At 39.3% G+C, this 54979-nt stretch carries 56 protein-coding genes and 2 pseudogenes; 35 read left to right on the top strand and 23 right to left on the bottom strand.

The genetic code is table 11. The annotated features are described in order from the left end of the window. Positions 1-401: sulfatase-like hydrolase/transferase (locus QZ289_RS08285; RefSeq protein ID WP_295701517.1), on the bottom strand; the 401-nt coding region annotated here is incomplete at its 3' end. Positions 402-584: 183 nt separating this feature from the next. Between QZ289_RS08285 and QZ289_RS08280 the strand changes: the two genes are divergently transcribed. The 12 genes from QZ289_RS08280 (at position 585) to QZ289_RS08225 (ending at position 15092) form a co-directional block, all read left to right on the top strand. Beyond that, positions 585-1163 carry an aminodeoxychorismate/anthranilate synthase component II gene (locus tag QZ289_RS08280; RefSeq protein WP_295701511.1) on the top strand — a complete coding sequence of 193 codons (579 nt, stop codon included), beginning with the start codon at positions 585-587 and terminating at the stop codon, positions 1161-1163. Between the two features lie 108 nt (positions 1164-1271). Next, entirely contained in the window at positions 1272-2807 is a 1536-nt protein-coding gene (locus QZ289_RS08275) for a 4Fe-4S dicluster domain-containing protein (RefSeq protein WP_295701509.1), read from the top strand. Next, complete coding sequence (locus QZ289_RS08270) at positions 2807-3463, top strand: molecular chaperone TorD family protein (protein ID WP_295701507.1); 657 nt, start codon at positions 2807-2809, stop codon at positions 3461-3463. The genes QZ289_RS08275 and QZ289_RS08270 overlap by 1 nt, the downstream gene beginning before the upstream one ends. Positions 3464-3541: 78 nt before the next feature. Next, positions 3542-3757, top strand: coding sequence for a twin-arginine translocation signal domain-containing protein (locus tag QZ289_RS08265; RefSeq protein ID WP_295701505.1), 216 nt, complete (start codon positions 3542-3544; stop codon positions 3755-3757). A 16-nt stretch (positions 3758-3773) separates the two neighbouring features. After that, a complete protein-coding gene (locus tag QZ289_RS08260) occupies positions 3774-6596 on the top strand; it encodes a molybdopterin-dependent oxidoreductase (RefSeq protein WP_295701503.1) in 2823 nt (940 codons plus the stop codon). Between the two features lie 13 nt (positions 6597-6609). Beyond that, positions 6610-7236: a formate dehydrogenase FDH3 subunit beta gene (gene fdh3B, locus QZ289_RS08255; RefSeq protein WP_295701501.1), complete on the top strand. Its 627-nt coding sequence runs from the start codon at positions 6610-6612 to the stop codon at positions 7234-7236. A gap of 9 nt (positions 7237-7245) precedes the next feature. After that, a complete protein-coding gene (locus tag QZ289_RS08250; RefSeq protein WP_295701499.1) occupies positions 7246-8232 on the top strand; it encodes a formate dehydrogenase subunit gamma in 987 nt (328 codons plus the stop codon). Between the two features lie 29 nt (positions 8233-8261). Next, the gene (gene fdhD, locus QZ289_RS08245) at positions 8262-9044 is read left to right on the top strand and encodes a formate dehydrogenase accessory sulfurtransferase FdhD (RefSeq protein ID WP_295701497.1); all 783 of its coding nucleotides are present in this window, start codon (positions 8262-8264) and stop codon (positions 9042-9044) included. Between the two features lie 83 nt (positions 9045-9127). Then, entirely contained in the window at positions 9128-10459 is a 1332-nt protein-coding gene (locus QZ289_RS08240) for a TolC family protein (protein WP_295701495.1), read from the top strand. Between the two features lie 19 nt (positions 10460-10478). Continuing rightward, the gene (locus QZ289_RS08235) at positions 10479-11174 is read left to right on the top strand and encodes an efflux RND transporter periplasmic adaptor subunit (protein ID WP_295701493.1); all 696 of its coding nucleotides are present in this window, start codon (positions 10479-10481) and stop codon (positions 11172-11174) included. Continuing rightward, positions 11174-14251 (top strand): efflux RND transporter permease subunit, encoded by a 3078-nt coding sequence (locus QZ289_RS08230; RefSeq protein ID WP_295701489.1) that lies wholly within the window; start codon positions 11174-11176, stop codon positions 14249-14251. The genes QZ289_RS08235 and QZ289_RS08230 overlap by 1 nt, the downstream gene beginning before the upstream one ends. 67 nt (positions 14252-14318) lie before the next feature. Beyond that, positions 14319-15092, top strand: coding sequence for a M15 family metallopeptidase (locus QZ289_RS08225; RefSeq protein ID WP_295701486.1), 774 nt, complete (start codon positions 14319-14321; stop codon positions 15090-15092). A 72-nt stretch (positions 15093-15164) separates the two neighbouring features. On the opposite strand, the gene QZ289_RS08220 is transcribed toward QZ289_RS08225, so the two are convergent. The 6 genes from QZ289_RS08220 to QZ289_RS08195 form a co-directional block, all read right to left on the bottom strand. Beyond that, positions 15165-15647: a methylated-DNA--[protein]-cysteine S-methyltransferase gene (locus QZ289_RS08220; RefSeq protein ID WP_295701483.1), complete on the bottom strand. Its 483-nt coding sequence runs from the start codon at positions 15645-15647 to the stop codon at positions 15165-15167. After that, positions 15647-16399, bottom strand: coding sequence for a DUF3943 domain-containing protein (locus QZ289_RS08215; RefSeq protein WP_295701481.1), 753 nt, complete (start codon positions 16397-16399; stop codon positions 15647-15649). Before QZ289_RS08215 ends, QZ289_RS08220 begins: the two co-directional genes overlap by 1 nt. Before the next feature lies 1 nt (position 16400). Continuing rightward, positions 16401-18167: a methyl-accepting chemotaxis protein gene (locus tag QZ289_RS08210; protein WP_295701478.1), complete on the bottom strand. Its 1767-nt coding sequence runs from the start codon at positions 18165-18167 to the stop codon at positions 16401-16403. A gap of 66 nt (positions 18168-18233) precedes the next feature. Further along, the gene (locus QZ289_RS08205) at positions 18234-18467 is read right to left on the bottom strand and encodes a hypothetical protein (RefSeq protein ID WP_295701475.1); all 234 of its coding nucleotides are present in this window, start codon (positions 18465-18467) and stop codon (positions 18234-18236) included. Between the two features lie 15 nt (positions 18468-18482). Further along, positions 18483-19874 (bottom strand): DUF3373 family protein, encoded by a 1392-nt coding sequence (locus QZ289_RS08200; RefSeq protein WP_295701472.1) that lies wholly within the window; start codon positions 19872-19874, stop codon positions 18483-18485. A gap of 695 nt (positions 19875-20569) precedes the next feature. Beyond that, a complete protein-coding gene (locus QZ289_RS08195) occupies positions 20570-21190 on the bottom strand; it encodes a ribonuclease HII (RefSeq protein ID WP_295701469.1) in 621 nt (206 codons plus the stop codon). Between the two features lie 103 nt (positions 21191-21293). Here QZ289_RS08195 and QZ289_RS08190 point away from each other — a divergent pair, with 103 nt between their 5' ends. From QZ289_RS08190 to QZ289_RS08170, 5 genes are all read left to right on the top strand, one after another. Beyond that, the gene (locus QZ289_RS08190) at positions 21294-21497 is read left to right on the top strand and encodes a transporter substrate-binding domain-containing protein (protein WP_295701467.1); all 204 of its coding nucleotides are present in this window, start codon (positions 21294-21296) and stop codon (positions 21495-21497) included. Positions 21498-21508: 11 nt separating this feature from the next. Further along, a complete protein-coding gene (locus QZ289_RS08185) occupies positions 21509-21652 on the top strand; it encodes a transporter substrate-binding domain-containing protein (RefSeq protein WP_295701464.1) in 144 nt (47 codons plus the stop codon). A gap of 128 nt (positions 21653-21780) precedes the next feature. Further along, a complete protein-coding gene (locus QZ289_RS08180; protein ID WP_295701462.1) occupies positions 21781-22089 on the top strand; it encodes a transporter substrate-binding domain-containing protein in 309 nt (102 codons plus the stop codon). Positions 22090-22095: 6 nt separating this feature from the next. Next, entirely contained in the window at positions 22096-22803 is a 708-nt protein-coding gene (locus QZ289_RS08175) for an amino acid ABC transporter permease (RefSeq protein ID WP_295701460.1), read from the top strand. Then, positions 22790-23524: an amino acid ABC transporter ATP-binding protein gene (locus QZ289_RS08170; RefSeq protein WP_295701457.1), complete on the top strand. Its 735-nt coding sequence runs from the start codon at positions 22790-22792 to the stop codon at positions 23522-23524. Before QZ289_RS08175 ends, QZ289_RS08170 begins: the two co-directional genes overlap by 14 nt. Positions 23525-24611: 1087 nt before the next feature. Here the strand turns inward: QZ289_RS08170 and QZ289_RS08165 are convergent. The 5 genes from QZ289_RS08165 to QZ289_RS08150 form a co-directional block, all read right to left on the bottom strand. Next, a complete protein-coding gene (locus QZ289_RS08165; protein ID WP_295701455.1) occupies positions 24612-25655 on the bottom strand; it encodes a CapA family protein in 1044 nt (347 codons plus the stop codon). Next, positions 25652-27157, bottom strand: a complete 1506-nt coding sequence (locus QZ289_RS08160) for a bifunctional indole-3-glycerol phosphate synthase/phosphoribosylanthranilate isomerase (protein WP_295701453.1) — start codon at positions 27155-27157, stop codon at positions 25652-25654. Before QZ289_RS08160 ends, QZ289_RS08165 begins: the two co-directional genes overlap by 4 nt. A gap of 84 nt (positions 27158-27241) precedes the next feature. Beyond that, entirely contained in the window at positions 27242-27679 is a 438-nt protein-coding gene (locus tag QZ289_RS10455) for a hypothetical protein (RefSeq protein WP_363322688.1), read from the bottom strand. Beyond that, positions 27658-29232, bottom strand: coding sequence for a hypothetical protein (locus tag QZ289_RS08155; RefSeq protein WP_295701450.1), 1575 nt, complete (start codon positions 29230-29232; stop codon positions 27658-27660). The genes QZ289_RS10455 and QZ289_RS08155 overlap by 22 nt, the downstream gene beginning before the upstream one ends. Before the next feature lie 62 nt (positions 29233-29294). Next, positions 29295-29489, bottom strand: coding sequence for a hypothetical protein (locus QZ289_RS08150; protein WP_295701447.1), 195 nt, complete (start codon positions 29487-29489; stop codon positions 29295-29297). A 222-nt stretch (positions 29490-29711) separates the two neighbouring features. Here QZ289_RS08150 and QZ289_RS08145 point away from each other — a divergent pair, with 222 nt between their 5' ends. The 7 genes from QZ289_RS08145 (at position 29712) to QZ289_RS08115 (ending at position 35910) form a co-directional block, all read left to right on the top strand. Further along, a complete protein-coding gene (locus QZ289_RS08145; RefSeq protein ID WP_295701444.1) occupies positions 29712-31868 on the top strand; it encodes a carbon starvation CstA family protein in 2157 nt (718 codons plus the stop codon). A gap of 224 nt (positions 31869-32092) precedes the next feature. Next, positions 32093-32527 carry a flagellar basal body rod protein FlgB gene (gene flgB, locus QZ289_RS08140; protein ID WP_295701441.1) on the top strand — a complete coding sequence of 145 codons (435 nt, stop codon included), beginning with the start codon at positions 32093-32095 and terminating at the stop codon, positions 32525-32527. 20 nt (positions 32528-32547) lie between these two features. Beyond that, positions 32548-33039, top strand: coding sequence for a flagellar basal body rod protein FlgC (gene flgC, locus QZ289_RS08135; protein WP_295701438.1), 492 nt, complete (start codon positions 32548-32550; stop codon positions 33037-33039). Between the two features lie 9 nt (positions 33040-33048). After that, positions 33049-33360 (top strand): flagellar hook-basal body complex protein FliE, encoded by a 312-nt coding sequence (gene fliE / locus QZ289_RS08130; RefSeq protein WP_295701435.1) that lies wholly within the window; start codon positions 33049-33051, stop codon positions 33358-33360. 8 nt (positions 33361-33368) lie between these two features. After that, positions 33369-35159 carry a penicillin-binding protein 2 gene (locus QZ289_RS08125; RefSeq protein WP_295701432.1) on the top strand — a complete coding sequence of 597 codons (1791 nt, stop codon included), beginning with the start codon at positions 33369-33371 and terminating at the stop codon, positions 35157-35159. Then, positions 35156-35665 carry a Sua5/YciO/YrdC/YwlC family protein gene (locus QZ289_RS08120; protein WP_363322684.1) on the top strand — a complete coding sequence of 170 codons (510 nt, stop codon included), beginning with the start codon at positions 35156-35158 and terminating at the stop codon, positions 35663-35665. The genes QZ289_RS08125 and QZ289_RS08120 overlap by 4 nt, the downstream gene beginning before the upstream one ends. Continuing rightward, positions 35665-35910: an RNA-binding S4 domain-containing protein gene (locus QZ289_RS08115; RefSeq protein ID WP_295701430.1), complete on the top strand. Its 246-nt coding sequence runs from the start codon at positions 35665-35667 to the stop codon at positions 35908-35910. The genes QZ289_RS08120 and QZ289_RS08115 overlap by 1 nt, the downstream gene beginning before the upstream one ends. Before the next feature lie 7 nt (positions 35911-35917). Here the strand turns inward: QZ289_RS08115 and QZ289_RS08110 are convergent, their stop codons facing one another. From QZ289_RS08110 to QZ289_RS08095, 4 genes are read right to left on the bottom strand one after another with little or no spacing between them, the layout of a single operon-like run. Continuing rightward, on the bottom strand, positions 35918-36379 hold the full coding sequence (locus tag QZ289_RS08110; protein WP_295701427.1) for a MerR family transcriptional regulator: 462 nt from the start codon (positions 36377-36379) through the stop codon (positions 35918-35920). An 11-nt stretch (positions 36380-36390) separates the two neighbouring features. Further along, a complete protein-coding gene (locus QZ289_RS08105) occupies positions 36391-36960 on the bottom strand; it encodes an RDD family protein (protein ID WP_295701424.1) in 570 nt (189 codons plus the stop codon). A 5-nt stretch (positions 36961-36965) separates the two neighbouring features. Further along, a complete protein-coding gene (gene pyrE, locus QZ289_RS08100; RefSeq protein ID WP_295701421.1) occupies positions 36966-37580 on the bottom strand; it encodes an orotate phosphoribosyltransferase in 615 nt (204 codons plus the stop codon). Between the two features lie 33 nt (positions 37581-37613). Beyond that, on the bottom strand, positions 37614-37901 hold the full coding sequence (locus tag QZ289_RS08095) for a hypothetical protein (protein ID WP_295701418.1): 288 nt from the start codon (positions 37899-37901) through the stop codon (positions 37614-37616). A 131-nt stretch (positions 37902-38032) separates the two neighbouring features. Here QZ289_RS08095 and QZ289_RS08090 point away from each other — a divergent pair, with 131 nt between their 5' ends. The 9 genes and pseudogenes from QZ289_RS08090 (at position 38033) to QZ289_RS08050 (ending at position 45203) form a co-directional block, all read left to right on the top strand. Further along, positions 38033-38533, top strand: a complete 501-nt coding sequence (locus tag QZ289_RS08090; RefSeq protein WP_295701416.1) for a DUF2147 domain-containing protein — start codon at positions 38033-38035, stop codon at positions 38531-38533. Continuing rightward, positions 38534-40612 carry an ATP-dependent helicase gene (locus tag QZ289_RS08085; RefSeq protein WP_295701413.1) on the top strand — a complete coding sequence of 693 codons (2079 nt, stop codon included), beginning with the start codon at positions 38534-38536 and terminating at the stop codon, positions 40610-40612. A gap of 33 nt (positions 40613-40645) precedes the next feature. Further along, a complete protein-coding gene (flgA, locus tag QZ289_RS08080) occupies positions 40646-41572 on the top strand; it encodes a flagellar basal body P-ring formation chaperone FlgA (RefSeq protein ID WP_295701411.1) in 927 nt (308 codons plus the stop codon). Positions 41573-41643: 71 nt separating this feature from the next. Beyond that, complete coding sequence (locus QZ289_RS08075; protein ID WP_295701409.1) at positions 41644-42222, top strand: UbiX family flavin prenyltransferase; 579 nt, start codon at positions 41644-41646, stop codon at positions 42220-42222. Positions 42223-42243: 21 nt separating this feature from the next. Beyond that, positions 42244-42735 (top strand): pantetheine-phosphate adenylyltransferase, encoded by a 492-nt coding sequence (coaD, locus tag QZ289_RS08070; RefSeq protein ID WP_295701407.1) that lies wholly within the window; start codon positions 42244-42246, stop codon positions 42733-42735. Next, entirely contained in the window at positions 42735-43337 is a 603-nt protein-coding gene (gene tmk, locus QZ289_RS08065; protein ID WP_295701404.1) for a dTMP kinase, read from the top strand. The genes coaD and tmk overlap by 1 nt, the downstream gene beginning before the upstream one ends. Positions 43338-43527: 190 nt before the next feature. After that, complete coding sequence (locus QZ289_RS08060) at positions 43528-43998, top strand: tRNA (cytidine(34)-2'-O)-methyltransferase (protein WP_295701402.1); 471 nt, start codon at positions 43528-43530, stop codon at positions 43996-43998. Between the two features lie 383 nt (positions 43999-44381). Continuing rightward, positions 44382-44678 (top strand): annotated as a pseudogene (locus QZ289_RS08055) (FkbM family methyltransferase); the annotation flags it as partial. Between the two features lie 237 nt (positions 44679-44915). Further along, positions 44916-45203, top strand: a complete 288-nt coding sequence (locus QZ289_RS08050; RefSeq protein WP_295701399.1) for a hypothetical protein — start codon at positions 44916-44918, stop codon at positions 45201-45203. 149 nt (positions 45204-45352) lie between these two features. Here QZ289_RS08050 and QZ289_RS08045 read toward each other — a convergent pair whose 3' ends face one another. The 4 genes and pseudogenes from QZ289_RS08045 to QZ289_RS08030 form a co-directional block, all read right to left on the bottom strand. Further along, a complete protein-coding gene (locus tag QZ289_RS08045) occupies positions 45353-47590 on the bottom strand; it encodes a flagellar hook-basal body complex protein (protein ID WP_295701396.1) in 2238 nt (745 codons plus the stop codon). A gap of 17 nt (positions 47591-47607) precedes the next feature. Next, positions 47608-48408: pseudogene (gene flgD / locus QZ289_RS08040) on the bottom strand (flagellar hook assembly protein FlgD); the annotation flags it as partial. Between the two features lie 14 nt (positions 48409-48422). After that, positions 48423-49682: a flagellar hook-length control protein FliK gene (locus QZ289_RS08035; protein WP_295701395.1), complete on the bottom strand. Its 1260-nt coding sequence runs from the start codon at positions 49680-49682 to the stop codon at positions 48423-48425. Positions 49683-49746: 64 nt separating this feature from the next. After that, positions 49747-50772, bottom strand: coding sequence for a hypothetical protein (locus tag QZ289_RS08030; protein ID WP_295701392.1), 1026 nt, complete (start codon positions 50770-50772; stop codon positions 49747-49749). Between the two features lie 143 nt (positions 50773-50915). On the opposite strand from QZ289_RS08030, the gene QZ289_RS08025 reads away from it, so the two are divergent. Both QZ289_RS08025 and QZ289_RS08020 read left to right on the top strand, forming a co-directional pair. Beyond that, positions 50916-51752, top strand: coding sequence for an MBL fold metallo-hydrolase (locus QZ289_RS08025; protein WP_295701389.1), 837 nt, complete (start codon positions 50916-50918; stop codon positions 51750-51752). A 29-nt stretch (positions 51753-51781) separates the two neighbouring features. Then, positions 51782-52393, top strand: coding sequence for a phosphatase PAP2 family protein (locus tag QZ289_RS08020; RefSeq protein WP_295701386.1), 612 nt, complete (start codon positions 51782-51784; stop codon positions 52391-52393). Between the two features lies 1 nt (position 52394). Here the strand turns inward: QZ289_RS08020 and QZ289_RS08015 are convergent, their stop codons facing one another. From QZ289_RS08015 to QZ289_RS08005, 3 genes are all read right to left on the bottom strand, one after another. Next, a complete protein-coding gene (locus QZ289_RS08015) occupies positions 52395-53075 on the bottom strand; it encodes a C39 family peptidase (protein ID WP_295701384.1) in 681 nt (226 codons plus the stop codon). Further along, a complete protein-coding gene (locus QZ289_RS08010) occupies positions 53075-53806 on the bottom strand; it encodes a hypothetical protein (protein WP_295701382.1) in 732 nt (243 codons plus the stop codon). Before QZ289_RS08010 ends, QZ289_RS08015 begins: the two co-directional genes overlap by 1 nt. Before the next feature lie 177 nt (positions 53807-53983). After that, on the bottom strand, positions 53984-54304 hold the full coding sequence (locus QZ289_RS08005; RefSeq protein WP_295701380.1) for a hypothetical protein: 321 nt from the start codon (positions 54302-54304) through the stop codon (positions 53984-53986). Positions 54305-54979: the final 675 nt, after the last annotated feature.

Raw genomic sequence — 54979 nt, 5'->3', positions numbered from 1 at the left:
GTGCATACGGGAGTAAAATATGTAAAATCCACAGGGTAGCGATTTACATAAGAAGCTCCGTGAGAGCCGTATTGATGTGCGATGATAAAAATATGTTTTTGTCTTTTTTGTGCATTTTGTATAATGTGCTGTATATCTGGCAACATTACTCCATCAAAACTATCGGTTGGGTAGAGAATCTTATGGGCTATGTTTCTATCACAGCCCCCTATACATTTTCCGCCATTATTACCTAGATACCATACTTCATAACCCACACTTTGGGCAATATCAAGGATATTATTAACATAGAGTGATAAGTTGCGATGAGTGTAGGTTTTATGTGTGTAGTGTGTAAGCATACAAGGCACAGAAATAGCTGTAATAACGCCGCAGGAATAAAAATCTTTAAAGCTTATCACATTCAAAGATTCTGTATAGGGGTTTGTGGGTGAATTGGAGATTTGCTCTCCACAAAGCTTAACCTTTTGTAAGTATGGATTAACACTGCGTGCGAATGCGGTACCTTAAATACAAGAGAAAAGAAATATGTATAATACAGAATCTTTTTTAGAATCTCATTGTATGAAATATGGAAGGCAAAAATGACATCTCCAAAAGTGCTTATTATCGATAACTATGATTCCTTTACATACAATGTCATATATCTCTTGCAAGAATGCGGCATAGAGCCGATTATTGTGTCTAATGATACAGTCCTTGAAGCTATTAAAAAAGTGCATTTTTCTCACCTTATCATATCGCCCGGTCCTAGCCACCCTTTGCAATCTGGCGTGTGCTTGGAGGCAATCAAGTATTTTGCTCCAACAAAAAAGATTCTAGGGATATGCTTAGGACATCAATGTATCGCCCAAGCCTTTGGCGGAGAGGTTATTTCACTCTCTACCCCCACTCACGCTAAAAATGCAAGATTGCATTTTGTGCCAAATCCTCTATTTAAAGGTGTGAAACAGGGCATAAAAGTAGCTTTGTATCATTCGCTCTATGTAAACAAATTAGGTGAATGTGAGGCACTAGGCTATAATGATTTGGGAGTGCTTATGGTGTTAAAAGCAAAGGGTTATGACACCTATGGCGTGCAGTTCCACCCGGAATCTATTTTGCAAGAGAGCGGCAAACGCATAATGAAAAACTTTCTTACTTTGTGCTCATCGTGTTACTAAAAAGGATATATAAAAAGTTATACAAAGATGTAAAAGCTCAAAAATAGTTAAAAAATATTTGCATTTTGTTATATTATCCTTACATTTAATTTCAAAAACGAGGTGAAAATGAAATTAGAAGCAAGGGTCTATTCATTGCTTAATGATATGCAAAAGGCGATTTTGCACGAGTGTGATGAGATTGTGCTTGATTTTACCGCATTTAATGCTAAGGCTACTATGGTTGTCAAGCCCAATTTTGTGGTCATAGGCTATGGAGAGTTAACTGATGAGTTTTTATCCCTTTGTATTAATGAAAATCACGGCTATACGCTTGAAGTAAGCCATCTTTTACCTCAAGATTTTGTAGGGCTTAAGGGGCATTTGGGTGATTTCACTTTGCAATTTAAAAATGCTAATGGCGAGATAGAATCTTTGCAAACATCGCAAATCGTATCTTTTGCCCCGCTTGAGAATTGCCCCGCATATAAGGGTGTGCATACGCCCGATAAATATGATAATGCCCATTGTATGCTCGAATCTTTGCTTTGCCTATGCGGTGAGCGGCATTATACTCATCATATAGTCTTTGAACCTTTGACCTGTCAATATCAAGGGCGGAGGGTATTTGCTAATGGTAAGAGCGTGTGCCATTTGTGTGTGGATATTTGCCCTACGATGGGCATTAGCAGCGATAAAGATTCTATGCTTTTGAGCCTCTCATCTGTGGATTGTATCGCTTGTGGTAAGTGTGTGAGCGTATGTCCTACGGGCAGTGTGCAGCGGCAGGGTGATGGATTAGAATCTTTCACATACAGGGCGAGGCTCTATAAGGGATATATCCCGCTTATTGTCTCGTCTTTGGACTTTGAGAGTGAGGGCTTTGCTAGAGATTTTAAGGCTCTGCAAACTCTCAATCCTCTGCTGCTTCCTTTTGTTTTGCAAGTGCCTGATATACTAAATGCTACATACTTGCTCACACTTTTGCAGGAGAGTGGCGCACCAATCGTGTTGTATAGCACATTGGGCGAACATACTCATAACGATATAGCAACCTTAAATGAAATCTATCAACGCATTTTTAGGCAAAATGCCATTATTGGCAGCACGGATTCTAAAGCTATCGAGGCATTGCAGCCCCTTATGCAAAGCCATTATATCTATACACCTACAAATAAGGAGAATAGCAAGGATATATTTTCCGCACGAATATCTTTTTGGATTAAGCAAGAATCCTATGGCAAAATCGCTATGAATAATAGCGGATTTTTGCATATTGATACCGCTAAATGTACTCTATGCCTTAGCTGTGTGGAAGCGTGTAATGCTAATGCCTTAATTAATAATAATGCCTCATTTGAGCTACTTTATAAAGCCTCGCTTTGCACAGATTGTGGGTATTGCGTGGCAAGCTGTGCGGAAAATGTCTTAAACTTAGAATCTCACACTTTGCTTTTAGAGCCGCATAGCTTTGAATATGTGAGTATTGCTGTTGATGAGCCTTTTAGATGTGTGGAGTGCAATAAAATCTTTGCGACACATAAAAGTATTAGCAAAATCAAAAATATGCTCACTCCTGTCTTTGCCGGAAATGCTTTAAAGCTTAAAACTTTGGAGTGTTGCGCGGATTGCAAGGTGAAAGTGATGTTTGAGGGAGCACACTAATGGCGCATAATGTTTTAGAATCTATAGCAAATGCAAGGGCTTTGTATTATGATTTTTTTGCCGGGCTGTTTTTGTATGAGCTATTATGCAAACGCGAGGAGACGCTCATTAAGCAAGTAGAGATATTAAAAACGCATATACTAAGTGAAAGTGATGATACACATTTTGAGGTATTGGCAAATGCGCTTAAAACACAAGGTATAAAGCATATTATTGAGGAATACACAACTACATTTATTCTGCCTTTTACCTTGCCTAGCGATACAGATGCGATGCCTAGACGTCGTAAAAAAGGCGAGGTGTTTTATCACAATACGCAAATTATGCTCTATCTCTCGCATTATTGGGAGGGCTGTTTGAATGGTAAAGCTCTGCTTAAATCGCGGGAATTGATTAAACAAAGCACTTTTAGGCTTGATACGCAAGGTTGCAAGGAGAGTGAGGAGCATTTGGGATTCTTATTGCTGTTAATGCGCCATCTTGTGTGTTCGCAGCATAGTGAGGATGAAAAGGTGAGTTGGCAGGTGCTAAGGGAATTAGTCATTCCATTGGGCGATTTTGTGATTGAGGTATTACAAAAGCGTGAGAATCTGCTTTATTATACACATATAGCGAGTTTATTGCAGAGTTTTTTAAATGTAGAGCGTAATCTATAATAGCGGTAAATCGATTTTGGCTTTTTAAGTAAAGGTCAAAATGGGTTTATCCCAAACTCTAAAGACAAAGGAGGCTCTATGTCAAAAACCCAAAAAGACATACAATCTCGCCGCGCATTTTTAAAACGTGCAGGGGTTGGTGGCGTTGTGGTTGCGATAGGCTCCCTTAGTTTGAATGGTTGTTCAGGCGAACACACACAAAAAGCAGTCATCAAGGGCAAAAGTAAAAAGCAAGAGATTCTATATCGTAGCGATACGCAGTATTGGCAGACATATTTTTCTGTTGCTAAGTAATGTAAAGGAGTAAAAAATGAGTGAAGCGACAAATAAGCGCAATGCGAGACGCTCATTTCTCAAGCTCTCTGCATTAGCTTCTATGGCTGGTGTGAGTAGTGCTTTTGGGAATGAAGCACAAAGTGTTGTGAGAAAGGCAAGTGAGGCAGAGCTAAAAGAGCGATACCCTCAGTCTAAGCGTATCAAAACGATATGTACACATTGTTCTGTGGGCTGTGGGGTGATAGCCGAAGTGGTAGATGGCGTATGGGTGCGCCAAGAAGTAGCTCAAGATCACCCTGTCTCTCAAGGCGGACATTGCTGTAAGGGGGCAGACTTGATAGATAGAGCAAGGAGCGAGACGCGATTACGTTATCCATTAGAAAAAGTGGGCGGCAAATGGCAGAGAGTGGATTATGAGAGGGCATTAGATAAGATTGCTGCGAAATTAGGGCAAATCCGCGAGGAAAGCGGACCTGATGCGGTAATGTTCATTGGAAGTGCGAAATGCTCTAATGAGCAGAGCTATTATATCCGTAAATTTGCCGCATTTTTTGGGACAAATAATATCGATCATTGTGCGAGAGTTTGACACAGCCCAACAGTCGCCGGTGTGGCGAATACATTCGGGTATGGTGGTATGACAAACCATCTTGGCGATATGATGTTTTCTAAGTATATCTTGGTTATTGGTGCAAATCCAGCAGTTAATCACCCTGTATCGATGGTGCATATCTTGCGCGCTAAGGAAAATGGCGCAAAGCTTGTGTGTATTGACCCGCGATTTACTAAGACTGCGGCGAAATGCGATGAGTTTTATAGAATCCGCAGTGGAACAGATATAGCCTTTGCTTATGGACTACTTAATCATATCATTGCTAAAAAGCTTTATGATGAGAATTTTCTCAAAGAGCGCGTTTATGGCTATGAGGACATTATCGAGGAGGCAAAGAAATTCCCTCCAGAGGTAGCAGCTGATGTGTGTGGAATCCCAGCAGATTCTATTCGCCATATTGCCGAAGAGATGGCAGCGGCAAAACCGGCGAGTTTAATATGGAATCAAGGCTTGACGCAACATACCGTTGGCACAAGCAATACAAGGATTATGCCTATCTTGCAGATGTTTTTAGGCAATATTGGTAAAAATGGCGGTGGTGTGAATATCTTGCGCGGACACGATAATGTGCAAGGTGCGAGTGATATGAATAATCTCTCTGATTCTCTACCGGGCTATTATGGGCTAGGTGAGGCTGCTTGGCGGCATTTCTGCAAACATTGGGGTGTGGAATATGAATGGATGCTAGGGCGCTTTAAAGATAAGGAGATGATGGAAAAGACAGGCTTTGCGCATTCTACTTGGAAGTTTGGTGTGCTAGATGATGAAAACGCTGCAAATAACGGTGGTACAATGCTACGTGCGTTAGTAGTGATAGGCACAGGTATGACTTCAGTTTCATTACTAGATTTGCAAAAAAAGGCGATGGATAAGCTTGATTTAGTCGTCTTTGTCGATCCTTATGTGAATGACTTGGCTATTTATAGCGATAGGAGCGATAATCTATTCTGCTTACCGGCGGCTTCTCAAATGGAGACAAGCGGCTCTGTGGCAGCGACAAATCGTAGCTATCAATGGCGTTCTAAAGTGATGGAGCCACTTTTTGAATGCCGCCCAGATGAGGAATTTCTCTTTGGTATGGCTAAAAGGCTAGGATTCTTAGAAGCATATCAATGGCGATTGTATGATATTGCTAAGTCAAAGGGCAGGGAGGAGTTTATGTGGCCAGAGGACGCTACCACAGAGCTCACACAAAGTATCCGTAGCATTGGCTTACAGGGTATGAGTCCAGAGAGATTAAAGGCTCATCAAGAAAATTGGCATTTATTTGATAAGGTAACGCTAGAGGGCAGTGGTGAGTTTGCAGGGGATTATTATGGGCTTCCTTGGCCTTGTTGGAGTGATAAACACCCCGGAACGCCTGTAATGTATAATGACAGTATCCCTGTTATGCGCGGTGGAATGGGCTTTAGGGTGAATTGGGGGCTAAATGCACCCGATGGAACTTCAATGCTTGTTTCAAGGAGTTTGCCTAATGCTATTTATCAGGGCGGACACCCTCCTATCACAGCGGCAAATATTGAATCCTTTGGCGTGAAGCTAACTGCTAAAGAAAAAGAGGCGATTGCAGGAAGCACCTTTGCACTTGGTATTGGTAATAATATTTTGGTGGAGAGGGCACTAGAAGTGGGATTGTGTCCTTATGGGAATGGCAAGGCACGGGCAAATGTGTGGAATTGGTATGATAAGATTCCCCTCCATAGGGAGCCTTTGCATTCTGTGCGTGGGGATTTGGTGGATAAATATCCTAGCTTCCCTGATAAGACAAGTCTTTTTAGGGCGAATATCAAATATCGCACTCGGCAAAAGGAAAAAGATTGGGTGAAAGAGTTTCCTGTGAATATGCTAAGCGGTAGGCTTGTGGCACATATGGGGACAGGCGCGGAAACACGAAGCGCGAAATATCTAGCCGAAGTAGAGGGAGAGATGTTCGTGGAGATTCACCCCGATAAAGCCGCAGAGTTGAAAGTCAAAAATGGTGATATGGTGTGGATATATGGGACAAATGGCTGCAGAATCCTTGTAAATGCGAAAATCTCCACACGTGTGGATTATAATAGCATCTGGTTGCCACAAAATTTTTCAGGCTTAGACCAAGGGGAATCGCGCTTAGATTATTACCCTGAGGGGACGAAGCCCTATGTTATTGGTGAATCAGCAAATATGATTTCTAGCTATGGCTTTGACTACAACTCTGCTTGTCCAGAAACAAAATGCGGACTTTGCCGTATTGAAAAAGCATAGTAAAGGATAAAAGATGAGTGATACATTAAAGCAACTTGAGGGTTTTTCAAGGATTAAATTTTATTGTGATACGAATCGCTGTATCGAATGCCACGGCTGTGATGTGGCGTGTAAGGAGGCTCATCACTTGCCTGTGGGAGTTAATCGCAGACGTGTGGTGATGCTTAACGAAGGTGTGGTAGGCAAAGAGACGGCTATATCTATTGCCTGTATGCACTGCTCTGACGCACCATGTGCGCAAGTGTGTCCTGTGGATTGCTTCTATATCCGCGCTGATGGCATTGTCTTACACGATAAAAAAACCTGCATAGGCTGCGGATATTGCCTCTATGCCTGCCCTTTTGGTGCGCCACAATTCCCGAAATCTAATATCTTTGGCAGTCGTGGGGCTATGGATAAATGCACGTATTGTGCGGGAGGACCGGAGCAAACCCATAGCACAGAGGAATATAAACTCTATGGGCAAAATCGTATCGCAGAGGGTAAAGTGCCTATGTGTGCTTCTATGTGCTCTACTAAGGCGCTTTTAGCCGGTGGAAGCACAGAAATATCAAGTATCATCGCACATCGTGCAAATATGCGAGGAGAGAAACTCCCTGAAGCTGTGCCTAATATATGGAAAAGCGCGTATAATGACTAAGGAGAGAGTATGAAAAGTATGTTAAGAATCTTATTATATGCCATAGTGCTTAATGTCTTTGCTTGGGGTGCTACACACGCTGATCCTAGTGAGCCACGAGAGAATGGCAAACAATATGCAGAAGTGATAGAGGGTAATGATACGCTTATTCAAAAGAGTGAGAGAGCAAATCCGCACTTGTATGGCGGACCAGAGATAGAGGCTATTAAGACTTGGGGATTAGATTCCCCAGATTCTGTGGGATTAGGAGAGCTTTTTACACTGCTGCAAGGGCAGTATTTTGCGCTCATTTTCTTACTCATAGTTATCTTTGTGCCAATGGCTTTTTTTGGACATTATAAGCTTATAGGGCAGCGGCATTATAAGCACGGGAACTTTTTACTCGTTTTTACACGTTACAACATCATCGTGCATTGGTGTGCTGCTGTGCCTTTTGTGGTTCTATGCCTCACAGGCTTGATGATGGTATTTGGTGATAAACTTGGCGGAGGGTGGCTTATCCGCTTTGCTAGGGATCTGCACGGCTTTGCCACAATATTTTTTGCGATATTTGGGACATTAATGTTTTGTATGTGGGTGAAAGATTGTCTATTTAGAATTTATGATATTAAGTGGATGATGATACTTGGAGGCTATTTAGATAAAGTAAATCGTGAGATTCCCGCGCATAAGTTTAATGCAGGGCAAAAAATGTGGTTTTGGGTGGCGACACTTGGCGGTGCGGTAATGGTAGTAAGCGGTGCGATAATGTATTTTCAAGGTGCAGGTATTAATACATTGCGTCTTATGGCAATCGTGCATAATGTAATGGGCTTTGCGGTGATTGCGCTTTTGATTACGCATATTTATATGGCGGTATTTGCAATTGAGGGGGCATTAGAGGCTATCATTAATGGTAAGATGGGCGAGGAGGAAGTCTCTATGCTCCATAGCTTGTATTATAAAGATTTGCAGGCTCAAGGGAAGCTTGATTCTATGCGGGTGGCTCATTATTAGCAAAAGGGATTATCAAGGGAGCAAGTGCTTTGAGTGAATTCGTGCATAAAATGCGTATGGTGAAAGTGCATCAAAATGGCACATTGGAGCATTTGCAAGATTATGTGATTGAAGAGCAAAGAATCGCCTTTTATCTTAATGGAGCAAAGCTTTTATCTGTGATGAGTTTGCCTTATGCGCAAGAAGCACATTTTGTGGGGTTTTTAATGAATGAGGGGGTGCTAGATTCTATTGATAATATCATCTCGCTTGAAGTAGCCCCCGATGGCTTAAGTGTGTATATGAATGCTCATATTAAAGCAGAGAAATTAGCGCATTTGCATAAGGAAAAAACTTTGACTACTGGGTGTTGTGTTGGGGTAAGTGCTAATTTTGATGGTGAGATTACGCATAAGCGTATCACTTCGCCCGTGCGTGTAGCGATAGAGCATCTTTTTGCGCTCCTTGATGATTTTAGTAGTCCAAGTGCGCTTTTTAGGCAGACAGGCTGTGTGCATAAGGCTATGCTTGTGTGTAGTAATACTTCATTTGTGAGTGAAGATGTGGGACGGCATAATGCCATTGATAAGGTGATAGGTCAGGCAAGATTAGCACGGAAGGATATGAGCGGAGCGATTTTAATCGTGAGTGGGCGGCTCTCTATGGAAATGGTGATTAAAGCGGCGATGAGTGATATACCTATTGTTGTTTCCCGTGCAGCTACGACACATTTAGGCATTAAGTCTGCACAGCTTCTAGGCATTACTCTTGCGGGTTTTGCGCGTGGAGAGACATTAAATATTTATACACATCCCGCACGTATAGTTTTATAAATAGTTGTATATGCAACTATTTATAAAACTAAGTTACAATACCGCCCTTAAACTTAAAGATGTTATGATAAAGGAGCTAGGATATGAAAGGAATCATTCTTTTATTAACGCTTTGCTCTATGCTTATTGCCCAAGAAGATTCTAGTTATGCAACACAAAAAGAGGTATCAGTGGCTGAAACCGAATCCACTCATATTGTAGGAGGTGTATTTTCTTTGGCTGAATTGCTTGAAGGAGCAAAAAGAAATTATAACCTAGAGGCAAAAGATTTAGCCATTTTACAGGCTCAAGCGACCAATGCAGCAGCATATACGGAGTTTTTGCCTACTGTTGATGGGGCATATCAATATCAAGATACAGACAACTCATATATGCGTCTTAAGGCAAATACGGGGAGTATTAAGGGGAATTGGGAAGTTTTTAGCGGGTTAAAAACTTATCATAAAGTGCGTGAGAAAGCCTCTCTTTATCGTGCAAGTTTAGAAGATAAAGAATCCACCAAAGACCAGCTTTTTTTAAGCATTATCGAGCAGTATTATGGGTATTTTACCAATCGCGCAAAGCTTGTAAGTTTAGAGCAAAAGCGAGTGCAGCTTCAATCTAATGTTAAACGTGTAGAGAGACTTTTTAATGCTGGGCTTACGACGGTTGATGATGTGGAATCTTTACGAGCGGAATTTTTAGCTACTGAACACGAACTTGCCAATGTGAGATTAGAAGCCGAAAAAAATAAGCTTATGCTTTCGCTTTTAGCCAATGTAGAAGTAGGGGATTTAGAGCGCAAAACTATCAAAGCACCGCTTTTCAAGCTTGAGGAAAATCGCCACGATTTGAATATGTTAGGTTTCCAAGCAGATAGTGCGAAATATCAAGCACGGCAGATTACATACTTGCCTATAATCAGCATAAGCGATACGTATGTGAGTAATGGTGGGGTAGATGCTGCCTTTAAGGGATTGGGTGCAGCTGAAGCAGCACAATATGGTTCAATTATCACTCGTCAATATCCACCTAAGCAAAACCAAATTATGATTAATGCGACTATTCACCTTGATTTTCTCACTACCTATAAGCAGTATCAAGCTGCACGGCTAGGGTATTTGAAGAATCTTAAAGAATTAGCTTATAAAAAAGAGGAGCAAAAAAAGGACGAAAAGCTCTATCGCAAAAGCCTTGAGATTGCTGTGGCAAAGATTAAAGCTTCAGAAGCGGCATTACGCTCTGCGAGCATTGCCTTTGAAAATGTGGCAAAAAAGTATGACGCGCAGATTCTAAACTTCACGGATTATTTGCAATCTTTGACGACAAAGGTTGAAGCAGAGGCAACTTATAATCAAGCTTTGAATGATTATGAAATGCAAAAGGCATATTATATCTATTATAGTGGGCAGGACTTGCAAGAGCATATTCAGTAGTGCGTAATAAAAAGGAGGAGTGATGAAAAAAATATTATACATAGGGCTATTATGCGCTCATTTATGGGGAGAAGATGTGTATGCTATTTTTAATGCTGAAGCGGTAAAGGACGCCAATCTCAAGCTTGCTACAAGTGGGATTGTAACAAATATGTTTGTTGATGTAGATTCTGAAGTGAAAAAGGATGATTTACTCCTCACGCTTTTTAGCTATGATATAGAATCTCAAATGCGCTCCACAGAGCAGCAATATCTCTTTGCTAAAAAGCAATATGAACGTTACAATCGTTCAGGTGGTGCAGTGGATAAAAATACGCTTGATAAATATTATTTTGAATATAAAAAGCTTGAGGCAGACTATGCTTATCAAAAGGCGATGTTAAGTAAAACACAGCTTAAAGCCCCATTTGATGGGATTATCGCTTCTAAAGATATAGAGCTTGGCGATGGCGTGAATGCGAATGGCACTAATCTTTTTAGAATTATTAGTAAGGAAGTAAAGCTTGTGCTAGAGTTTGACTTTAAATATGCGAGTAAAGTTAAAGTAGGCGATACCTTTGATTTTCAAATTGATGGGCGTAAAGACAAACTGAGTGCTACTATCAGCAAGATTTATCCTACTGCTAGCACAACTTCACGTAAAGTAAAAGCTGAAGCAATGGTAAAGGACGTTATTCCGGGCACATTTGGCGATGGCTATATTAGGACAAAATAATGTATAAATTTGCCATTACCCGTCCCGTCTCTACCTTGATGTTTGCCCTTGCCATTTTGTTCTTTGGCTTTTTAGGCGTGAATAGAATGCCTGTGGCTTTATTCCCTGATATTGACTTTCCTATCGTGGCGGTGATTACAAGCTATCCGGGTGCGAGTGCGGAGATTGTGGAGACAAAAGTAACAGACAAGATTGAAGAAGCTATTATGGGGATTGATGGACTTAATAAAATTACTTCAAGCTCTGCACGTAGTTCAAGTGTCATCATTGTGCAGTTTGAGCTAGAAAAGCCTTTAAATGAAGCGGTCAATGATGTGCGCGATAAAGTAGGCACGGTGCAGCTCGATTCTGGTATTAAAACGCCGGTGGTATATAAGTTTGATAGCTCATCTACACCTATTATCTCACTCTTTCTTACAAGCGATAAGGTCGCTACCTCAGAGATGATGAGACACGCTAAAGATAATATTAAGCCGCTTTTGCAAAAGATTTCAGGCGTTGGTGGCGTAGAAATGCGTGGGCATAGGGAGCGGCAGCTTAGAATCTTTGTTAATCCCTCGCTTTTGAATAAATATAGCCTTGCCTATACGGATATTTCTAATAAGATTGGTTTAGAGAATCTAGAAATTGATGGTGGGCGCTTAATTGGCACATTAAGCGAATGGGCGGTTACCACAGACGCGCAAAGCTCGAGCATAGAGGATATAGCTAATATCCGCGTGGCTCAAGGCATAAGGCTTGGCGATATTGCCACGATTGAGGATAGCATTGAAGAAGATAAGACTTTTGCTGCGTTTAATAAAACGCCCGGCGTAATTTTTGAAGTGCAAAAAATCTCTGGGGCAAATGAAATTGCCATTGTTGATGCGGTGATGAAGGTGCTGCCTCAAATTGAAGCCATTAGTCCTGAATATGAGATTAGACCATTTAAGGATACGACAGAGAAAACCCGCAAATCCATAGATTCTGTGAAGTTTGATGTGATGTTGGGCGTGTTTTTAGCGGTATTTGTGGTATTTTTATTCTTACGTAGTTTTACTATCGCCCTTGTTTCGCTTATTAGCATTCCTGTATCTATCTTTGGCACATTTGCATTGATGAATTTCTTTGGCTTTTCGCTCAATATGCTTACACTTCTTGCTGTGGCATTAGCCATTGGAATTATCATTGATGATGCGATTGTGGTGATTGAAAATATCCATAAAAAGTTAGAACACGGAATGCGTAAGCGTGAGGCGGCTTATGAGGGGGTGCGGGAGATTGGCTTTGCGCTTGTTGCGATTTCTGCGATGTTACTTTCTGTGTTTATCCCTGTGGGGAGTATGAGTGGGATTGTGGGGAGATTCTTCCAAAGCTTTGGTATTACCGTCGCTGCAGCTATTGGGATTTCTTATATTGTGGTGATTACGATTATACCGATGGTATCTTCTATTGTGATTAATCCTACACATTCACAATTCTATTACCGCACAGAGCCTTATTTTAAGCTTTTAGAAAGTGCTTATGTGAAAACTTTAGCGATAGTGCTACGTAATAAAATGAAGGTCATTGTTGGGATTTTTGCGATTTTTTTCTCATCTTTGGTGCTGCTTTCTATTTTAGGAATGGAGTTTATCCTTTCTGATGATAATAGTGAATTTCAGGTGTTTATGGAGACAAAGCCCGGTACGAGTATGGAAGCAATGAAGGAGAAAACAAACAAGCTGCAAGATATAGTAATGGCAGATGAAAATGTGCTATTTAGCTCTTTGCAAATAGGCTATGATTCCCAAAAGACGATTTTTAAAGCACGTATTTATGCTAGACTTAAGCCCTTGAGTGAGCGCACAGGGCGTAAAAGGCAGTTTGAGATTATGGCTGAAGTAAGCCAGAGGCTTAAGGCAAGTGAGGTGGGGAAAGATTTTATTATCTCCATTGCAGAAGTTGCTGATATTGGTGGTGGAGGGGATGATTCCCCTTATCAAATAGCTATTTTAGCTCCTAATGATGAGCTTTTGCATAAAAGCAGGGATAATTTAGTGAATCTGCTTAATACCGACCCACTTTTAGCTGGAAAGGTAAGTGATATTCATCTTAATACGTCAGAAAATTTGCCTGAATATCGGCTAAAGATATTGAGGCAGAATGCAGACCATTATGGCGTGAGTGCGCAGGAAATTGGCAATGTGGTGCGAGGGGCATTCTCTGGTGAGGCAGCCATAGGGTATTTTAAGGAGAGTGGTAAGGAATATGATATTACCATTCGTGCCACTGATGAGAATAGAATCTCCTTAAATGATATTAAAAAATTGCAAGTGAAAAATGGCTATGGGGAATTGATGTTTGTAGAAGGGCTTGTGGAGATAGAATCTACCACTGCACCTTCGGTGATAACGCGCTTTGATAGGCAAAGAAGTGCAACGGTATATGCCTATCCTGTGAAAGATTCTGGCATTTCTTTAGGAGATATGATACGCATTACTGCGGAAAAAAAGGAGCAGTGGTGCGAGAAGGGCGTTACTTATCGATTGCAAGGTGAGGCAGAATATGCAGAGGAGATGGCAATAGCCTTTATGGTGGCAGTTTTGACCGCTATTGTGCTGATTTATTTGATTTTAGCAGCGTTATATGAGAGTTTCTTGCAGCCTATTGTGATTATGATAACTTTACCACTTAGCTTTTCGGGGGCATTCATCGCGCTTTTTATCGCACAGCAGCCTTTTAGTATGTTTTCATTAATGGGGCTAATGATCTTGATGGGTTTAGTAGGGAAAAATGCTACTTTACTCATAGATGTAGCAAATGAAAAGCGCAAAGAGGGGTATAGCACTGATGAGGCTTTAATCCTCGCAGGAGAATCGCGTTTGCGACCGATTTTGATGACAACCATTGCTATGGTGTTTGGAATGCTGCCTTTGGCATTTTCCACAGGGGCTGGAGCGGGTATGAAGTTTCCTATGGGGATTGTTATCATTGGTGGATTGCTTTTTTCTATGTTTTTGAGTTTGCTTATTGTGCCAGCGATTTATCGATTCCTCGCGCCACTTGATGATTGGCTGCAAAGATTCTATAAGCCTAAGGCAGAGGATAAATTCTAATACTTGTGGGTTTGAAAATCAAAAACACGTTATAATCTCATTATTGAAAATAAAGAGATAGGTGTTAATGAAAAGATTATTAATATATATGTGTATATGTGCGTTTATATGGGCTAACGAGGTAAATGACATCATCGCCCAAGAGTGTATCAAGCAGTATTATCCACAGGTGGTAGCTATAAGGGATAACCAAGTGCTGCTTGAAGATGGTAGTAGCTTCGTGTGGGACGATGGCAAGGATAAAGATTATGATGAGATGCTTTTAAATCCAGATATGAAAGATGCCTTTACTTACCCCTATCCTTTTAAGGGCAAAGTGGCTAATCGCAATGAGGATACATCGCGGATACGGCATTTGGGATTCTATAAAGCCATTTATGGGCATAGTGAAAGTGAAGTGAGGGAGCATTTGATTTGGCTTCCGTGGTTTCCAGAATATTTTGAGAAAAGCTTTATTCTCATAACTACCGCCAATGGTGTGGATAAGGCTTTTAGGCGAGTAATGGAGAGGCTCACTCATCTCCAGCAAGCATATTATCAGTTTTTGAGCGATCAAGATGCTTTTTATTGGCGTAATATCGCGGATTCTCCTAATCTTAGTCCGCATAGCTTAGGTATAGCCCTTGATATTAATACGCAATTTTCTAAATATTGGTTATGGGATAAGAAAGAGCGCAACGAATATCAATACGAAAATCAAATTCCCTTAGAGATTGTCCAAGCTTTTGAGGAAGAGGGCTTTATATGGGGTGGGCGATGGTGGCATTATGATACGATGCACTTTGAATACCGCCCAGAAATCATTTGCTATGCGAAAAACTTGCAGCGAGATACTTATTAAAGTTAGCATTGCTCTATTTGTTTGTAAAATTGCTTTATTTTGCTAGAGATTTTATTTTTTTAAGTGAGTTTTTTAGATTCTGTTTTTATATTTCTGCTCTAAGTGCAAAAGTCTTGCTTTTATATCTACTCCTAGGGCATAACCCCCAAGTGCGCCGTTGCTACGCACGACACGATGGCAGGGGATAAGTATCATTAGCGGATTATTGTGATTGGCATTTCCCACAGCACGAGAAGCCTTTGGAGAAGCAATAGAATCTGCAATATCCTTATAGCTTCTCACCTCACCATAGGGAATATTGCATAATCCCTCCCACACACGCAGTTTAAATGCACTGCCTTGTGGCAAAAGTGGAATGCTAAAATATTTAAGATTACCATTAAGATAAGCTTGAATCTCGCTTGCACACTCATCACTTAGCGGTGTTTTACAACTTAAAGTTTGAGAAGAGGGATTAAAGAAAATATGTGTGATATGCTCTTTGCTCCCATAGATTCCTAAGAGCAAGGGCTTGTTATCCCATTGCAAGATGTAGTTGCCACCATATTTTTGCATTAAAATCTCATTACTACTTGAAGTTTGATTCCACTGCCATTATTGCCACTTAGAGGTATAATTGCGCCTTGTATGTCATTTTTGTTATGAATACCAAATGAATGGGCTAGACCTAAATTTTGCATAATAAAACCCACAGGATCCATAAGGAGCAAGGCACTCTTACCTAAAATTTTAGAGCCTAGTAATGTTTGCCCATTGCGGTAGATATGAAGTGTGGCACGATAGAAAAGTTCTCCAAAGATTGAGCCAATCGCAGGAGTGATAATTAAATCTTGCCAAGAGGGAATCTCCGCAAAGGCTTCAACGCCATATTCCCAAAAAAATGAAGAAGCTAAAATGGCATATAGGATAGATTTAGCCCAACTAAACCCCGCCACACGCGGCTGCATATAATACACTGCTCCACAATAGGGGTGCGTAACCCAATTTAAAAACCACTGATCGCTATCTACCACAGGACCCATTGCTGTTTTTTGTGCCCAATTCTTGCCAAGTTTGTTAATCCCGTCTTTATCCCAGTTTGTAATATCTTCTGGCAGGAGATACAGCATTCCTGCTCCGGCAACCGTCCCGCCAAATATAAGCCCTGTGCTGATTGCAACATAAGTGTATTTATTACTAGGATGGTAGTGAGAGTGATGAGTAGGAGATTGCAAGGTGTTGGAGTTTTGAGGAATCTCCCCCATTAAAAGTAGGGGGGCGAATATCAAATAAAACCAAAGACACCATTTGTTGAAACACAAAGACATTTTAGAATCCACGGATAACTTTACTCAAAATCGCATCGTTCTCCTTAAGCTTGAGAGAACGTTCCATAACGGTCCTGATAACCTGTGTGGATTCCCCAAGAAGTTGATTAATGATATTCATTGAGTCAATGATGTTTTTTGTTTGTGTAGCAAGGGTAATCGTATCTTCGTTTTGCGTATTGATATTATTCACAACTTCATTCATATTGCATTGGATATTCTCAAGGCTTTCTTTAGAGATTTCTCCATTTTGCGCAAGTGTCGTAAAGATTGAAGAATTATCTTGCACTGTGTGAGAGATACTCTCTAAATTTTCGGTTACATTTGTGATGGTAATCTCGATTTCATTTAAGCTTTTTTGTGTATTTTCGGCAAGTTTTCGTACTTCATCAGCCACCACGGCAAAGCCCCTCCCGTGTTCCCCTGCTCTTGCTGCTTCAATAGCAGCATTAAGGGCTAGGAGGTTGGTTTGCTCGGATATGTTGTGGATTAGCTCTACGACATTTTGAATGGACATAACGCTTTCAGCGAGGTTGTGAAGACGTGAGTTTAACTCATTTTGACTTTCGATACTTTGATTGAGATTCTCTAAAAGTTGAGAGACATTATTACTTGTGCTATCTAGATAGGTTTTACTTTGATTGATCGTTTCTTGCACATTGCCTGCAGTCTCTACATTTTTATCCAATCCTGTAACGATGGCATTCCCATATTGTGAGTTTTGCTGTGTTTTTTCGCCAATATCAAAGATATGATTTTTTAAGTCTGTAATGTATTCATTAAGTTTTACAATCTCCGCACTTGTCTCTCCGGCAATTTCAATGGTTTGCTTCATCTTATCAATAAAAGAGTTGATAAATACACTAACAATACGCAATTCATCATTTTTGCCACGATTGAGTTTAAGTGTGCCTCCGGCGGTAAGCTTTTCTCCGCCTTTGCTTAGATCTTGAAGATAGGTAACTACATTTTGGGAATCGCGTGTAAAATTATGTAGCATTTTAAAGACAATAAGCACTAAACTGATGGTAACAAGCATAATGAAAATAAGGATAGCCATAATAAGATTGGATTGCCAAATAGCCCTATCGCGGACTTTTTCAAGTGATGTGAAATTCTCCAACATATTAGAGAGGGATTGGGAGTTTTTATTCATACCCACAGCAATTTCTTCAAGATTGCTTACAGAGGTGGATAATTTTTTATTTGTAGCAGTGGAGGTGTTTGAGATTTTATCAATAAGCACTGCATAAATTTCTTCAAAATAGCTTTGTAAACGCACAGCAATACTTTTAGAATCATTGCCATTAAGCACTTGATTAATCTTAGGATAGAATGATTTTAAATCACTATCATTGCGGATAAAGCTCTCATTCCAACTTTTTGTCATTTGTAAAATGAGATTTTTGTTTGCATTATCAGTGGGATTGACTAAAAGTTTTATAAGCTTATCATTGAGCGCACCGATAAACTCAAATTGCTCGATTAAATCTTCAATATTAGCCATAGAATCTCTTGTTTCTTTTACATGTGTTTGCATAATATCGATTTGTTCAGTAGCTTTGGTGGAGAGATTTCCTAGATTTGTGAAATTATCTTGCACGATTTTGAGTGAAGATTCTTCTATGTGGATAAAGTTTGAAAAAGAATATTTAAATACAAAAAAGAGGATAGCTGTAATAAGAATGAGTGCGGAAAGAATATTGAGGCTAACGTTTAATCGAGTGGAGAGCTTGAGATTTTTAAATCGTTCTATTAAGTCTCGCATTCTGTCTCCTTATATCAAGATTCTAAGATTTTGTCCCAATCAAAGTAGATAGAGACAAATTGAGCACTATTTACCAGCAACTTGGGCTTTGTTAGGATTATCAGCAGCGAGCGCAATCATACATTTTTCAAGCTCTTTTGCATCAGCAGGATTTTCTATCTTTTTTACCCAACGGGTAATTTGCGCCATCGTTTTAGAGCCCGGATCGGGGGCATCATATTTTTTCATTAATGCCGCACAATCAGCAAGGACAAAACTAGGAAGCCCAATAAAAAAGGCTAGGGTAATATATTTTTTCATTCTTTCTCCTTTAGATCAGAATCGTAGAATATATGCAAGCGAGATGTTTTGATTAACTACATTTGTCGCAGGTGTTATCATAGGTGCAGTAGCTGTTGCATATTGTTGATGTTGTCGTGTATAGCTTAAGCGGAAAAATTGATTTAAATCAAGTTGCCAAATGGCATATACATCATGCACATCACCGCGAGTATTTCTAAAGTTAAATGGATCATTGATACTTACACGAGAGAAGGCATACCAATTTTTGCTTCCTTTGAAGTATTCATAACCAATTTTAAAATATAAACCAAAGTCATAGCGAAGTCCTGCATGCACCGCCCAACCATCTCTTTCAGCAAAGAAAGGATTTCCTAGTGATTGATTCGTAGTCGTAGTTCCATTGGTTACACTTGCATTGACATTATGAGATTTAGTGCCTATGTAGTAGCTAGCAGACACAAACCAATTTAAGCCTGAACCAAGCAATCTATCATTTTCAAAATGAGCATTGATATATTGCATATCGCCAAGATTACTGCTACCCACAGATGCGTTTGTAGGTTGTCCCATCTGGGCAAGGTAAGCATTTGCAGCAGCAGTCAATAATGCACCGGGTGCGGTATAGTTAGTCAAATTGATATATGTTAGCATAAAGAGGTTTTTACCAAAATTTGAGGGTAAGAAAGGTGTTTCAAACGCACCAAAGAAAAGATTCGCATCAGCTGTATTTGCCGCACCTGAGCCAAAAATACTTCCCGCTGTGCTATTGCCATTAGTGTCAAATGATTGATACACTTTTGAATACCCCACACGTAAAGCTGAATTTGTATAGGGTTTAAGCGTAAGCACTACACCATCACCAAGGGCATTTACTGCTAGAGCAGGGTATGTGCTCATACGTGCTGAACCATTGCGGAGGTTTGAACCCGGACCATCAGTTCCCGGAAGTCTCCCCATAGTAAGAGCTGCATATCTACCCATATAGATATCTACATAGGCTCTTTCCACATAAATAGAGCTTCCACCACTTGCTCCACGTCCTGCATCAAGTGAGCCAATAGCATAAGGTAAGCCGACTTCTAAGTCGCCAAAAGCCTTTGTCATAGACAATCGCCCTGTGAATTTTGTGTATTGATTGATGTCTGCATTCATATTGAGGTAGAGCCCCATCATCCAGCGGTTGTAGTAGTCATTAGTTACGCCCCCCGTTTTGCTTGTGATATTATGCACTGATGTATTGAACTCTAAGCCAAATTTTACTTTATTTAAAGTTGCTGCAAGCTCGTTTGCATCTACACGTTCATTCATTTCATCAATATCTTTTTCGAGCTGTCCTACTCTTTGTTCTAATGTAGCTGCTAGAGCTGAAGAAGTAAGAAGCAAAAGCCCCCCCCCTAGCGTTGCCAATATTTTATGTTTTGACATCTTCTATTCCTTTGTTTAAGATAAAATAAGGGCATTATTTTCTTATTTTTTTGCTTTAAGATAACTAAAATTACAAAAAAACACTTGCAAGGTGCATATAGAGCAATAAGCTAGGATTTATCTCTTAAGATATGAGGCAGATTATTATTTTCTTTGCGACACGAAGTGCATACACGTGCAAGCATTCAAGGTTATATCTCTCACTCCACACTTGTAAATAGCAAGGGCATAATAGAAACTTGCTGTATCATATTTGAATATTTTATACTAGAGCGGTATCTTTCATCTGCTCTTTGCGATATTGTTTAATAGGCATATCTTCTTCCACTACGTGCATCTTGAGAGCATTTCTTTCATTAATATGGACTGATGAGACATTCCTTATCATATTTGCTATTTCAGGAATGATTTCACGATGATTTTTTGTGCTCCTCTAGTCGAGGATAGCTTATCTCCTGTATAGTAGCCATTCATTGCTTTCTCTTGTGGATAGTTTAGCCTTTTGTTAAGCTTAAGGATAACTTTGTGCTTACTCCTGCCCAATGTAGCTTAAATTCTACACCTTTAATCCCCGTGCAGTTGATAAATGCCACCTGCACTTTAAGCTAAGTCCTTTAATAACAAGGCTTTAGCTATACATTTAAGCTTGATTCTAGTTTAATTTTGTATTAAGGCAAATTGAAAAAATGACAAAATCATAGAGCAATTTTAAAGCTTTTGCGATGATGTGGGCAATATCCATACTTGAGAATGCTTTTTCTATGCTCCAATGTCCCATAACCCTTATTTTTTGCAAGAGCATATTGTGGATAGAGTTTATCGAGCTCTCGCATTTGTCTATCTTTATGCACTTTTGCGATAATAGAAGCACACGAAACTACCTCTATGAGCGAATCTGCTTTAATTAATGTTTTCATACTCACACCTTGCTTTATCAGGTGTTGTGGAATTTGAGCATTAAATGTGCTATTGCCATCTATGATTATTTGTAATATTTTTTGCTTATCTTGCAAAACTTTATAGGCAAATTCCCCCATTTGCGCGACAAGAGATTCTATCCCGTATCTCATTGCCCAGCTTAAGCCATTTGTATCAATCTCTTTTGCGTCAATTTGTGCCAGAAATATGCCTATTTCTCCTTGGTTTGAGGCATTATGTAATCTTTGATATATCTCCTCTCGCTTTTTTGGAGAGAGTTGCTTGCTATCTTTTGCGCCAAAGCTACTTATGATGGAATCTCTACCCACCACCCCAGAGATAAATAAGCTTCCGCACAGACAGCCCCGCCCAGCCTCATCAATTCCCGCTAACCACATTACACACTCCTTTAATTCCTTGAGCATATTTTAGATACACCGCTTTAGTTTAAGCTTAAAAAGATTACAATTCGTCCCTACATTTCTTACAAAAGGGAAATGTATGCGTATATTAGCACCATTTAAATTGGCATCAATCGCAATAATGCTCTTTGCACTTTTTGCGCTGAATGCTTGTAAGGATGATGAGCTTGTTGTAGCTACTGCGGCGAATTTCGCTCCATTTGAGTATATTGAGGGGCAGGAGTTTAAGGGCATTGATATGGATATTGCAAAAACCATCGCCCAAAAACTAGGTAAAAATTAGTTATCAAAGATATGGAGTTTGATTCTGTGGTTACTGCCCTTGCTGCAGGAAATGCAGATATTGGCATTTCAGGATTGACGATTAATTCTGCACGTTCAAAGGTGATTGATTTTAGTGATACATATTTTTTAGTGCCTCGCAAGTCATTATCGTAGAATCAAGCGATACACGATTTGATGATGTTAGCACTAAAGAAGATCTTATAGAACGGCTTAAAGCCATTCCACAGCTTAAAATAGGTGTCTAAGTAGGCACAACAGGCGTATTTTATGCTAAGGGCGATATGGATTGGGGGTTTGAGGGGTTTCCAAATGCTGCGGTAAAAATCTTTTCAAATGGTGCGCTTGCAACTATTGCAATGAAAAATCATCAAGTTGATATAGTTATTATAGATGAAATGCCTGCCTTTGAAATCGCTAAAGCACATAATGATACAAAGATTATTAATATTGCCTTGACTGATGAGAAATATGCCATTGGCATTGCTCCGCATAATGAGGCATTAAAAGATTCTATTAATGCTATCTTAGAAGAAATGAAGCAAGATGGGACGCTTCAGTCTATCATTGCAGCATATTATACGCAAAAATAAGTTCAGATGGATTTAGCAGTAAAATATCAGCTTTTCTATCATCAACTTATTACTAATGAAGGCTATAAGCTTATCTTAGAGGGGCTTGGCACGACCTTGCTCCTTGCTATTGTGGCATTGTGTATTGGTATCATAGTGGGCACGTTAGTGGCTATTGCCCTCACTCATAAGCAACACTCTCTCCTCCATAGAATCTTATGCTTTTTTCTTAAGTCCTATGCAGGATTCTTTCGTGGGACGCCTATTGTTGTGCAATTACTCTTTATCTATTTTGTGATACTCCCTGCCTTTGGACTAAAAGGTGTGAGTGCGCTTATTGTAGCCCTCGCTATTTTTGGGCTTAATAGTGGTGCGTATGTGAGTGAGATTATCCGTAGTGGAATCTTGAGCATTGATAGGGGGCAAGATGAAGCAGCAAGGGCATTAGGGCTTAGCTCATCAGCAAGTATGAGATATATTATCTTTCCTCAAGCCCTTAAAAATGCTCTTCCTACACTTGGCAATGAGTTTATCACTCTCCTAAAGGAAACTTCAGTAGCAAACTATATTACTGTTCACGACTTGACCTATGCTTATAAGAGCATAGGCGGGGCGAATTATGAGTATATGCTGCCCTATCTTTTTCTTGCACTCTCTTACTTGCTACTTGTTTTGTGCGCAAGCTATCTTGTTAAACTTTATGAAAAAAGGCTAAGAGCAAGTGATTTATATTGAGCATCTTAAAAAATATTTTGATAGCAAATGTGTGCTTGATGATGTGAATCTCCATATCAGGGCAGGAGAAAAGCTTGTCATCATTGGACCTAGCGGCTCGGGCAAATCCACTTTATTACGTTGTTTGAATCTGCTTGAAGTGCCAAGCGAGGGTAAAATATGGCTTAATGATAAAATACTTTTCCCGCAAAGTGCGCAGAGTTGGGATATAAATAAAGCACGGACAAAAATGGGTATGGTGTTTCAGCATTTTAATCTTTTTAATAATCTCAACGTATTAGAGAATCTCACTCTTGCGCCTACATTTCTTAAGCTCCTCAATCAAGAAGAAGCTATCACAGAGGCGCATAAGCTCCTTAAACGTATAGATTTGCTTGATAAACAAGATACTTATCCATCACGTTTGAGTGGCGGACAAAAGCAGAGGGTGGCGATTGCTCGTGCGCTTATGAATAAGCCTGAAATAATGTTCTTTGATGAACCTACCTCAGCACTTGACCCAGAAATGGTGGGAGAAGTGCTTGATTTGATGAGAGATTTAGCCACAGAGGGTATGAGTATGATATGTGTAACGCACGAAATGCGCTTTGCTAGAGAGGTGGCAAGTCGCATTATCTTTATGGAGAGTGGGCGTATTATCGAAGAGGGCAGTCCAAAAGATATATTTGAAAATCCCCAAACACCTCGTCTCAAAAGTTTTTTGAGCAAATTAAGCTTTTGATTTGATATATAATTTATGCAAACATAGAAAACAATAAAAGATTCTATAAATTTCTATAAGGCAAGCTTTTTCTTACGCCTAAAGGATGTTGCTTAACTGCTAATGTATTCATCAAGTAAGTCTCATAGGTTTAGAATTTATATTCTTCCTATGAGCGAGGTGTATCTTCATTTGCATAAAAATGCACGATAGTGCCAACTCTAAAAGCGTCGTAGGGTGGTAGGAGGTATATCCTCGAACAATATATAAGCAGGAGCGAGACATATATTACCAAGCCAACCTCGCACTTGTGCTTTAGCCCCAGCCTACATTTACATATTTAAACTTTTCGCTAGATGTATCGCTTACTCCGCTAAAACAAAGAAAGACATAAAGAATCTCAAGCTCCAAAAGCATTATTTCTTTAATAAAGTATTAAAAAACATCGTTTATTTACGGGTGTTTCTTTTTTAAGAAGCTAGTTTTAAAGAGTGTCATTGGTAGTTTTGACTTTAAAGAAGATAAAGATGAGCTTACTCATAAGGCATATAAGATTGCCAATATTCACGTGTCAGAACCTGAGGTGAAGGCTATCTTCGTTTTTTTGACTATATGAAAATGTACTTTAAAGATGAGGAGCGATATGTGGAGGCTATTAGCTACCCACGATTAGAGCAGCATAGGAAGTTTTAGTGTGGGATACTAGAGGAAATGGCAGGTATGGTAAAAAAAATGTGTATTCTGCTTATGTAATGAAGTAAATAATATCAAGTATCTTTAAGGATAGGCTTTTAACCATCAATATGTGTTGATTGATAAATATTGTGCTAAGAAGATTTAAAAAACGTGAAACTTGTGAGTTAAATGCTATATTATCCCTGTGCGTGCGAGGGTAAAAAACATAGATTTACAGAGGTTATACATAATTTTGTAAAGAATTTTTTAAATCCTGTTAATTGCAAGGAATGCTATCAAAAAGCTTCGCTTTAAGGAAGAGCGAATAGGGAATGCCTCATACTCTGCAATCTCTAAAAAAAGATCGTTCTTCTTTTTTTGTTAAAAGCAGATGGATGTCTGGCTCTCAAATACAAATATTTCCAAAGGCTTGTTACAAGCCAATTTGTATCTCATCTTTGCCCTGCGTGATAATATCTGTATATTGCCTGTATATGTTTTGATAATCAGACAGTATTTTTTCGTTGATTTCATTAAACCACATCAGCTTAAAATTTTTAAATCGTGCATCATAGTATGTATAAATCAGCTCTGCGCGGGGATTAGAAAGCTTTACCTTGCCATTTTTAATCTTTGTGATATGTACACTGCCTAGCATACCGATACGTTTATTCGTGTCTTTTTGCCCCGAGATAAGATTCCCAAGTGAGTAATATACTAAGCTATCGCCTATCCACTCTGCTTTTTGTACCACGTGCGGGTGTGTACCGATAATCAAATCAACGCCCAAATCAGCCAAAAGCTTTGCTAAATCATATTGCTCTTGTGAAGGTGTGAAGTCATACTCAATCCCCCAATGCATAGATACGATAAGCAAATCCACTTTATCGCGGACTTGCTTAATGTCATTCTCTAGCATAGCCTTTGTATAGACATTTACAAGATATTCTTTGCCCTTTGGTAATGGAATGCCATTCGTGCCATACGTATAGGCTAGAAGCGTGTATTTAATACCATTTTTTTCTAAGATTTTAAAAGTATTGCGTTCCTTAAATGATGAGTAGCTACCGGCAGTAAGCGCTGGTTTATCTGCCCAATATTTTAGAGAAGCTAAAATGGTTGCCTCACCTCTATCAAGCGTGTGATTATTCGCTAGAGAGACAAGATTAAAACCTAAAGAGAGCATATTATCGCCAAATTCCTGCGGGGAATTAAATGCTGGATATGTGCTTAAGCCAAGTGCACTGCCCCCTAAAATCGTCTCTTGATTGTAAAAAGCAAGGTCATATTTTGCCACAATGGGCTTTAGCGCACTTAGCATAGTGCTAAAATCGTAAGTCTCATTTGCTTGCTTTGCGTCATTATACACAGAAGCGTGAAGCAAGGCGTCCCCTGCCATAATTAAATCTAATTCCTTAGCATTGCTATATATGAAGCTAAGGCATATATATAATAATCCTATCGCAATATGTTTCATTTATTACTCTTTAAGGGTGATGTATAAGAGGCGACTTTTTGTAAGAGGGCGCGGAGCTTAGCTATATCCTTTTTACCCGCTACACTCTCTATACCCGAATTTATATCAAGCATAGCTGGCTTAAGCGCTAAGAAATCGCTGATATTGTCTATATTAATGCCACCGGCGATACACAAATAGCTTTCTTTTAAAGAGCGCAAAACTTCGAACTCAATACTTTTGCCCGAGCCACCTCCCTGTGTGCTTTTAGAATCCACAAGGCAGAATGCCCCTTCATAATGCGGGCTAAAATCTGCCTTTTGTGCGATATTTTGCACGACATAATAAGGGAATAGCGCGTCTTTTAGCGCGATATTTGCAAAATACTGAGGATTCTTAGAATCTAGTCCGTGAAGCTGAATGGCGTGGATATGCCCCTGCTCATAAAGCGCCTTTGCCTCATTAAGAGAGGGCTTATCATTTACCACAGCTACACGCAAAATATGCGGGTAGAGTGTTTGCAAGGCTTTAGCAATCTCCTTGATATGCTTAGATTCTATATATCTAGGGCTATGTGCTACAAGAATAAATCCTAGCATATCAACCCCGCCATTAGTCTGCTCCTTAGTCACTTCTAGGGCATTATCAAGTTGCGTAATGCCGCATATTTTAATAATAGGCTTTGTGCGCTTAACAAATTTATCAAAAACGCAGCTATAAAATGCTACTTTTTGTTTTTTGCTAAGGTTTATGGCGGATTTAAGCGCGGTAATAGCGGCACTTGGATTGTTATGCTCGACAAGATAGCTTCCACAAAGCAAACCATCAAAGCCAAAGCTCCCCACAATAAAGGCGGAGTGAGGGGAGTTTATGGCAGATTCAAAAATAACCCTACTATGAGGTAGAGCATTTTTAAGCGTGCAGGCAGCAGGAATATTAATATTAAAGGTATGGAGATTGCGTGCATTAATGCCTACAAGTGCAGGATTAAGAGGGGTGATAAAATCAATTTCATTGTGATTATGCACTTCGATAAGTGGCGTTAAGCCGTGTTTAAGGCATTCATCATAAATCGCCTTAAAACGCGCAAATCCCGCATCCTCATCGATAAACATCGCCACAATTAAAAGCACCATATCCGCCCCAGCACAATAGCTTATCTCAATTTCTTCAGGGTATTGGATAAAGTCTTTACGCAAGATACAGGCTTTAGGATAGGCATTTTTAACCTGCATTAAATCCGCTAAGGAGCCATTAAAATGCCGCTCCTCGCATAGCACAGAAATCGCCCCAGCACCTCCATTAAGATAATCACTAGCAAGTTTTGTGGGAGAATTGATAGCTCCAATTTGCCCAGCAGAAGGCGAAGCTCGTTTAATTTCAGCAATAAGAAGTATAGGTTCAAAACAAGGTTTTATAAGTGGGTGAATTCTCTTTTGTGGAATTTCATATCCGAAAGCAAAGCCTTTTTGAGCAATATCTTGTGAGCGTTGTGTTGTGATTTGAGCTAAGACTTCCACCATATCTTGTGTTGTTTCCTTAAGGTTTAAGATTTTTCTCTAAAAATAAACTCAAAGAGCTTATTCTAGCATATTTGGGGTAATCGCTTAGAAATGATAAGAAAGGTTTAGCGTGCCCGAATAAGTTTGAAAAGCTAAGTATGAGTGCGAATAAAGCGCATAGGCACTTGTGGATATATCTTTTCCCATAAACAGAGATCCACCCAGATACAATGTGAATCCAAGTGAGTTTTGGGGCGTAAATTTAATATGTGAAGAGCCAAAATTAGTATAAAAAGAGGGGTTTGTAAATGCGTATTGCATATGCCCTCCTCCCAAGAGTTGTGTTTGATGGTTAAGAGTATATTGCATTTGTGTGCCTAGTGTGAGTTGTGGCGTATGAATAGTCCATAGAGGAGCATTAATAGTGGCTGAAGTAGTACTTGAAGTAATTGATTCCTTGAATGCACTTTGCAAACCAAACATATAATCAATGCCTATAAATGGTTTTATCCATAGTTTATTTACTTGTAATGGAGAGCCAATTTGGGCTGATAAACCAAGCTCATAATAAGAATAGTGCTATTCATTGAAAGATACCGCTTTGTTTTATTGAAAGTTGCACCACTATATGCAAGAAGAGAAATTTCTACACCTTGTGAAAAGATTCTATCCATTAAGCCTAAGGCTAAAGAGTTTGTATCAAAGTGGGTTTGTGAAGCATCAAGTGATTGAGTCATATTTGTGTTAGCATAAGTAACAAAAGCACTAAGCTGATGTATGCCATAAGGAATCCTTACATTGATATTTACACTATTAAGAGGGGATTTAAGTGAGCCACGTGAAGCAATAGAGCTAAAAGGAGCTATATTGAAAACAGATTTGCGTGGCAAGGGCGTTATTTGAGCCTTAAGTGGGATAATATTATTTTGTATCATAGTCCATATATTTAAAGGAGAGGCATAAATCAGCATAGATTCTATATTGTCATTAAGATTATCTGCTAACATTGAGAGATAATTTCTATCACCATAGGTATAAATGCTTTGTTGAGTTGGTGCATGAGGATTAGAAAAATTTTCTTCAAGAGCGGTAAGAATGGCTTTTGGTTGTGTAGGAAGAGTATTCATAAAGGCGTTAATGGCTTGAGTGTTTTTATTAAGCGTGATTGTTGTGTTATTTTGGATAGATTCTATAAATTCACTTTTGCCGCTATCTGTGATAAAATCCATTTGTATATTGCTACCACTTAAAGTGCCTGTAATGAGTTGGTGTGTGCCAAGATTCGCTCTTGTAAGATTGACTTTGATTGCACCATTATTTGAAAGATTCCCAATAAGTTGTCCCATTTTGCCATTTTGAACGCCAAAGGTAAGGGTATTTCCAGCTGTATTTTGCATTCCTTGTGTCGCTGTAATGCTTCCACCATAAATCGCTACGCTTGAATATTGAGTGTGTCCGAGTTGTGTCCCTTTATCATTGATAAGTTGTCCTGTAATAGTAATTTCTCCACCATAGTTTATAAGATTTCCTCCACCCGGACTTGGTGCATCATTTTGCCACCAAGATCCTGTTACTGAATCAGCAAGTGGAGTACCACCATTGTAAAAGTTACCATTTATTGTTATCTTACCATTATTGATAAAATTTGAAGTAGCAAGGTTTATCCCAGATGCACTTTGTCCTATATTATATACATTGCCTGTAAGTTCCATTGTCCCATAATTATGAATGGTATTTTGCAATCTTATTGTGTTGGCATCTAGTATCATTTGTGCGCTATTGCTAATCGTGCCTTGTGAATTGATGATGACAAAATCCGTGTTGCTTACATTGAATCTTGAGCCGCTTTCAAGGAAAAAGTTTGCTCCGCGTGAAAAATATACTTTTGATGAGGGTGCAAATTCACTTGAGAGAATTTTTTGTCCTTTTTGTAAAATAACTTCAAGCGTGGCATTTTCTCCAAGTGTGAGACTGCCCGAAGGAGCAAAAGTATGAAAATCGTTGATACTTAATTTTGAGTTTCTTCCTATATTTAAGCTTCCCATATAAAATACAGAATGTGCGTAACCATAGGGATTTGGTGGAGTAATACTCATAAGAGTAAGCTGAGAAGAACCACTGCTCGTAGAATACTTAAAACTATAACTGCCAGCATTGCCTATTGAGCCAAATGTGCAGTATTGATTTCCACATCTTGAAGTGAGTATATCCGTTCTATGTTCCCCATTTTGCAAAACAATAGAATCTGGAAGCCTTGCCGTGTAGTTTTATGCCATAGTATAGGTGCAGAAAAAACCATAGAGTGTAAAGAATACAAAAATTCTATTAATGTAATGAGTGCAAAATTTTGCATAATTTTTATCCTTTTATACATTATATAAATTATGTTATCTTAATCTAAAACTAATGTGAGCAAGCTTGAAAATAAGAAAACTCAAGTAGGATGATAGAATTGTATGAGATTGATGTTACTAATCTACTCTTAAATAAATAAAAACAAAGTTAAGGTTTTATTAAATAATAGGCTTTAAGTTTGAAATATTTAAACTTAAGGCATCTAAATTAAAGGAGAGCTATGAATAAAATTGTGAGTATAGGAATATGGGCGCTTGTGGCACTTGTCGGTGCGTGGTGCTTTGGGGTGTTAGCCATTCATACAGGCGAGAGTATTTCAGCCGTGTGGATTGTGGTAGCTGCGGTATGTATTTATGCGATAGCTTATCGTTTTTACTCAAAGTATATCGCATATAAGGTATTAGGGCTTGATGATAATCGCGCCACACCTGCAGTAGTCAATAATGATGGACGCGATTTTGTGCCAACAAATAAAATCGTGCTTTTTGGACATCATTTTGCGGCTATTGCAGGGGCTGGACCACTTGTAGGACCAATCCTAGCAGCGCAAATGGGCTATTTGCCTAGTATGATTTGGATTGTTGTGGGCGTGGTGATTGCTGGAGCAGTGCATGATTTCACGGTGCTTTTTATTTCTATGCGTAGAAATGGAAAGTCTCTAGGCGAGATTATTAAGCTTGAGCTTGGCAAGGGCGTGGGAAGTATAGCGATGATAGGAATTTTAGGCATTATGATGCTTATCATTGCTATTTTGGCGCTTGTGGTGGTCAATGCTTTGGCTGAATCTCCTTGGGGGTTTTTCACTATTGCGATGACTATTCCAATTGCGATTTATATGGGGCTTCATATGCGTTTTATTCGTCCGGGTAAAATCGGCGAGGCGAGCATTATTGGCTTTGTGCTTTTACTTTTGGCTCTCTACTATGGACGTCACGTAGCAGAAAATGAAACTCTTGCAAGCATTTTTACATTCTCACCTATTACGCTTACCTATGTGATGATTATATATGGATTTGTTGCGGCGATTTTGCCTGTGTGGTTCTTACTCGCACCTCGTGATTATCTCAGCACATTTTTAAAAATCGGTGTGATTGTGCTAATGGCAGGGGGAATCTTGATAGTGCAGCCAGATGTACGATTTGAGAGTGTTACAAAATTTATAGATGGCACAGGACCGGTATTTAGCGGACAGCTATTTCCGTTCTTGTTTATTACTATTGCTTGTGGGGCGATTAGCGGATTCCACGCGTTGATTTCAAGTGGGACAACGCCCAAAATGCTAGAGAAAGAATCCCACGCGCGAATGGTGGGCTATGGCGCTATGCTTATGGAATCTGCAGTAGCGGTAATGGCGCTTATCGCGGCGGTGATTCTCACTCCGGGTTTGTATTTTTCTATCAATGTCGCTCCTGCTGGGCTTGGCACAGCTGGGATTAAAGATGTGGCAGAAGCTGCAGCTATCGCCGCACAGACAATTAGCTCTTGGGGCTTTACCATTAGTCCTCAAGACATCTTAGATATGGCAAAAGACATAGGTGAAAATAGCATTTTGAGTAAAACCGGTGGTGCACCGACATTTGCGATTGGCTTAGCTACTATTATCTCTCAAGTGCCACTTTTTAATCAGGGCTCTATAGCATTTTGGTATCACTTCGCTATTTTGTTTGAGGCACTTTTCATTTTAACAGCTGTTGATGCGGGGACAAGAGCAGGGCGATTTATGGTGCAAGATGTGTTAGGCAATGTGTATAAGCCTATTGGTAATATCCATTCTATGTTTTGGGGCGTAGTAGCGACACTTATTTGTGTGGCTGGTTGGGGATATATCCTCTATCAAGGCGTTACTGACCCACAAGGTGGCGTGAAATCGCTTTGGACACTCTTTGGCGTATCTAATCAAATGCTTGCAGGTATGGCATTGCTCACCGTTATTACTGTGCTTTTCAAAATGGGTAAAGGTAAACTCGCGTGGGTAGCTATCCTCCCTGCGGTGTGGGTACTTACTAGCACATTGTATGCAGGAGCATTAAAACTCCTTCCTGCAAATGGCGAGAAAGTGCACGATGCGGTAAGCCATATAGCCCTATGGCAAAACAATAGCGCAAAGGCTGCAGCTAAGACACAAGAGGCAGCAGCAGCTACTGACCCTGATGTGATAGCAACTCTCACAGCTGAAGCGGCGAAATTCTCTACTATTGCTACGAACAACCTTATCAATGCCTTGCTTTGCGCATTGTTTATGCTTGTTACTTGTCTGGTTCTTATACAATGTGTGAGAATCTGCATTCGTTCTGCGAATGGAAAAAATAACATTCCTTTTGCAGAATCTCCTTATCGTAAAGCAAGTGAATTTAATGGTGTGATAAGCACACACTAATGCTCCTTCCTGCAGTGCTTTAGCATTGCAGGATTTATTCTTAAAATACATAAACCAAGACAAAATTAAGAATTTTACATACTTTTTAAGTATAAAGATTTGCCAATAAAGTATCATCAAGGGCTATGTGGGCAATGATGCATAAAGCTTCTGATTGTTAAAGAGTTATTTTGGAATATATTTTGCTTTACTTTGAGAGATTATCTTAAATTAAAAGGTAAAATATGGCTATTGCAGATATTTCAAAGGTTTATCCTGTTGTCTATAAAGCACTTGATTATCGTTCAATCCGTCAGGATATGATTGCTTCAAATATTGCAAATGTCGATACGCCTTTTTATCGTCCTAAAGATGTGAATTTCGAGCAGTATTTGGCTAGAGAGAATAAAAAAATCTTTGGCAGTGGCGAGAGAAGCTATAAGCTTGAACTAGCTAAAACCTCAAAAGAGCATCTTGATAGCAGACGTATAAAGCCAGATAGCGCTACAATGTTTTGGCGTGATGGGCATTTAGCAAAAAATGATGGCAATAGTGTGGATTTAGATGTGGAAACAAGTGAAATGGGTAAAAATAGCACGATGTATCAAGCCCTTACAAGTGCATTAAAACGGCATAAAGGTATATTTAGTTATGCCATAGATTCAGGTAGAAATATCTAAATTAATGAAGGAGCAGGTTAATGTTTTTATCAAGCTTTGATATTAGTGGTTATGGACTTTCAGCCCAAAGGGTGCGTGTTAATGTCATTTCATCAAATATTGCCAATGCTAATACCACGCGCACAGATGAGGGTGGTCCTTATCGCAGGAGAGAAGTGTTGTTTCAAGCATTTGATTTTAATAAAGTTTTAAATGAAAAATTGGGAAAAAATAACCACCAACTTAAATATGAAGATCCATTGCACGAGGGTGATTTGGGAAAAGAACCAAAACCTGCTATAATGAGCGTTTATATCCGTAAAATCGTGCGCGATGATAGGGAGCCATTAATGAAATATGACCCAAGCCACCCAGATGCAAACGCTGAAGGTTATGTCGCTTATCCTAATGTTAATCCCGTTGTCGAAATGGCCGATTTAATAGAAGCAACTCGAGCATATCAAGCAAATGTCGCTGCATTTCAAAGTGCAAAGAATATGGCGAGTAATGCAATTACAATGTTCCAAGCATAGGAGAGGTAAATGGCTAATCAATTCGGTGTGATTACAAATGATATTCAACACATTGGAGTAGAAAAGAAGAATATTGAGAGCGCAAAAAGTAAGCAAGATGGGCTTGATTTTATCAATACATTGAAAAATTCTATACAAGATGTGAATGCAGAGCAGCAAACTTCAGAAAAAGCACTTGCGGATATGGCAAGCGGACAAGTTAAAGATTTGCATCAAGCAGCGATTGCGATTAATCGTGCTGAAAATAGTATGAAGGTTATGCTTGAGGTAAGAAATAAAGCCCTTAACGCCTACAAAGAAATTCAAAGAACCCAAATCTAAGGGTATTTGTGGCATATTATGCAAAAAAGACAGGGGTTGTTATCTCTGTCTTTTTCCTCATTGTTTTATGTTTCATCGTTTTTCTTAGTATTGTCTATGTCAAAATGGTAACCCCCCGCAAACTCCCTACTATTAATGCTACAAGAAGCGATACTTCTATACGTGGCAGTCTCTATACAAGCGATGGCTTTGAGGTCGCATATAGCAATAAGCTCTACAAAGCAAGTGTGAACACCCAAAGCATTGATCCAGATAAAAAAGAGCTTTTTATCACGCTTTTTTCCATATATAGCGGTATTCCTCAAAATGAAATACGCAAAAAACTTAGTCAAAATGGTTATGTGGTGCTTTCTTATACGCTTAATTCCACTGTGGCAACTAATCTTAAGAATCTCAATCTTATTCTTATCCGTTATGATGTGTTTCGCGAGTATGAAGATAAGAGGGGGAGGATTATCCAAAAAATGGGGCTTAGCATCGAGGTAAGTGGAAATAATAGAATCTATGCTTATCAAAATATCCTTGAGCCACTCATTGGCTACACACGCAAAACAGAACACCACAATATCACACGTGTCGATGGCGTTAAGGGCGTAGAAAAATATTATAACGATATACTTTCTGCCAAACAAGATGGACGCCTTACAGGCAAGCGCGACATAGGTTTTAACATTATTGCCAATAAAGCAGCAGCTATACAAACTCGCCAAGATGGATTTGATGTAACGCTCAGCATTCCTCTAAGCTTACAGCGAAAAATTGAACTTGAACTCGATGAGGCAAAGAAACGTTATAAAGTGCGTGAAATCATTGCGGGCATTATGGATTCTAAAACAGGTAAGTTTCTTGCATTGGCTACTTCAAATCGTTTTGACCCAAAGCATATTCAGCAAAAGGATTATCCGCATTTGAATCTTAATGCGATTGAATACTCCTATGAGCCGGGCAGCACGATTAAGCCTATTATCTATGCGATTTTATTGCAAAAAGGTATGGTAAATCCTAGTGATGTAATCGAGCTTGATAATGGCTACTACAAGCTTAAAAGCTACACGATACGCGATACCCACCCGCTTAAAAGCGGAAGTGTGGAGGATATTATTGTGCGCTCCAGCAATATTGGTATGGTGAAAATTTCTAAAGATTTAAAGCCTAATGAATACTACACTGCTCTCCATGCCTTTGGCTTTGGGGAGCTTAGCGGGATTGATTTACCCTATGAAAAAACAGGCTTAGTCCCCAGCCCTAAAACCTTTCAAAATGAAGTATATCGCGCAAGTGTGAGCTATGGTTATGGTATGAGGGCGACTTTTATGCAGCTTATGCGCTCATATGCGATTTTTAGCAATGGCGGCTATCTCATCACACCTCGCATAAGTGAATATGTAACTGCCCCTAGTGGCGAAAAATATGTCCCTAAACGTTTTGAGCCTATTGCTATTCTCTCACCGCAAACCACCGCTCAAGTGCATCACACACTTATTCAAGTCGTTAAAAGAGTGATTAAAATCGCACAAGTAGATGGCGTTATCACAGGCGGTAAAACAGGCACAGCACGAATTGCCCTCAATGGCAGATATGATAGCAAGTATAATGGCTCATTCTTTGGATTCGCACAAGATGATAATAATGCCTACACAATAGGCGTTGTGGCTTTTGAATCCGATATAAAAGATGACTATTATGGCTCACGCACAGCTGCACCTATCTTTAGACGCATTGTAGAAATTTTGCTCGATGATGGCTACCTTAAGCCTATGCAGCCTCAAGCTGAAGCCCAACAAGCAGAGCAAGAATGAAGCCTATGCCATCACAGATACAAAGTGCTTACATTCCCTTTATCTCGCCCTTTATTGCCAATGATTCTACCCCCAATCTTGTCTATCTTGCGCAATGCGATACGACTGCGGGGTTATTAAGCGCGAATGCGGAGATTCTAAATCGTCTCAAAGGGCGACCTAAAGGGCAAAATGTGCTTTTGCAAGTAGATTCTTTACAAACATTAAAAACCCTCACAAGAATCCCCGCCATACATAAAAATCGCATTCGCAAGGCTAGGCTTTCTACTTTTATATATCCTAACAAAAAGGCTATAAGGCTTGTTAATAAAGGACTTCATACGCAGTTTTTTACTTCCTTTAAAATACTTTATTCTACTTCGGCAAATCCAACAGGAGAGCCTTTTAATCAGCAATGGGCGGAGGCAAAATGCGATGTGATTGTGTTTGATAGAAGAAGTTTAAGACAAGGTGAGGCATCAAAAATTTACAAAATTAATCGTTGCGCAATCCAAAGGAGGCGATAATGCGTATTGATAAATTTCTTAGCAGTGTGAATATTCTCAAGCGGCGCAGTATCGCGCAAGATATGTGTGAAAATGGTGTGGTAAGTATAAATGATGTAATCGCCAAATCAAGCAAGGAAGTGCGCGTGGGCGATATTATCAAACTCCATTATTTAGAATATACAAAAACCTACCAAGTTCTTGCCCTCCCGCAGACAAAAAGCACTCCCAAATCCCAAAGTAGTGCATATTTTAAGGAAATGTGATAGAATCTCATTGCTTATTTGAAGCCATAGGCATAATTTTTGTGCATTTTGCTTTAAAATCTTTGATGTTTCGATAGTCTTTGCTTAGCGGATTAGCGCTATCTTTTTTAGCGGCAATGAGTTCATTGTAGTAATCAATTTTGTATTCAAGCTTTGAGAGAATCTTTTTAAGATTTTTGATTTCTTTGATTGTAGTTGTCTTTTGGGTTTTGATAATCTCTAGTCTTTGCTCTAGTGTTTCTGTGCCTAAGGAACAAAGATGAATATATTCTTTAAAATGAGCGATACTCATACCAATCGTGCGATAGCAGTCTATCCACGCTACCCATTCTAAATCTTTTTGACTAAAATATCGCACTCCGTTCTTGTCTTTTTCAATAAATGGAAAAAGACCCTTATCGCACCAAAATCGTAATTTGCGCGATGGCACACCGGTGAGTTTTTCTACCTCTATAATCGTATAAGCCATAGCTACCTCCTTTATGTTTGTTTTGTAGGAATGATTTGCGTGCGGCATAGCAGATCGTGCAGACATCTCCCATCTGTGCGGAAGATTCCAACAAGTATGCCAAAAAGAAAGCTTGTGCCAATCACCCATAGCACATAGCGGATAAATGCCCTTATAAAGCTTACTTTTGTAAGATTTTCTTGTATAGAATCTGCTTTATTGTCATTTTGCTGTGATAAAGTATGAGAATCTTGTGTTTTAAGATAACACACAAGCTTAAGATTCATATAGCGATAACCGGGCGTTTGTGCGCTAAGAGTAAAGAAAAGTGAAGTGATGATACCATAGCATATACCACAGGTAAGTATGGCTATTTGATTATGTGTGAAATCCTCCTTGCCATCTAAAAATACATAAGTAGTAAGATACAATAAAGGCATATTAATCATAAACATATCCGTGATAAATGCCTTTATACGTTCACTTGCATACATTAGCCGCAGTTGATTTTTGAGGCTAAAGGTTTTCATATCCACCCACGCACTATAAGCAGTGGGCTTTGGGGTAGATTTGAGCTTACGCCAGCGTTTGTGTGTCGCCATAGATTCTAATTCCCCCTACTACCGGGCTTAATCGCCTTTTGTGCACCCTCTTTGCATAATGGGCAGTTGTGTGGCTCATACATATTAAACACAAAATCCGCTAGGGCAAAGAGTGGCACATCTGAAGGAAGTCTCGCCTCTTTTTTACGTTCTAAACTTGAGCCTACACGTTTGCAGAATCCACGATTAGCCAATCCTGCATAAGCCACTACTTTCGCCCCTTCAAATTCTACGCACTGGGCAGATTCTAAGGCAGAACCTCCGGTGGTGATAATATCCTCACATACTAGCACCCTTTCACTTTGTGTTACTCCAAAGCCTCTCCTTAGCTGCATTTGCCCCTCTACACGCTCAGTAAAGATAAATCTCACACCCAAAGCCCTAGCGAGTTCATATCCAGCAAGAATCCCCCCAATAGCAGGAGAACATACACAATCTATTGCAATCCCGGATTCTTTGATTTGCGTAGCAAGGGCTTTGGCTAATTGCTCTGCTACAAGGGGATTTTCAAGCACACGCGCGGATTGCAGGTAATGGTCGGAGTGATTACCACTGCTTAAGAGAAAATGCCCTTTAAGCAGGGCGTTGGCATTCACATAATATTGTTTAACATCAAGCATAGAATCTCCTTTGGTTTTTAGAGTTTAAAATCTTTAAAATCGTATTTCTATTCCCATCATATTGTTTATATCAAGTGAAGGTGTATAAATAGTCCCAATATCTGTGAGCATAGATAAATCCTCAAGTGGCACTTCGGTTTTTTTAACCTTAATGCCATTGACTTCATAGAGCAAATCTTGCCATATTTTTGTTACATCTTCTAACACTTCTATGGGGTCTTTATCGTATGGGAAATCTTGCGTGGGGATTTTTTGCATTCCATAACTAGAAGTGCTACATATAAGCCACATCATAATTGTGATGTGAAGTTTATCTTTCATTGTATCCCCTTGTTTATAGTATTGCTTGCGCTTAAAAATAGTGTTATTCTAATATAATTTTGTTATACTTGCAAAAAGATGAGAGTAAGCTACTTTTAAGAGCCAATTTTATTTTAGAGAAAGGAGCAGATATGAGGATTATAAAACTATTATTATTTTGTGGCTTATGTGTAGCCTTTAGCGCGGAGCTAGAGGGATATTATATGACGCATAAAGGTGAAAAGGGACAGCAATCTATTGTTGAGTTTTTTAAAAAAGATGGCAAATACTATGCCTATGGCTTTGCCAATGTCGATGGTAGCCCACCTAAAAAAGATGTGAACAATGAGAATCCAGCCCTAAGAAACCGCTTTGATAAGGGCAGTATATTTGTATATAATCTCGTGCGTGATGGCTCAAGTGATACATATAAAAATGGCAAGGTGTATAACTTTGATGCGGGGAAAACATACTATGCTAAAATCACACTTAAAGGTGATACGTTAGAGTTACGTGGGAGCATTGATAAATCAGGTGTTATGGGAGAGACAAAAATATGGAAAAAATTAAGCGATGAGGAGGTAAAGCCCTATCTCTCGCAAAAGCCTGATTTTTCTGTCGTGGAAAATAGCCTTAAGGATATTCAACCCTAAATGGCTGCTCCTTCGCCCTCTGCGCTACAACAAGCCCTTTTAGCGCTCAACCCCGCACAGCAAGAAGCAGCAAAGCATATCGATGGTGCATTGCTCATTCTTGCAGGGGCAGGGAGTGGGAAGACAAAGACGATTACAACGCGTTTAGCCTATCTAGTCGATGAAGTGGGAATCCCCCCGCATAGCACACTTACCCTTACTTTTACCAATAAAGCCGCAGAGGAGATGAGAGAGAGGGCGCTCTCACTTTTAGATACTACCCTTAATGCCCCGCCGCTTTTATGCACGTTTCATAAATTTGGCTTAATCTTTTTACGATTCCATATCACCACACTTGAGCGGGCGGCAAATTTTGTCGTGCTCGATTCAGCAGATAAGCGCTCCATACTCAAATCGCTTTGCAATACGTTACCTCCTGCTATTTGCGATACGTATATTTCCACGATGAAAAATAGCTTTCTTTCCCCAGAGGAGGCAAGTACCTTTGCTCATAGTGCGGAGGATAAGAAGCTTCAAAGAGTGTATGATGAGTATGAGCGGTATTTGGCAGGAAAAAATCTGCTTGATTTTGATGATTTGCTCTATCTTACTTATAAGATTTTAGACAAAAGACAGGATATTGCCCAGCAGATGAGCCAAAAGTATCAATATGTTATGGTTGATGAGTATCAAGATACCAATGAATTGCAATGCAAAATTCTAAAAAGCCTTTGTGTGAGCCATCAGAATCTCTGTGTTGTGGGCGATGATGACCAAAGTATTTATGGGTGGCGTGGGGCAGATGTGCGTAATATTTTGCGATTTCCGCAAATGTTTGATGAAGTCAAGGTGATTAAGCTAGAAGAGAACTACCGCTCATATGAGCCAATCCTTGAGATTGCTAATAACCTCATATCGCGCAATACTGAGCGTTTGGGTAAGAATCTAAAGAGTATAAGAGGGGCAGGAGAGGCTGTGCGCCTCGTAGAGAGTGAGGATGAGAATAGCGAGGCGATGTTTTTAGCTAAAGATATAGAGAGGCTTTTAGCACTAGGGGCAAATTTGAGTGAGATAGCTATTTTGTTTCGTTTGAATGCCCTCTCACGTGGAGTAGAGGAGGGCTTAAATCGTGCTCAAATCCGATATAGAATCATTGGGGCTATGCGTTTTTACGAACGTGTAGAGATTAAGGCACTATTAAGCTATTTGCGTTTGATTGTAAATCTTGATGATGATTTTTCATTTTTAAATATTATTAATAACCCCAAACGTGGCATTGGTAAGGTGAGGCAAACGCATTTAGAGAATCTTGCCATCTCTAAAGGGCTTTCCTGCATTGCTACATTGATAGCCTATCCTAAGGAGTGCTTGGAGATTCTAGGCAAAGCCCCTTATAGCGCACTTATGGATTTAGTAGGCAAATTACAGCAATGGCAGAAATGTGGAAGTTTTGAAAATGTGATTACAGAAATGGAGGAATATCTCATTTTTACATTCAGCAAGTTTGATGAGGTCGATAGAGAGGGAAATATAGCGGAATTTTATGGCAAATGCCGCGATTATGCTATTTGCAATCCTAATAGCCATATTGAAGATTTTTTAAATGATTTAGCCCTTGCTAGTCCTAGTGATGAGGTTGTAGGCGATGCTGTGAGCTGTATGAGCATACATACCGCAAAGGGTTTGGAATTTAAATATGTCTATGTGATTGGCTTAGAAGATGGATTTTTCCCAATGCAAAGAGACGAGGAGAGTTTGCAAGAGGAGCGGAGGCTAGGCTATGTAGCTTTCACACGGGCAAAAGATGTGCTAACACTCTGCTATGCAAAAAGCAGATTCTATAAGGGTAAAAGAGAGTGGCTTAAGCCCTCATATTTTTTGAAAGAAAGCGGAATGCTTGGAAACACACTCTTGAGGCAAAAGGACATTACATCGACACAAAGTGAGTTCCATAAAGGTATGAAAGTCTCTCATAAACTCTTTGGCGTAGGTGTGATAGAATCTATTCAAGCACAGGGAGCGCAATATAGGCTAAAAATCAATTTTGGCGGATTGCAGCGGGAAATTATCAGTTCATTTGTGCAGCCCTTAGAGGAATAAAGGCTGGAAGCATATAAGGTAAGAGAGGAAAAAATGGCAAGATTATATAAAATATTCGTAGTTTTATGCTTATGTGTCTATGCACTCAATGGTGTAGATAATGTAACAATTCCTGATTCTAAACTGCATTTGAAAAAAGCCTATCAGGTAAATAAAAGCGATATATATTCCACAGATATGTTTCCTATGATGGATAGGAGGTTTAAGGTCGCCACTTTGCCACCGGATAAATTCACCCTCACGCTTAAAAGTGTGGATATAAAGCTCATTTTCGCGCGATATGGCTATGAGATTATCTCTTTTGAAAGCGATTATGTGGAGTTTCAATACGTCACTGATATGCGCGAGAATAATGTTAAAGAATTTATAGAAAAAATGTATATCCAGCATTATGGTAATAGGATTCATATTGAGAATCTACTTGTGCGTCCTCTAAATAATGTGCCTAGTGATTATGAGCTAATCCAATATGAATTGCCAGAATCTGCATTAAAAAAGCATAATGGCACTTTAGCGATGAAGTACCGCACACCGCCTAATGCACAGATGAAAAAACTTACCTTTATTTATATGATTAAAGGCACACTTGATGTATTTAAAAGCACACAGAATATCCCTGTGAGTGAGATTATAAGCACAAGCAATACACGGATAGAATCTGTGCCTTTTGAACGATTGGGCACAGAATATATGAGCGCAAATGAGCTTAATAATAGCAGTGCAAAGAGCTATATCCGGGTGAATACTATCATTACAAAAGATAAGATTAAGCCACGTGTGATTGTGAAAAAGGGCGATAAAATCCACGTGGTAGGCTATGAGAATGGCATAAGTATGGAAGTGGTGCTAGAGGCACGACAAAATGCTGTGTATAATGACATTATTAACGCAAAAAATCCTAGCAGTGGGAAGATTTTACGCGTGAGGGTTACTGATGAGGGCAGGGGTGAATTATTGTAAAAAATATGTGCTATGATTGAATGGTTTTGATAATATGAGCATTAATATAAGTATTGTAACAAGGAAAGGCTATGAGTGAGATAAAAAAGCTTGTGGTCGCCATAGGTGGTGCAAGTGGAGTGCATTTAGGCTTAAGATTGATTGAATATATCCCTCATTCCATAGAGCTATTTGTAGTGATGAGCGAGGGTGCTAAAGATGTGGCAAATAGTGAGCTTGATATGGATATAGAAGTATGCCTTGATGCCTTAAGGCAAAAGAACCATTTTAGAATCTATGATGAAGATGAGCTAGATAGTGGCATTGCTTCTGGGAGCTTTGGTATCAACGCAATGGCAATCGTGCCTACAAGTATGAATCTGTTAGCAAAAATTGCTAATGGGCTATGCGATGATTTGATTTCGCGCTGTGCGAGTGTGATGTTAAAGGAGCGGCGGACTTTGCTTCTAGCTCCGCGTGAAATGCCTCTAAGCCCCATTGCCTTAGAGCAAATGAGTAAGCTATCTACGCTTGGTGTGATTATCGCACCTCCTAGTGTGGGATATTATGCTAAGCCTAAGGATTTAGAATCTATGGAGCGATTTTTTGTCGGTAAGTGGCTTGATGCGCTAAAGATTCCAAATGAGATTTATATGCGTTGGAAATGTTAAGAAACACAAAAAGGGAAAGAAATGAGAAAGCTAGCTATTTATCCGGGGACTTTTGATCCCGTAACCAATGGGCATTTAGATATTATTAAACGTTCCATTGAAATCTTTGATAATGTCATTGTCGCCGTAGCTGCCTCATCGGCTAAGAATCCGCTCTTTTCACTTAATGAACGCATAGCCATTCTTAAAAAAAGCACACAGAATCTTTCTAATGTATGTGTGGAGGGCTTTAGTAATCTTCTTGCAGAGTTTGCAAAGCAAAAGGGCGCGAGAGTTATCATAAGAGGGCTACGCGCGGTAAGTGATTTTGAATATGAATTGCAAATGGGCTATGCCAATGCCTCGCTCAGTGATGAGCTAGAAACCATTTATTTTATGCCTACGTTACAAAATGCGTTTATTAGCTCCTCTGTCGTGCGCTCAATCATCACGCATAATGGGAGGTTTGCGCATCTTGTGCCACATAATGTAGCAGATGTAATCCTCTCACTTTACACACAAAAGGCTAAGTAATGTATGTAGCGCTTGAGGGCATAGACACTTGCGGCAAAAGCACACAAATAACACTTCTAAAATCGCATTATCCTGATGCGATTTTCACTAAAGAGCCCGGTGGCAGTGTACTAGGAGAGGCAATACGTGAGCTTGTGCTGTTTACTCCGCAAAAGGCAGGATTCGCACTCGATAAATATGCTGAGGCATTTTTGTTTCTCGCTGATAGGGCACAGCATTACACACAAGTTTTATCCCCCAATATGGATAAGCTTATAATCACCGATAGGAGCGTTATTTCAGGTATTGCGTATGCAAAGGATATTGATATAGAACAAAGCATAGAGCTTAATAGATATGCACTGCGTGGGTGCTTCCCTGATTTAGTGGTGATTTTAGAGCTTGATAGGGTGCAGCTGCAGGAGCGATTAGCACAAAAGGCTCACGATAGCATTGAAAGCAGGGGCATAGAATATATGCTTGAGATTCAAAACCGCCTTGTTTGTGTAGTTAAGCAGATAGGGTTAGAGCATATTGTCATTAACGCAAACAAGCCTAGAGAGGAGATTTGCACGGAGATTAAGACATATATTGATAGAATCTTTATGGATTCTCAAAAATAATGTAAAAATTAAAGAACAGATTTAGAGCAAAGGAGCTTTTGTGTCATTGTGGGGAGCATAGCATTCGCACGAAGCAATCCATACTTACAAAATCTCGTGAGGAAAATCATAGGAGCAATAAATTTAAAGCACGATAAAATGGTGAATTGCAAATAAAGAAATTTTAATCGCATTGCTTAAAGGATAGATAATGAGTAGCTTTCATATTGTGCTTGTTGAGCCGCAGATTCCGCAAAATACAGGTAATATCGGGCGTTTGTGTGTGGCGACAGATTCTGTATTGCATTTGATTTATCCGCTTGGCTTTAGCACAGCTCAAAGGGAGCTTAAACGCGCGGGGCTTGATTATTGGCAGCATTTGCAAGTCTATGAATGGCATAATCTTGGCGCATTTTGGAATGAATATCCCCCTAGCGATAGGCACTTTTTCTTTAGCACAAAGGCGAAGATGGACTATTATCAAGCTCGGCTATCTCAAGGGGGATTCTTGTATTTTGGCAGGGAGGATAAGGGGCTAGATGAAAGCCTTTTGAGCACTTATGTCGCGCAAACATATAAATTGCCTATGGTTAGGGGTGTGCGGAGTATCAATCTCGCTACAAGCGTTGGTGCGGCACTCTATGAGGGTGTGCGACAAGCACAAATATACAAGCAATGGTAGTTTTTACAATAGTTTTGATAAAATCGCGCTATATTTTTTTGCTTCATAGATAAGTAAAAGGGGCTGTTATACTAATTTTCAACTAGGATAAAAGAGAGACGAATGAGAAATCGTTTGTTTTCTTTGGGTATTGGCTCTAGCGCGGGAGTGAGGGGAGAGAAGGTAGTGTAAGCTCTTGTAGCTTTGCCTTATTTTGCACAATGTATTTTCGATATAGGCGCAAATGTAGGCAAATATCTCACATCTTACGTGATTTCATCCCCCCCCCCAGCTAGAATCTAACAATATACTATCTTGTTTTTGCTTTAAGTCTTCAAAATTTACTTTTGAGGAAGTTTCGCTACTGCTTCGCGCTTTAAAGATAGAGAGCATATCGACTTGAAGCATATTGTGCGCAAAAGGGTATATCGTATATTCATCTATGCAAACTTGATGTTGAAGGACACGAGCTAGATGTGCTAAATGGCGCAAAAAGCCTTTTTGTAAGGGTAGATACTGATAGACTAACCTTTGAGTTTGGCGGCTGCAATATCAATATGCGGACATTTTCCCAAGATTTTTGGTGTTTTCTCAAAGCTTATGATTACAGCATTTTAGCAAGGTTGAAGTGTATCTGGGGGTGGCTTCTTATAAAAACCAAAGGGCAAAGAGTGATGATACACGGGATTCTTCGCCTATAATACGTAATATATATAATGGGCTGCCCCCACACGCAATATGCAAAGAACATTATGCAAATCATTACAAACATATAAATCTCAAGCAATTAAAAAAAGCATATCTTATCCCCCCCCCAAGCTTACTTGAGTGGCTATTTTTAAAATCCTCTGTATTTTTGCTACTTTGCAAGATTCTAAAAAATGACTAGATAAAACAAATGTGGCTAAACGTATAAAAATAGTCCCTATGATGCTTTTGTGTATTTGCGCTTAGGTGATTATCTCGTATCTCAAAATCACTATGTTGTCAAATTTGGCAAGTCCTATTATAAAAATGCTTTTAAGATACTTAAACGCTATGTGCCACAGGTGCGTTTGTTAATTTTTAGTAATGATATTACTTATTGCAAGGCACATTTTGTTTTAGAATCTGGTGCAGAGCCATATTTTATTGCTATGCAGGGCTTGGAATTTAAGTTTGTAGAGGGAAATGATGAGGGTGAGCATAGGATTTTGTCTTTATGCGATTATGCAAACACAGCATAGGAGCAAACTCTCCATTAAGCTGGTGGGTGGCATATCTATGTGAGAATCTACAAGAAACATTATGCCAAATAGAATATTTATAACGCAAGAGAGCGCGATTTTTCCTACACAAAGGGATTTACACTAATCACTTGGATGTTTATAACGCCTTAACGTTTGAGATTCAAAGCCTCTTTGACTAAGTCATCACCTGTGGTAAAGGCTTTTGCGTTCATAGAATAGCCCCTTTGCATAACGATTAATTCCGTCAAGGCATTTCCCACATCGACATTACTTGTTTCTAAATGTTTATATAGCACAGAGCCAAATTTTAGCTTTAAGCCCTCCCAGCCTAAAATCGGGCGTCCACTTATTGTATGAGAATCTCCATTGACAACCATCTCCGTCATTTCAAAGAGGTTTCCACCTACTTTTTTTAAACCTTGATCATTCACAAATGCAGCAATCCCCACTCGCCCCATAGGTTCATACGCACCATTATCAAAAGCTAGGAAGATAATGCCATCTTTATCAATTCTCACATCTCTTAAATGCCCTTCACTTCGCCCATCTTGGTCCTTATCGATAATTTCGGAATTTCTATATACAAAATTTGAACTCGGTTTATCTTGTGTCCCGGCGATATTATACATCACTTTCTTATCGCCAAAGGCTAGTTCTACTGGCTCGGCTTGAGGTTTGCCTTCACTATCAAATGTAATGCTGTGTGTTACATAATCAGGGCTTATCATAATTTCACCCTGTTGGTCAAAGATTGCCGAGCGCACTTCCCACTGCTCACCTGTGGGCGGAGAGGCTAGAGGATTCCCAGAAGATGTCATAAAGTAGCGACTTTGGATTAAAAATTTTTTACCACTTTCATCATAAATCTCAACATTAGTTTGGTAGCTTGGCATTTGTATAAATTCACTATGGAAGCTATCCCCGTGAATCTCCTGCCAACCGATTTTATCAAGTTTAGGGTCGCTACTGCCACTATCAATAAGTTTGCGATAAAGTCTGCCCTCATAGCTTACAATATCACCAACAGCATAAGTTGTGCCTTGCTCATATACAGGGGGGAGGGCAGTAGCCATATCACCTAACTCTTCCCAATTCCCCTCGCTTATAGGATTATTACCTGCTTGATTTGTGCGGCGGTAGATTTTGCCCTCATAAGATACCACATCGCCCTCTAAATAAGTCGCATTATCCGTCCATACATTAAGTCCGCTTGAATCAAGTATCTTCCAATTTTCCTTATCCATAAATGGGTCTTCACTCTTGCCTAGCTCTCCTGTGTGGAGGAATACTACGCCTTTGTGCTGCACAATCGCATTTGGTTCATAGGCTTTATTAGCATTGAAATTCGCCCCCACACCGCTACTAAAATAATCATTTTTGCCTTTGAATCCAAGCTTTTCAAAGAGGCTTCCGCCAATTTCAAGATTCAGATTCTTATAGGAATTATTCCGTAGCGCTAAGCTTACTTTTTCACCCACTTTACCATCAAGGTCTTTACCCACCTCTAAGTCCAATCCTGCCTTATCCTGCAAGAGCTTTTTGAGGTCGTTTAAAGTGCGAAATTCTAAGGCTTCTTCGCCACCTTGCCCGTATTTAAAGGTGATAACTTCTTTTTTGCCATCTTTATCGAGTGTGAGACGTACTTCATTATAGCTAGAGGCATTGAGTGGTGTTTCATCAGTAGCAAAGGCATTAATATCCATATTCATAAAACGTTCTTCATCAAAGCTACCATCGGGTTTTTTAAAGAATGCACTGACAGATATAGCATTTTCATTTTTATTAAGATTGGTGCTTAAATCTACTTTTGTTGTAAGCACGGGGTGATAATATAGATTCTGTGGGATTTGTAAGGGTTTAAGCGCACCTGTGGCAAGTCCGGCAAAGTCTATCTCCTCATCTTTGTTTGATGTGTAAATACCATTTTCAATTTTGCCTAAATCCACGCCATACATATAATATCCGCTTGTATTGACAATGTAGCCCTCGCCATCACGCAAGAATGAGCCATCGCGTGTGAAGTAGTTTTTTTGCTTTTTTTCATAGCTATCTTCTTTGATTTCAAATGAACCTTCTTTTTGCTCTCCTACGATAAACCACCCTTTACCTTCATAAGCGACATTAAATTCCCCATCACTTGCTTTATAATTGCCACTACGTGTGGAAATGGCATTGCTTGATTTAGTCGCACCATAATTCATATCATTATTGATAGGTGAATCGGCATTGAGTGTATCAAATTGATTAGCAAAGAGGCTTTCAAATTGCGGGATATTCTCTCTATAGCCAATAGTATTAACATTGGCAATGTTATTTGAGACAGAATCTAGCCCAAATTGATGCGTTTTGATGCCGCTATATGCGTTAAGCAACGTGCTATTCATAGCCCGTGGTCCTTATTGTAAAATTCAATCGCGCTATCAAGCGGCAAAATCATATCGCCCATTCTTAGCATAGGAGAGCCTTTATCGAAGATAATGCTTTGCACCTCTCCTCGACCTACACGTGCGGTATGGTATTGCTTAGTGTTGTCATCAAGGTTATATTCCGCACGTATATTATAAGTGCCATCATCTACTTGCCTGCCTTGATCATCTAAGCCATTCCATTGAAATTCTAAATATCCATTTTGGTTGGCTCTATCTTTGAGGGAAATGCTTTTTACCATTTCATTATTGCTATTAAAAATATAAATGGTAGGTTCGCCTTTGTTTGGATCAATTTTTTGGTCAAAATAGATAGAAAATTTCACTGCATTACCTTTTTGCACATTCACGCCAAATACATCAGTTTCAGCGACTTTACCAATCATAGAAACGGTGTTGAGGGCATTAAGCTGCGCGGTAAGGACATTAGATTTTGCATTTTCTTGCATACCTGTATTAAGCGCTTCAAGGGATTCTTTCATTTGCTCTTGGAATTCTTTTAGCTCTTTGTTTGTCTCCTGTGTGCTTTTCATCGCTTCAGCGACTTCTATCATTGTCTTTTTATTCTGCTCTTGCATTTCTACTTGCGTGAGTTGAGCGGTTTGCGTGATGATTTTATCTGTTTCCATAGGAGCTGTGGGGTCTTGATTTTTTAGCTGCTCTAGGAAAAGTCGCATAAAAGCGTCATTATCAAGCTCATTAATGTTGCGCACCTTTTCCTTTTCTTTAGCTATCTTTGCCGCACTGCCTGTTACTTCGGCTAAATCAATTGCCATTATATACTCCTACTTTACGCATATTTGGGAAGTGTGATGTGCATTACATTTACCTCGCCATTTTGTGAATCCTCTAAGCTATTTTTGTTCCCTTTTTCAGTGTTTGCATTGTCTTGAGAAGTATTTTGCCCATTTTCTCTCCCTCCATTGCCACTGCCATTTTCATTAGTGCTAAAGCTCAAATCCACATTGTTAAAGCCCACTTGTGTGAGGTTATTTCTAAAATCTACTTGATTTTGTAGGAATAATCCCATCGCGGTGGCATTAGACACCACTTGGACGTGCAAATCTTTGCCTTTTTTGGTAATGGTAAGCTCTAAAGTCCCTAAATTTCGAGGATTAAGCTCCATAGAGAGTTTTGTAAGAGGCGGCTTATAGTTGGCAATCTTCTCACGCAAGGTTTGCGCGAAAGTTCTTATATTTTCTTTAGCCATAGCGGAACGATAGAGAATCTGCGAACGGCTACTCTCTTTTGTCTGGTTTATCTCTGTGCTTTGCTTAGATAGTGAGGTTTTTTGTGATTTTTCCTCTTTTGCCTCTTGAGAAGATTCTTTAATCTTTTCTTTGCTCTTTTTCTCTCCTGCAATAAGAGTTTCTACACTCTTTTGGCTTTGCTCCTCTTCTTGCATATATTGCGCGAAGCTCTCTTCAAAACTCACGTGCCCTTCCTCTGTTTGAGGCTGTTTGATTTGGCTTTGTGCTTCATTAGATTTTAGCACTTTGTGCTGTTTTCTTTCATCTCTGCGCCCATCTTTGCTGTTTTTATCCTGGGTAGATTCTAGAGCAGCTAGACTTTCTGTCAATACATTTGTGTTTTTTGCATTTTGTGCTTGTGTTTGTGGCATTTGTGGTTTAGCCATTTGTTTGGCAGTATTTTCTGGCAATGGCGTATAAGCCTCTTCATTTATTACTTCATCATCTTTTGCAGGTATGACTTCTACTATCTTAGATTCTGTATTCTGCTGCGTTTTGGTTAGATTTGGCATTTCTTGAGCTATGTTTTCCCCTCCATTTGCAATAGATTTTGCCTGCTTTGGCGATTCTTTTGTTGTCTTTTTTGCTTTTTGAGGCTCTTTGGTCTCTAGGAGTATCTCTTCTTTATTAGCATTAGGCTTTGAGGCTTTTGCCTTTTTTGATGATTTTTTTGCCTTTGTTTTTGGCTCATTTGTTGGCATTGCTTCTTCTATGGACGCTGTTTCCTTTGGTGAAGATTTAGGCATTTCTTCATCAGGCAAAGATAGAGCTTGCTTTTCTGTGACTACACTTTTTTCCATAGATATGGTGCTTGTAGTTTTGATAGTCAATGCCTTTGAAAGCAGGCTTTCTGTTGTGTCTTCATCAGCTAAGCGGGGGTCTGTCCTTTAAGGAAGATGCGCCGCTATTTTCATTATCGAGCTTTTTAGTTGGATACTCATTTGAGATTTTGCTCGTAATGTTCTTAGGCTTTTTTACGCCTCGCTGCACAATGGCGATTCTATCGACATTATTTTCATATTCATAAGTGATAGTTTCTTTAGCAGAAGATGGAATATTCTTTATCTTTGGGGCAGCCGGAGTGGCATTTTGAACAGGAGTTTGCTCCTCTTCTGTTTGCAGTTTTAATTCACTTGGATTAAGCCCTTTGGCTTTGGCTAGTCTTTCTACATCAGCTAATGTTTTGCCCTCATTGCTAGGTTTTTGTGGGGTGGGCATAGAAGTTAGCCCTTTTAGAGTGTCTTGAGTATTCGCCCCTGTTGCCTTGGGTTGCAAGGGGGAATTTAGGCTTGTTTGATGAGAAGTTTTTTTATTTTCTTTATTATCCACTCTGCTTGTATTTTGAGATTCGTTTTTAACTTCTTGAGGCATTCCATTCTGCCCTAATTGCGCCATTGCTAAGGTGTCTGTCTCTGCTTTGTGATTTGTTGCTTTTTTTGTACTTTTGTCTATCGCTTTTGTACTTGAAGGTGTGCTTAGAGCCTCGATAAGAGGATTAGATTCTGTATTTTTTACTTCCTTTGATGTTTTTGCAATTTTTTCTTGCAAACCTATTTTTGATACCTCTCCTGTATCATCTTTGAAATCAAAAGGTGCAAGAGATGTAGTTGCCTTTGTATGAGGGGTTTTATTTGGGCTAAGGGTAGCACCTTTGGAATCTAAAGGTGCTCCTTGTGTATTTTGTTTTGCCGTATTTGTATTCTTGCTTGTTTTTGTATCTTTAAGAGGATTAGCTTTTGCTTGTGTTTCTTGCCCCTCTTTAGTGGCTTTAGCAAACATATCTTGAAATTTATTTTCTAGCTTGCTGATTTCTGCTGATGGGAAATGTGAGCGTTTTTGTGTAATAGAATCTGGTTTATTGGCAACGATATTTTGCATAGCATCTAACATAAATAACTCCTTCATTGAAATATATCTTAACAGATAAGCAAAATATATTCCTAAAATAACAATTATGTTTTTATTTAATGAGTTTATGGTGTTTTTAGATTTTTCAGGTATGATTTTTATATCTAAATCATTGGGGGTAGCAAATGTTAAAATTATTCTCTTTTATCATTGGATTGTGTGCATTTATTACTTGTGAGGCTGCACAAAAGGCAAATATATATCACCAAAAGATTGCAAATAGCGATATTTACATTATTTCGTTGCAGGAAAAAGATATGAATAAGGATATTTTGCTCCCGCAAAACGAGAAAGAAAAGCAGCTTATACAGGAAGCAAAAGTGCAGCCAAATCAGCATAATGTCGTGCTGATTAAGAATCCGCAATTTATCGCATTGGTAGATTCTGGATTCCCACATACGCAAGACATACTTAAAGCTTCTTTAGCTTCACTGGGTGTTTCATATAAGGATATTAATTATCTTATCATCTCACACGCACACGGCGACCATATCGGTGGGATTTTGAATGAGAGAGGGGAAAATAACTTCCCCAATGCGACACTGCTTATTGATGAAAAGGAGTTTGCATATTGGCAAAAGCAGGATAATCAACGCACAAAAGATTCTCTTAATATTTTTACAAAAAAAGCATTTTTTAACCATAAGAAAGCCATTTTGTCTAACACATTAGAAATCCTCGCAGTCCCTGCTTATGGACATACTCCCGGGCATAATTTTATACTTATGCGCCCAAGTGATAAAAAGGCGCAACAAGATATGGCTCAAAGTCTCGTATTCTGGGCAGATATGCTGCATATTTATGATATTCAAAGTCAAAATCCGCAAATCTCAGCTGTTTATGATGTGAATCCTACACTTGCAGCACAGGTTAGGGCGAAATTTTTAAAGCAGTTTAAGAGTGAAAAAATACCTGTGGTGGGAGCACATACACCATTTACAAAGCCTGTTGTTCTCGAATAATACACTCTCATTCCTTTTAAAATAAAGGAGTGGTCTTGAAACATAAAGTGATATTGCTTATGTTGTGTATGCTGCTAAGGCAGGGCTTTGGTAGTGAAAAGGGAGCGTTTGAAATATATGGTGATGTAATGCAGATTCTGCCTTTAGCAATGATGGCATATAGCTATGCTATCGATGATATGCAGGGCGTGAAAGAGCAAACCTTGGGTGCTGGGGTAACATTACTTAGCACACATATTATTAAGCAAGGATTTATTCTCCTTGCAGATTCATATCCATCATCTGCTAGAATCTCCCAACGTCCCAATAATGGGAGTTTTGATGGATTTCCCTCTGGGCATACTTCTTGGACTTTTAGCGCGGTGGGATTTTCCTTCAAGCGCTATGGCTGGAAGTTTGGGCTTCCCACAGCGCTTATTGCTACATCTGTGGGCATAAGTAGAATCTACGCTCAAAGACACACGACTATGCAAGTCATAGCCGGGGCGATTTTAGGTTTTGGCGTCTCTTATCTCTTTGCTTCAAAATATGATGTTGCCCCTCCGCCTGTAAGTGTGTGGATAGATAGAGCGGGGGATAATACATTAAGGCTATCATATAGCTTACAAAAAGACGTTTTAAGGGTATTGTTAGAATCTTAGGCTAACGCAACTTTTGCTTGATAAGTTCATAGGTGAGGGTAGAGGGGATTTGATGGAAAAATTCCACGTTTATGGGGGTATCACTCTGTGCGAGGAGGATAGCTAGAATCTTGCCCGGGTGGGTTAAATCCGCTCTTTGATAAAACATTTCTTGGAATTTGGCAAGTTTGACTTTAATATTCCCAAAGCTAGGATCTGCGAGATAGACAAATTGAGAATCTATACCCTTATATACGCTAAAATGCTCCATATCGCGCACATTGACATAGATAATCACAGGGATTTTGAGCTGAGAGAGGGAGGGCAAGTCTAGGGCTAATCCTGTGGCTTTAAATCCTTTTTCTTGGGCAAATGCCGCTAGGTCTGCAAATGAAAATCCTATGCCATCTCTTAGGGCTTGATTATCCTGTAGGGCTTCTTTTTGCGTAGTATCAATGCCTTTTAGGGTAAGCAAAGAGTCTAAAATATCTTTCTCACTTATGTTGTATTGATAATAATAAGTAAGGATTGTTGAGGGGGAGGCGCTTCCACAGCTATAATCGTATTGTTGTTTGGTGAGATTGCTATCACGTAGGGCTATCCAAGAGGTAGCGGGGCTTTGCGTGGAGATAAATTCATTCTGCATATACACATCAGCAACGCAAATGTGTGATAGAAGTCCTATAAATAGCCACAAGCGCATTAGATTCTATATGAAAAGGAGAGATTTATGGCGTTGCTTGAGTATGAAAGCGTATTAAAGGTTTCCACATCGGTAAAGACAATGAACCTATTTTTGATTTCATACGCCACGCCAAAGACATATCCTACCGATGAAGCCGCATATGAGATAGTGCTGCTATTGAGCTTATCTCTGCTTTGATATTGATACTTTACACCCGCATTAAGCGATACATAGGGATTGATAGCAAAATATATCATAGGAGATAGGATAAACACATCGCCATTATGAATATTCCTATCCTCGAAGCTTTTAGGGAGATTGAATCTATATTGTGCCTGAAGTAAAAACACGATGGGGTCAATGGTATAAAAGCTTAGGGCAAAGAGGGAATAGCCCTTGCCATATTGTAGGGATTTTTGTGTGCGGGAGAAATATACTTGCTCGATTATATCAGCGTTACCACCAATGAATAGGGCAGGGGCTTTCCCCTCCTTTTTTGCTTCAATTAAAAAGCCAAGATTCATAGTGCTAAAATCCCCATTGCTTTGCGTGGAGAATGTGCCATTAGCACTTTGTGTGTGGCTCTGCTGCCAGAAGCCATAAATAGTGCTAAAGAGTTCTACCCTGCTATGGATTCCATAACGGGCATTGAATGAAAGGGTAAGGTAGTCTTGATTAGTATGCTGATAGCCTATAAAGGGGATATTGATAAATGTGCTATCGGGCATTTGGACAGGGACAGACTGCATGGAGGTGTCCTTGCGTAAGAGATTTATGTATGAAAATGAGCCAATAAGCTTAAATTGTCTCTTTGGTGTGAAGATTTCATCAACACTCACAGGTTTGCTATAGAGTATAAAAGGCAAACACAGGCATAAAATGATTGTATTTATCGCTTTTTTTTGTCATATCCCCTCCGCTGATAGTTAGTATTTTGTTGGGTGGTATGGTGGGTGTGTGCTTGTAAGGCATTTTTTACAGAGAGCGAAAAGCAAACTTGTTAAACCCTCTCCCTCTGTCGCCTTCATCTCTTCTTGTGAGAGAATCACAGCATTGACATTATTCGAAGCAAAGAGTGCTTCCATATCTGCTTGTGAAAGCTTACTTGCTTCACTTACATTATTTACATTTTGAGGTAATGTATTACCCTTAACTCCACTTACTCCAGCTCCTAAACAAAAATTTGCTCCCAAAACAGAGCAAACAACAAAAACAGCTAATGTCTTTTTTATTAAGACTCCTTTCAAAAGTAAAATTTTTGTTCCCCTCCTTTAAGTGTTTAAGCAACCAAACCTTATCAAGTAGGAACAATTACTATCATATAAGATTTATCTTATATGAAACTGAAAGATTTTTTATCTCAATTTTTTGTATTACAAAATGTTACAGGTATAAATAATGGTAGGAAGTGGATTTCATCCACTCACTTTGTTTATATTCTTACTTTATTCTTTATGGGGACTTTTTGCTTATTGTAGAATAAGCATATACAATAAATTTTTTATTTAGATGATATGCTTTGCTTCTTGAAGGTTTTAGTAAAGCCTTATCCTTCCTCCATTCATTCATAAGCTTTAGCTTCTTCCCTCTTACAGAGAGCAAACTAGAAGTATTACGCAAATTAATGAAGCTATCTCTCATTTAGAATCTCTAACCCACATAGCTTTAAAATAAGCAAGTAACAATAAAGAAAGCGATACTATAAAAAAGAATCATTCTTTTTTGTTTTAATCTCTATGTATAGCTTAAGAAGATTCTATCTCTCTATCAGTAAGATAAAGAGTTAAATACCATAGATAGATAACTCAATAATAGATAAAACAAACAATAACTCTAAATAGAGAGACAAATAAACAAAACAAACAAATAGATAAATAGGAGATAGTAGATAGATAGGATAATTAAGGTAGATAAAGAGATAA

This window comes from uncultured Helicobacter sp. (genome assembly GCF_910577135.1).
Taxonomy (GTDB): domain Bacteria; phylum Campylobacterota; class Campylobacteria; order Campylobacterales; family Helicobacteraceae; genus Helicobacter_C; species Helicobacter_C mastomyrinus.
The sequence above is the reverse complement of the archived record's forward strand: the minus strand, read 5'-3'. Positions and strand labels throughout refer to the sequence as shown.

Bases quoted from the DNA above. Each gene is read 5' to 3' on its own strand.
- QZ289_RS08280 (WP_295701511.1), top strand. From the start codon at position 585: ATGACATCTCCAAAAGTGCTTATTATCGATAACTATGATTCCTTTACA.
- QZ289_RS08275 (WP_295701509.1), top strand. From the start codon at position 1,272: ATGAAATTAGAAGCAAGGGTCTATTCATTGCTTAATGATATGCAAAAG.
- QZ289_RS08270 (WP_295701507.1), top strand. From the start codon at position 2,807: ATGGCGCATAATGTTTTAGAATCTATAGCAAATGCAAGGGCTTTGTAT.
- QZ289_RS08265 (WP_295701505.1), top strand. From the start codon at position 3,542: ATGTCAAAAACCCAAAAAGACATACAATCTCGCCGCGCATTTTTAAAA.
- fdh3B (WP_295701501.1), top strand. From the start codon at position 6,610: ATGAGTGATACATTAAAGCAACTTGAGGGTTTTTCAAGGATTAAATTT.
- QZ289_RS08250 (WP_295701499.1), top strand. From the start codon at position 7,246: ATGAAAAGTATGTTAAGAATCTTATTATATGCCATAGTGCTTAATGTC.
- QZ289_RS08240 (WP_295701495.1), top strand. From the start codon at position 9,128: ATGAAAGGAATCATTCTTTTATTAACGCTTTGCTCTATGCTTATTGCC.
- QZ289_RS08230 (WP_295701489.1), top strand. From the start codon at position 11,174: ATGTATAAATTTGCCATTACCCGTCCCGTCTCTACCTTGATGTTTGCC.
- QZ289_RS08225 (WP_295701486.1), top strand. From the start codon at position 14,319: ATGAAAAGATTATTAATATATATGTGTATATGTGCGTTTATATGGGCT.
- QZ289_RS08220 (WP_295701483.1), bottom strand. From the start codon at position 15,647: ATGCAAAAATATGGTGGCAACTACATCTTGCAATGGGATAACAAGCCC.
- QZ289_RS08215 (WP_295701481.1), bottom strand. From the start codon at position 16,399: ATGTCTTTGTGTTTCAACAAATGGTGTCTTTGGTTTTATTTGATATTC.
- QZ289_RS08210 (WP_295701478.1), bottom strand. From the start codon at position 18,167: ATGCGAGACTTAATAGAACGATTTAAAAATCTCAAGCTCTCCACTCGA.
- QZ289_RS08205 (WP_295701475.1), bottom strand. From the start codon at position 18,467: ATGAAAAAATATATTACCCTAGCCTTTTTTATTGGGCTTCCTAGTTTT.
- QZ289_RS08200 (WP_295701472.1), bottom strand. From the start codon at position 19,874: ATGTCAAAACATAAAATATTGGCAACGCTAGGGGGGGGGCTTTTGCTT.
- QZ289_RS08195 (WP_295701469.1), bottom strand. From the start codon at position 21,190: ATGTGGTTAGCGGGAATTGATGAGGCTGGGCGGGGCTGTCTGTGCGGA.
- QZ289_RS08190 (WP_295701467.1), top strand. From the start codon at position 21,294: ATGCGTATATTAGCACCATTTAAATTGGCATCAATCGCAATAATGCTC.
- QZ289_RS08185 (WP_295701464.1), top strand. From the start codon at position 21,509: ATGGAGTTTGATTCTGTGGTTACTGCCCTTGCTGCAGGAAATGCAGAT.
- QZ289_RS08180 (WP_295701462.1), top strand. From the start codon at position 21,781: ATGGATTGGGGGTTTGAGGGGTTTCCAAATGCTGCGGTAAAAATCTTT.
- QZ289_RS08175 (WP_295701460.1), top strand. From the start codon at position 22,096: ATGGATTTAGCAGTAAAATATCAGCTTTTCTATCATCAACTTATTACT.
- QZ289_RS08165 (WP_295701455.1), bottom strand. From the start codon at position 25,655: ATGAAACATATTGCGATAGGATTATTATATATATGCCTTAGCTTCATA.
- QZ289_RS08160 (WP_295701453.1), bottom strand. From the start codon at position 27,157: ATGGTGGAAGTCTTAGCTCAAATCACAACACAACGCTCACAAGATATT.
- QZ289_RS08155 (WP_295701450.1), bottom strand. From the start codon at position 29,232: ATGAGTATTACTCCACCAAATCCCTATGGTTACGCACATTCTGTATTT.
- QZ289_RS08150 (WP_295701447.1), bottom strand. From the start codon at position 29,489: ATGCAAAATTTTGCACTCATTACATTAATAGAATTTTTGTATTCTTTA.
- QZ289_RS08145 (WP_295701444.1), top strand. From the start codon at position 29,712: ATGAATAAAATTGTGAGTATAGGAATATGGGCGCTTGTGGCACTTGTC.
- flgB (WP_295701441.1), top strand. From the start codon at position 32,093: ATGGCTATTGCAGATATTTCAAAGGTTTATCCTGTTGTCTATAAAGCA.
- flgC (WP_295701438.1), top strand. From the start codon at position 32,548: ATGTTTTTATCAAGCTTTGATATTAGTGGTTATGGACTTTCAGCCCAA.
- fliE (WP_295701435.1), top strand. From the start codon at position 33,049: ATGGCTAATCAATTCGGTGTGATTACAAATGATATTCAACACATTGGA.
- QZ289_RS08120 (WP_363322684.1), top strand. From the start codon at position 35,156: ATGAAGCCTATGCCATCACAGATACAAAGTGCTTACATTCCCTTTATC.
- QZ289_RS08115 (WP_295701430.1), top strand. From the start codon at position 35,665: ATGCGTATTGATAAATTTCTTAGCAGTGTGAATATTCTCAAGCGGCGC.
- QZ289_RS08110 (WP_295701427.1), bottom strand. From the start codon at position 36,379: ATGGCTTATACGATTATAGAGGTAGAAAAACTCACCGGTGTGCCATCG.
- QZ289_RS08105 (WP_295701424.1), bottom strand. From the start codon at position 36,960: ATGGCGACACACAAACGCTGGCGTAAGCTCAAATCTACCCCAAAGCCC.
- pyrE (WP_295701421.1), bottom strand. From the start codon at position 37,580: ATGCTTGATGTTAAACAATATTATGTGAATGCCAACGCCCTGCTTAAA.
- QZ289_RS08095 (WP_295701418.1), bottom strand. From the start codon at position 37,901: ATGAAAGATAAACTTCACATCACAATTATGATGTGGCTTATATGTAGC.
- QZ289_RS08090 (WP_295701416.1), top strand. From the start codon at position 38,033: ATGAGGATTATAAAACTATTATTATTTTGTGGCTTATGTGTAGCCTTT.
- QZ289_RS08085 (WP_295701413.1), top strand. From the start codon at position 38,534: ATGGCTGCTCCTTCGCCCTCTGCGCTACAACAAGCCCTTTTAGCGCTC.
- flgA (WP_295701411.1), top strand. From the start codon at position 40,646: ATGGCAAGATTATATAAAATATTCGTAGTTTTATGCTTATGTGTCTAT.
- QZ289_RS08075 (WP_295701409.1), top strand. From the start codon at position 41,644: ATGAGTGAGATAAAAAAGCTTGTGGTCGCCATAGGTGGTGCAAGTGGA.
- coaD (WP_295701407.1), top strand. From the start codon at position 42,244: ATGAGAAAGCTAGCTATTTATCCGGGGACTTTTGATCCCGTAACCAAT.
- tmk (WP_295701404.1), top strand. From the start codon at position 42,735: ATGTATGTAGCGCTTGAGGGCATAGACACTTGCGGCAAAAGCACACAA.
- QZ289_RS08060 (WP_295701402.1), top strand. From the start codon at position 43,528: ATGAGTAGCTTTCATATTGTGCTTGTTGAGCCGCAGATTCCGCAAAAT.
- QZ289_RS08045 (WP_295701396.1), bottom strand. From the start codon at position 47,590: ATGAATAGCACGTTGCTTAACGCATATAGCGGCATCAAAACGCATCAA.
- QZ289_RS08035 (WP_295701395.1), bottom strand. From the start codon at position 49,682: ATGGAAAAAAGTGTAGTCACAGAAAAGCAAGCTCTATCTTTGCCTGAT.
- QZ289_RS08030 (WP_295701392.1), bottom strand. From the start codon at position 50,772: ATGTTAGATGCTATGCAAAATATCGTTGCCAATAAACCAGATTCTATT.
- QZ289_RS08025 (WP_295701389.1), top strand. From the start codon at position 50,916: ATGTTAAAATTATTCTCTTTTATCATTGGATTGTGTGCATTTATTACT.
- QZ289_RS08015 (WP_295701384.1), bottom strand. From the start codon at position 53,075: ATGCGCTTGTGGCTATTTATAGGACTTCTATCACACATTTGCGTTGCT.
- QZ289_RS08010 (WP_295701382.1), bottom strand. From the start codon at position 53,806: ATGCAGTCTGTCCCTGTCCAAATGCCCGATAGCACATTTATCAATATC.